Source organism: Aquamicrobium ahrensii, assembly GCF_040545755.1.
Taxonomy (GTDB): domain Bacteria; phylum Pseudomonadota; class Alphaproteobacteria; order Rhizobiales; family Rhizobiaceae; genus Mesorhizobium; species Mesorhizobium ahrensii.
Genome location: NZ_JBEPMN010000005.1, coordinates 1 through 57,671, shown reverse-complemented (window position 1 = coordinate 57,671; position 57,671 = coordinate 1). Strand labels below are relative to the sequence as shown.

49 protein-coding genes and 2 pseudogenes (1 of these 51 running past the window's edge) are annotated in these 57,671 nt (G+C 63.9%); 21 read left to right on the top strand and 30 right to left on the bottom strand.

The features are described from left to right. From ABID44_RS08730 to ABID44_RS08705, 6 genes are all read left to right on the top strand, one after another. Window positions 1-1,147, top strand: the 3' portion of a protein-coding gene (locus ABID44_RS08730) for a murein hydrolase activator EnvC family protein (protein ID WP_378226599.1). The gene continues 68 nt to the left of window position 1, outside the view; only the last 1,147 of its 1,215 coding nucleotides appear in the window; its start codon lies beyond the left edge, outside the window; the stop codon is at window positions 1,145-1,147. A 1-nt stretch (window position 1,148) separates the two neighbouring features. Beyond that, complete coding sequence (locus ABID44_RS08725; RefSeq protein WP_354151318.1) at window positions 1,149-2,474, top strand: S41 family peptidase; 1,326 nt, start codon at window positions 1,149-1,151, stop codon at window positions 2,472-2,474. A 188-nt stretch (window positions 2,475-2,662) separates the two neighbouring features. Continuing rightward, window positions 2,663-3,814 (top strand): divergent polysaccharide deacetylase family protein, encoded by a 1,152-nt coding sequence (locus ABID44_RS08720; protein WP_354151317.1) that lies wholly within the window; start codon window positions 2,663-2,665, stop codon window positions 3,812-3,814. 3 nt (window positions 3,815-3,817) lie between these two features. After that, complete coding sequence (locus tag ABID44_RS08715; RefSeq protein WP_354151316.1) at window positions 3,818-4,339, top strand: RNA pyrophosphohydrolase; 522 nt, start codon at window positions 3,818-3,820, stop codon at window positions 4,337-4,339. A gap of 283 nt (window positions 4,340-4,622) precedes the next feature. Next, window positions 4,623-5,756, top strand: a complete 1,134-nt coding sequence (alr, locus tag ABID44_RS08710) for an alanine racemase (protein ID WP_354151315.1) — start codon at window positions 4,623-4,625, stop codon at window positions 5,754-5,756. 35 nt (window positions 5,757-5,791) lie between these two features. Beyond that, the gene (locus ABID44_RS08705) at window positions 5,792-7,048 is read left to right on the top strand and encodes a D-amino acid dehydrogenase (protein ID WP_354151314.1); all 1,257 of its coding nucleotides are present in this window, start codon (window positions 5,792-5,794) and stop codon (window positions 7,046-7,048) included. Between the two features lie 69 nt (window positions 7,049-7,117). Here the strand turns inward: ABID44_RS08705 and msrB are convergent, their stop codons facing one another. From msrB to ABID44_RS08690, 3 genes are all read right to left on the bottom strand, one after another. Continuing rightward, a complete protein-coding gene (msrB, locus tag ABID44_RS08700) occupies window positions 7,118-7,522 on the bottom strand; it encodes a peptide-methionine (R)-S-oxide reductase MsrB (protein ID WP_354151313.1) in 405 nt (134 codons plus the stop codon). Between the two features lie 79 nt (window positions 7,523-7,601). Next, the gene (locus ABID44_RS08695) at window positions 7,602-8,795 is read right to left on the bottom strand and encodes a vWA domain-containing protein (RefSeq protein ID WP_354151312.1); all 1,194 of its coding nucleotides are present in this window, start codon (window positions 8,793-8,795) and stop codon (window positions 7,602-7,604) included. A gap of 55 nt (window positions 8,796-8,850) precedes the next feature. Beyond that, window positions 8,851-9,294 carry a GNAT family N-acetyltransferase gene (locus ABID44_RS08690; protein ID WP_354151311.1) on the bottom strand — a complete coding sequence of 148 codons (444 nt, stop codon included), beginning with the start codon at window positions 9,292-9,294 and terminating at the stop codon, window positions 8,851-8,853. Between the two features lie 164 nt (window positions 9,295-9,458). On the opposite strand from ABID44_RS08690, the gene leuD reads away from it, so the two are divergent. From leuD to leuB, 3 genes are all read left to right on the top strand, one after another. Continuing rightward, complete coding sequence (gene leuD / locus ABID44_RS08685) at window positions 9,459-10,064, top strand: 3-isopropylmalate dehydratase small subunit (RefSeq protein WP_354151310.1); 606 nt, start codon at window positions 9,459-9,461, stop codon at window positions 10,062-10,064. A gap of 195 nt (window positions 10,065-10,259) precedes the next feature. Continuing rightward, a complete protein-coding gene (locus ABID44_RS08680) occupies window positions 10,260-11,102 on the top strand; it encodes an Ivy family c-type lysozyme inhibitor (protein ID WP_354151309.1) in 843 nt (280 codons plus the stop codon). A gap of 86 nt (window positions 11,103-11,188) precedes the next feature. Continuing rightward, entirely contained in the window at window positions 11,189-12,292 is a 1,104-nt protein-coding gene (gene leuB / locus ABID44_RS08675) for a 3-isopropylmalate dehydrogenase (RefSeq protein WP_354151308.1), read from the top strand. Window positions 12,293-12,357: 65 nt separating this feature from the next. Here leuB and ABID44_RS08670 read toward each other — a convergent pair whose 3' ends face one another. Next, window positions 12,358-14,223 carry a DEAD/DEAH box helicase gene (locus ABID44_RS08670; RefSeq protein WP_354151307.1) on the bottom strand — a complete coding sequence of 622 codons (1,866 nt, stop codon included), beginning with the start codon at window positions 14,221-14,223 and terminating at the stop codon, window positions 12,358-12,360. A gap of 190 nt (window positions 14,224-14,413) precedes the next feature. On the opposite strand from ABID44_RS08670, the gene ABID44_RS08665 reads away from it, so the two are divergent. Both ABID44_RS08665 and ABID44_RS08660 read left to right on the top strand, forming a co-directional pair. Then, window positions 14,414-14,548 (top strand): hypothetical protein, encoded by a 135-nt coding sequence (locus tag ABID44_RS08665; protein WP_354151306.1) that lies wholly within the window; start codon window positions 14,414-14,416, stop codon window positions 14,546-14,548. A 116-nt stretch (window positions 14,549-14,664) separates the two neighbouring features. After that, on the top strand, window positions 14,665-15,699 hold the full coding sequence (locus ABID44_RS08660) for an aspartate-semialdehyde dehydrogenase (protein ID WP_354151305.1): 1,035 nt from the start codon (window positions 14,665-14,667) through the stop codon (window positions 15,697-15,699). Between the two features lie 79 nt (window positions 15,700-15,778). Here the strand turns inward: ABID44_RS08660 and ABID44_RS08655 are convergent, their stop codons facing one another. The 9 genes and pseudogenes from ABID44_RS08655 to ABID44_RS08615 all read right to left on the bottom strand — a co-directional run bounded on the left by ABID44_RS08655 (window position 15,779) and on the right by ABID44_RS08615 (window position 26,294). Next, complete coding sequence (locus ABID44_RS08655; protein WP_354151304.1) at window positions 15,779-16,039, bottom strand: DUF2312 domain-containing protein; 261 nt, start codon at window positions 16,037-16,039, stop codon at window positions 15,779-15,781. 138 nt (window positions 16,040-16,177) lie between these two features. Then, window positions 16,178-19,654 carry a pyruvate carboxylase gene (pyc, locus tag ABID44_RS08650; protein WP_354151303.1) on the bottom strand — a complete coding sequence of 1,159 codons (3,477 nt, stop codon included), beginning with the start codon at window positions 19,652-19,654 and terminating at the stop codon, window positions 16,178-16,180. 159 nt (window positions 19,655-19,813) lie between these two features. Beyond that, the gene (locus ABID44_RS08645) at window positions 19,814-20,932 is read right to left on the bottom strand and encodes a branched-chain amino acid ABC transporter substrate-binding protein (RefSeq protein ID WP_354151302.1); all 1,119 of its coding nucleotides are present in this window, start codon (window positions 20,930-20,932) and stop codon (window positions 19,814-19,816) included. A 247-nt stretch (window positions 20,933-21,179) separates the two neighbouring features. Next, the gene (locus ABID44_RS08640; protein WP_354151301.1) at window positions 21,180-21,527 is read right to left on the bottom strand and encodes a DUF6867 family protein; all 348 of its coding nucleotides are present in this window, start codon (window positions 21,525-21,527) and stop codon (window positions 21,180-21,182) included. Between the two features lie 107 nt (window positions 21,528-21,634). Next, window positions 21,635-22,363 carry an ABC transporter ATP-binding protein gene (locus ABID44_RS08635; protein ID WP_354151300.1) on the bottom strand — a complete coding sequence of 243 codons (729 nt, stop codon included), beginning with the start codon at window positions 22,361-22,363 and terminating at the stop codon, window positions 21,635-21,637. Next, window positions 22,363-23,823 carry an ATP-binding cassette domain-containing protein gene (locus ABID44_RS08630; RefSeq protein WP_354151299.1) on the bottom strand — a complete coding sequence of 487 codons (1,461 nt, stop codon included), beginning with the start codon at window positions 23,821-23,823 and terminating at the stop codon, window positions 22,363-22,365. Before ABID44_RS08630 ends, ABID44_RS08635 begins: the two co-directional genes overlap by 1 nt. Then, window positions 23,823-24,878 (bottom strand): annotated as a pseudogene (livM, locus tag ABID44_RS08625) (high-affinity branched-chain amino acid ABC transporter permease LivM); the annotation flags it as partial. The gene ABID44_RS08630 and the pseudogene livM, both read right to left, overlap by 1 nt. Before the next feature lie 237 nt (window positions 24,879-25,115). Continuing rightward, window positions 25,116-25,295 (bottom strand): annotated as a pseudogene (locus ABID44_RS18685) (high-affinity branched-chain amino acid ABC transporter permease LivM); the annotation flags it as partial. Window positions 25,296-25,391: 96 nt separating this feature from the next. Beyond that, a complete protein-coding gene (locus tag ABID44_RS08615; RefSeq protein WP_354151298.1) occupies window positions 25,392-26,294 on the bottom strand; it encodes a branched-chain amino acid ABC transporter permease in 903 nt (300 codons plus the stop codon). Between the two features lie 748 nt (window positions 26,295-27,042). Here ABID44_RS08615 and ABID44_RS08610 point away from each other — a divergent pair. Next, on the top strand, window positions 27,043-27,699 hold the full coding sequence (locus tag ABID44_RS08610) for a GntR family transcriptional regulator (RefSeq protein ID WP_354151297.1): 657 nt from the start codon (window positions 27,043-27,045) through the stop codon (window positions 27,697-27,699). A gap of 349 nt (window positions 27,700-28,048) precedes the next feature. Here the strand turns inward: ABID44_RS08610 and ABID44_RS08605 are convergent, their stop codons facing one another. Beyond that, window positions 28,049-29,545, bottom strand: coding sequence for a CoA-acylating methylmalonate-semialdehyde dehydrogenase (locus ABID44_RS08605; protein ID WP_354151296.1), 1,497 nt, complete (start codon window positions 29,543-29,545; stop codon window positions 28,049-28,051). 178 nt (window positions 29,546-29,723) lie between these two features. Between ABID44_RS08605 and ABID44_RS08600 the strand changes: the two genes are divergently transcribed. After that, window positions 29,724-30,605 (top strand): LysR family transcriptional regulator, encoded by an 882-nt coding sequence (locus ABID44_RS08600; RefSeq protein WP_354151295.1) that lies wholly within the window; start codon window positions 29,724-29,726, stop codon window positions 30,603-30,605. A gap of 110 nt (window positions 30,606-30,715) precedes the next feature. Continuing rightward, window positions 30,716-31,024, top strand: coding sequence for a hypothetical protein (locus ABID44_RS08595; RefSeq protein ID WP_354151496.1), 309 nt, complete (start codon window positions 30,716-30,718; stop codon window positions 31,022-31,024). 16 nt (window positions 31,025-31,040) lie between these two features. On the opposite strand, the gene ABID44_RS08590 is transcribed toward ABID44_RS08595, so the two are convergent. The 7 genes from ABID44_RS08590 to ABID44_RS08560 all read right to left on the bottom strand — a co-directional run bounded on the left by ABID44_RS08590 (window position 31,041) and on the right by ABID44_RS08560 (window position 39,406). Then, the gene (locus ABID44_RS08590; RefSeq protein ID WP_354151294.1) at window positions 31,041-32,285 is read right to left on the bottom strand and encodes a Gfo/Idh/MocA family protein; all 1,245 of its coding nucleotides are present in this window, start codon (window positions 32,283-32,285) and stop codon (window positions 31,041-31,043) included. 27 nt (window positions 32,286-32,312) lie between these two features. After that, window positions 32,313-33,332 (bottom strand): LacI family DNA-binding transcriptional regulator, encoded by a 1,020-nt coding sequence (locus ABID44_RS08585; protein WP_354151293.1) that lies wholly within the window; start codon window positions 33,330-33,332, stop codon window positions 32,313-32,315. Window positions 33,333-33,340: 8 nt separating this feature from the next. Next, window positions 33,341-34,297 (bottom strand): ABC transporter permease, encoded by a 957-nt coding sequence (locus tag ABID44_RS08580; RefSeq protein WP_354151292.1) that lies wholly within the window; start codon window positions 34,295-34,297, stop codon window positions 33,341-33,343. Beyond that, entirely contained in the window at window positions 34,294-35,286 is a 993-nt protein-coding gene (locus ABID44_RS08575; RefSeq protein WP_354151291.1) for an ABC transporter permease, read from the bottom strand. Before ABID44_RS08575 ends, ABID44_RS08580 begins: the two co-directional genes overlap by 4 nt. Then, window positions 35,286-36,782, bottom strand: coding sequence for a sugar ABC transporter ATP-binding protein (locus tag ABID44_RS08570; protein WP_354151290.1), 1,497 nt, complete (start codon window positions 36,780-36,782; stop codon window positions 35,286-35,288). The genes ABID44_RS08575 and ABID44_RS08570 overlap by 1 nt, the downstream gene beginning before the upstream one ends. Before the next feature lie 62 nt (window positions 36,783-36,844). Next, entirely contained in the window at window positions 36,845-37,870 is a 1,026-nt protein-coding gene (locus ABID44_RS08565; RefSeq protein WP_354151289.1) for an ABC transporter substrate-binding protein, read from the bottom strand. Between the two features lie 417 nt (window positions 37,871-38,287). Further along, on the bottom strand, window positions 38,288-39,406 hold the full coding sequence (locus tag ABID44_RS08560; RefSeq protein WP_354151288.1) for a saccharopine dehydrogenase family protein: 1,119 nt from the start codon (window positions 39,404-39,406) through the stop codon (window positions 38,288-38,290). A gap of 119 nt (window positions 39,407-39,525) precedes the next feature. Here ABID44_RS08560 and ABID44_RS08555 point away from each other — a divergent pair, with 119 nt between their 5' ends. Further along, a complete protein-coding gene (locus tag ABID44_RS08555) occupies window positions 39,526-39,954 on the top strand; it encodes an Lrp/AsnC family transcriptional regulator (protein ID WP_354151287.1) in 429 nt (142 codons plus the stop codon). Between the two features lie 23 nt (window positions 39,955-39,977). On the opposite strand, the gene mnhG is transcribed toward ABID44_RS08555, so the two are convergent. Genes mnhG through ABID44_RS08525 form a run of 6 tightly spaced genes read right to left on the bottom strand, consistent with a single transcriptional unit; the run spans window position 39,978 to window position 45,993 of the window. Continuing rightward, the gene (gene mnhG, locus ABID44_RS08550) at window positions 39,978-40,388 is read right to left on the bottom strand and encodes a monovalent cation/H(+) antiporter subunit G (protein WP_354151286.1); all 411 of its coding nucleotides are present in this window, start codon (window positions 40,386-40,388) and stop codon (window positions 39,978-39,980) included. After that, a complete protein-coding gene (locus ABID44_RS08545) occupies window positions 40,385-40,666 on the bottom strand; it encodes a K+/H+ antiporter subunit F (RefSeq protein WP_354151285.1) in 282 nt (93 codons plus the stop codon). Before ABID44_RS08545 ends, mnhG begins: the two co-directional genes overlap by 4 nt. Continuing rightward, on the bottom strand, window positions 40,663-41,148 hold the full coding sequence (locus ABID44_RS08540; protein ID WP_354151284.1) for a Na+/H+ antiporter subunit E: 486 nt from the start codon (window positions 41,146-41,148) through the stop codon (window positions 40,663-40,665). Before ABID44_RS08540 ends, ABID44_RS08545 begins: the two co-directional genes overlap by 4 nt. Next, window positions 41,145-42,767, bottom strand: coding sequence for a monovalent cation/H+ antiporter subunit D (locus tag ABID44_RS08535; protein ID WP_354151283.1), 1,623 nt, complete (start codon window positions 42,765-42,767; stop codon window positions 41,145-41,147). Before ABID44_RS08535 ends, ABID44_RS08540 begins: the two co-directional genes overlap by 4 nt. After that, a complete protein-coding gene (locus ABID44_RS08530; RefSeq protein WP_354151282.1) occupies window positions 42,767-43,108 on the bottom strand; it encodes a Na+/H+ antiporter subunit C in 342 nt (113 codons plus the stop codon). The genes ABID44_RS08535 and ABID44_RS08530 overlap by 1 nt, the downstream gene beginning before the upstream one ends. Continuing rightward, the gene (locus tag ABID44_RS08525) at window positions 43,105-45,993 is read right to left on the bottom strand and encodes a monovalent cation/H+ antiporter subunit A (protein ID WP_378226597.1); all 2,889 of its coding nucleotides are present in this window, start codon (window positions 45,991-45,993) and stop codon (window positions 43,105-43,107) included. Before ABID44_RS08525 ends, ABID44_RS08530 begins: the two co-directional genes overlap by 4 nt. A gap of 115 nt (window positions 45,994-46,108) precedes the next feature. Between ABID44_RS08525 and ABID44_RS08520 the strand changes: the two genes are divergently transcribed. Further along, window positions 46,109-46,372 carry a helix-turn-helix transcriptional regulator gene (locus ABID44_RS08520; RefSeq protein WP_354151280.1) on the top strand — a complete coding sequence of 88 codons (264 nt, stop codon included), beginning with the start codon at window positions 46,109-46,111 and terminating at the stop codon, window positions 46,370-46,372. A 66-nt stretch (window positions 46,373-46,438) separates the two neighbouring features. Here the strand turns inward: ABID44_RS08520 and ABID44_RS08515 are convergent, their stop codons facing one another. Then, a complete protein-coding gene (locus ABID44_RS08515) occupies window positions 46,439-47,809 on the bottom strand; it encodes an aspartate aminotransferase family protein (protein ID WP_354151279.1) in 1,371 nt (456 codons plus the stop codon). Between the two features lie 132 nt (window positions 47,810-47,941). On the opposite strand from ABID44_RS08515, the gene ABID44_RS08510 reads away from it, so the two are divergent. The 3 genes from ABID44_RS08510 (at window position 47,942) to ABID44_RS08500 (ending at window position 54,193) form a co-directional block, all read left to right on the top strand. After that, window positions 47,942-48,631 carry a GntR family transcriptional regulator gene (locus tag ABID44_RS08510; RefSeq protein ID WP_354151278.1) on the top strand — a complete coding sequence of 230 codons (690 nt, stop codon included), beginning with the start codon at window positions 47,942-47,944 and terminating at the stop codon, window positions 48,629-48,631. Between the two features lie 163 nt (window positions 48,632-48,794). Continuing rightward, window positions 48,795-52,589, top strand: coding sequence for a methionine synthase (gene metH, locus ABID44_RS08505; protein WP_354151277.1), 3,795 nt, complete (start codon window positions 48,795-48,797; stop codon window positions 52,587-52,589). Window positions 52,590-52,738: 149 nt separating this feature from the next. Next, window positions 52,739-54,193 (top strand): sensor domain-containing diguanylate cyclase, encoded by a 1,455-nt coding sequence (locus ABID44_RS08500; protein WP_354151276.1) that lies wholly within the window; start codon window positions 52,739-52,741, stop codon window positions 54,191-54,193. A 90-nt stretch (window positions 54,194-54,283) separates the two neighbouring features. On the opposite strand, the gene ABID44_RS08495 is transcribed toward ABID44_RS08500, so the two are convergent. After that, window positions 54,284-54,409, bottom strand: coding sequence for an Lrp/AsnC ligand binding domain-containing protein (locus ABID44_RS08495; RefSeq protein ID WP_354151495.1), 126 nt, complete (start codon window positions 54,407-54,409; stop codon window positions 54,284-54,286). 54 nt (window positions 54,410-54,463) lie between these two features. Beyond that, window positions 54,464-55,654, bottom strand: a complete 1,191-nt coding sequence (locus ABID44_RS08490) for a succinylglutamate desuccinylase/aspartoacylase family protein (RefSeq protein ID WP_354151275.1) — start codon at window positions 55,652-55,654, stop codon at window positions 54,464-54,466. 750 nt (window positions 55,655-56,404) lie between these two features. Between ABID44_RS08490 and ABID44_RS08485 the strand changes: the two genes are divergently transcribed. After that, a complete protein-coding gene (locus ABID44_RS08485; RefSeq protein WP_354151274.1) occupies window positions 56,405-56,665 on the top strand; it encodes a hypothetical protein in 261 nt (86 codons plus the stop codon). Between the two features lie 651 nt (window positions 56,666-57,316). Continuing rightward, window positions 57,317-57,580 (top strand): hypothetical protein, encoded by a 264-nt coding sequence (locus ABID44_RS08480; protein ID WP_354151273.1) that lies wholly within the window; start codon window positions 57,317-57,319, stop codon window positions 57,578-57,580. Window positions 57,581-57,671 lie beyond the last annotated feature (91 nt).

Below are 57,671 nucleotides of genomic sequence, written 5' to 3'. Positions count from 1 at the left end.
ACGCGCCGAATACGAGCAGGTGGCGCAGGAGATCAGCCTGTCGTCGGAGCGGCTCGCCAGACTGGCCGCCGACATCGCCTCGGTGCGCAAGGATTACGCCGGCATCACCGCCGCCCTCATCCAGTCGGCCAAGACCGAGCAGAAGCTCGGGCAGGACATCGACGACATCGGCACGAGGCTGGAGGATCTGAAGGGGCAGGACGCCCGCATCCGCGCCTCACTGGCAGAGCGCGGCGACGTGCTGGCCGAGGTTCTGGGCGCGTTGCAGCGCATGGGCCTCAGTCCGCCGCCCGCACTTCTGGTGCGCCCGGAGGATGCGCTGGCTTCGGTGCGCAGCGCCATCCTGCTCGGCGCCGTGGTGCCGGAGCTGCGCCACGAAACCGAAAAGCTGATGGCCGACCTGAAGGAGCATTCGCGTGTCACCGCCTCGATCGAGGCCGAGCGCGCGCGATTGACCGCCTCCGTCACCGAGCAACTGGCCGAGAAGCAGCGGCTCACGCTTCTTCTGGAGGCGCGCAAGAAATTCCAGGCGCAAACGCAGGAAGCCATCGAAGCCGAGCAGCAGAACGCGCAGGAGCTTGCCGCCCGGGCGCGCAGCCTGAGAGACCTGATCGCGGCGCTCGACAAGGAAGTCAGACGCAAGGCGGACGAGGAAGCGCGTGTCGCGGCCCTGCCGGTTCCGGAGGCCAACCGCCTGCTCGAACGCATCCCCTTCCGGTCGCTGCACGGCCAGATCGCGCTGCCGGTCATCGGCGCGGTGAAGCGCCGCTTCGGCGCCAGTGACGGTAACGGTTCGGTGATGCAGGGCGACATGGTTGCGACACAATCGGGAGCCATCGTCACCGCGCCGGCGGATGGGGAGATACTCTATGCGGGACCGTTCCGTTCCTACGGTCAACTCTTGATCCTCGACGCCGGCGGCGGCTATCATGTCGTTCTGGCGGGGATGAACAGATTGACCGTCGCGTCCGGCCAATCCGTTCTCGCGGGCGAGCCGATCGGCGCGATGGGTGAGGCAAGGGTGGCGAGCACCTCGGCTGTACAGGATGCAAACGCCACGCCGGAGCTCTATGTGGAGTTCCGCAAGGATGGTAAACCCGTTGATCCGACCCCGTGGTGGGCGGACCGTGTTTCTGGAAGGACGTGAAATGATGCGGAAACTCTCGCTCCTGTTTGCCGGTGCGCTCATGGGCGCATCCGCCATGAGCCTTGTCTATGGCGTCCCCGGCACGGCGGCGAACGCGGCGGGGGCCGAAACCTACAAGCAGCTCGCCATCTTCGGCGACATCTTCGAGCGCGTGCGCGCCCAATATGTGACGCCGCCCGACGACAAGGCCCTTGTCGAGAACGCCATCAACGGCATGCTCACCTCGCTCGATCCCCACTCCTCCTTCATGAACGCGGAAGCCGCGCAGGACATGCGCGTGCAGACCAAGGGCGAGTTCGGCGGCCTCGGCATCGAGGTCACCATGGAAAACGACCTCGTCAAGGTCATCACCCCGATCGACGACACGCCAGCCGCCAAGGCCGGCGTGCTGGCCGGCGACTACATCGCCAAGATCGACGGCGAGGAAGTGCGCGGCCTGACCCTCAATGACGCCGTGCAGAAGATGCGCGGACCCGTCTCGACCCCTATCACACTGACCATTCTGCGCGAGGGCGCGGACAAGCCGTTCGAGATTAAGGTCGTGCGCGACATCATCAAGGTGAAGGCGGTCAAGTTCCGCACCGAGGACGATGTCGGCTACATCAAGATCACCTCCTTCACCGAAAAGACCTATGACGACCTCGAGGCCGCCATCGCGTCGATCCGCAAGGATATCCCCAACGACAGGCTCAAGGGCTATGTGCTCGACCTGCGCCTCAATCCGGGTGGTCTGCTCGATCAGGCGGTCAGCGTCTCCGACGCCTTCCTCGACCGCGGCGAGATCGTCTCCACGCGCGGCCGCGACCCCAAGGACGTGACCCGCTTCGACGCCAAGCCGGGCGACTCCGTTGACGGCAAGCCGATGGTGGTGCTCATCAACGGCGGTTCGGCGAGCGCTTCCGAGATTGTCGCCGGCGCGTTGCAGGATCTGCGCCGCGCCACGGTGGTCGGCACCCAGTCCTTCGGCAAGGGCTCGGTCCAGACCATCATTCCGCTGGGCGAGAACGGAGCTCTGAGGCTGACGACGGCGCTCTACTACACGCCGTCCGGCAAATCGATCCAGGGCAAAGGCATCTCGCCCGACATCAAGGTCGACCAGCCGCTGCCGCCCGAATTGCAGGGCCGTGACCTGACCCGCGGCGAATCCGACCTCAAGGGCCACATCAAGGGCGCGGAAGAAGGTGACACCGGCTCCGGCTCGGTCGCCTATGTGCCGCCGGAAGCCAAGGATGACCTCCAGCTCATCTATGCGCTGGAGTTGCTGCGCGGGCAGAAGACCGACTCGGCCTTCCCGCCCAATCCGGACAAGGCCGTCCTCAACCAGTAAAGCGGCCCTGAAGCGCAAGCAGCGAATCCGAAAGATCGCGATGCGCTTCAGGACGTTCAGCCACTCGCGCGGACCTGTTCATCCGCATTGTGCAATGCCATCCTGCCGGGACCTTGGGGTTCCGGCAGTTTTGATTCGGGGCCAGCGGGAGCCGCATGGTTCCGGCGCTTTGTTTCGGGAGACGCTGCTTGGCTGACGAAAAGGAGATCGACCGTCCGCTTGGTCAGGGGCGAAAGCCGCGCGCCGCGCCCGCACGCCCCCGCATCTCCGCCAGCGCCGTCATAGCCGGCCTCGCCGCCGTGGCCGTGCTCGCCGCTTCGGCCATGATCGCATTGCGCGAGCGGCCCTGGCGCCAGCCGGAAGTCGTCGCCACGCCGCAACCTGCAACAGAAACGCCGGTCCAGCCGACGCGCGCCGAACCGCAGGTGGCGACGCAACCCGGCGGTGCGCAGATCATCCGTGTCCAGCCTGAGGAAACCGGCGAAGAGGGCGGCGCGATCGTGGTCCGCGACCCCTCCGCCTTGCAGCAGGATCTGCGCATCGCCCATCTGCCCGACCGGGCGCTGGTCGAGGAGACCGACGCCGGACCTCTGCCCATGCGCGGCGCGGACGGAAGGCGGCCCTTCGATGTCTATGCACGGCCGTGGTCGGGCGCGCGCGGAGCCCGCGTCGCCATTGTCATCGGCGGCCTGGCCGTCTCGCAGACCGGCACGCAGGCGGCGATCGCCCGGCTGCCGCCAGAGGTGACGCTGGCCTTCGCCTCGGGCGGCAACTCGATCGGCCGATGGATGCAGGAAGGCCGCCGGAAAGGCCACGAGATCGCCATGCAAATTCCGATGGAGCCGTTCGATTACCCCAATGTCGATCCCGGCCGCAACACGCTGACCGTGGACGCCGCGCCCGACGAAAACCTGCAGGCCATGCGCCGGGTGTTGTCGCGCACCACCAACTACACCACGGTCATGAACTATATGGGTGGGCGTTTCACCGCCGACGAAGAGGCGCTTGTCCCGATCATGCGGGAGCTGGCCGCACGCGGCCTCGGCTATCTGGACGACGGCTCCTCCGCCCGCAGCCGCGCGCCCGAACTGGCTGCGCAGGAGCGCATGCCGCTCGCCGTCGCCGACACCCAGATCGACGCCGTGCAGGACCGCACCGCGATCCTGAAGAAACTCGACGAACTGGAAGCCATCGCCCGCGCCAGGGGCAGCGCCATCGGCATCGGATCGGCCTTTGACGTGACGGTTGACGCCGTGGCCTCATGGGTCGATGAAGCGAAGATGCGCGGCATCGAGCTCGTGCCGGTTTCCGCCGTCGCCAACGATCCGGAGAAACGCTGAGACATGACGAAGAAGAAGCCCGTCGCCCCTGAAACCCTGCCCTATCGCCCCTGTGTCGGCGTGATGGTGCTGAATCGCGGCGGTCTGGTATGGGCCGGGCATCGCCTTCCCGAACCGGACGACGAGACCACCGGGTCCGACATGCTGTGGCAGATGCCGCAGGGGGGCATCGACAAGGACGAAGACCCGCTGGCCGCCGCCCGCCGCGAACTGTTCGAGGAAACGGGCATGGAGAGCGTGTCGCTTCTGGCCGAAGCGCCGGACTGGTTCCGCTACGATCTGCCCCCGGAACTGGTCGGCCTTGCTTTGAAGGGACGCTATCGCGGCCAGATGCAGAGATGGTTCGCCTTCCGCTTCGAGGGCGACGAAAGCGAAATCCGCGTGAATCCGCCGCCCGGCGGACATACGGCCGAATTCGACCGCTGGGACTGGCTGCCCATGGGCAGGCTGCCCGACCTTATCGTGCCCTTCAAGCGCAGGGTTTACGAGGAGGTCGTAAGCGCCTTCCGCCATCTGGCCGGATAGAGGTTTCACAGCCGGGCGGCATCGTCCGGCGTCGCGTAAACGCCGTGGCCGTCGTCCGCAGCGCCTTCTCGAAACTCCGCAAAAGACGGCCGGAAACACCCCTGTTCCGGCCTTTTTCGCAATCACCGGATTTCCGTGCGGAATCCGGGTTCCAAAGCCGCTCCGAATCGAATGATTCACTATGAGAGCTTCTATATTTGCAAGGAATATGCGCTCAATCGGTGTTACAAGCACTGAAGTTCTTTATTGACGCTTCTTTGTGAAAGAATACCGGGTGGGAGACATGAATCAGGTTCCACGTGGGCACAAGCCCGTCGCCGCCGATCCGGCGGCGAACGCCGGCGCCATCCTCACCATCGATCTCGGCGCTATCCGCGAGAATTATCGTCGCCTGAAAGCGAAACTGGGCAACACACGCTGCGCCGGCGTGGTCAAGGCGGATGGCTACGGTCTCGGCGCCGACCGTGTCGCGCGCGCGCTGATGCAGGAAGGCTGCGACACCTTCTTCGTCGCCCATGTCGGCGAGGGTATTGCCCTGCGCGCCGCCATCGGCCCCGGCCCCGTCATCCATGTTCTGAACGGCCCTCCGCCCGGCGCCGAGCCCGATGCGGTCGCCGCGGGCCTCACAGCCGTGCTCAACAGCATCGAGCAGCTTTCGGCGTGGCGTGAAGCCGCGAAAGTCGCCGGCCACTCCCTGCCGGCAGCCCTGCAAGTCGACAGCGGCATGTCGCGGCTCGGCATGTCGCCCGCCGAGGTCGAAGCAGTCGCCGCCGATCCCCATGCGCTCGACGGCGTCGACCTCAGGCTGGTGATGAGTCACCTCGCCTGCGCCGACGAGCCCCGCCATCCGGCCAACGAGGCGCAGCGCATGGAGTTCGATCGCCTGCGCGCCATGCTGCCGGCCGCTCCCGCCTCGCTGGCCAACTCCTCCGGCATTTTCCTCGGACCGAGCTACCATCACCAACTCGCCCGGCCGGGCGCGGCGCTCTATGGCGTCAATCCGACGCCGGGACAGGCAAATCCGTTGCGGCCGGTGATCGGCCTTCAGGCCAGAGTGATCCAGACCCGCACTGTGGGGAAGGGCGCGGGCATCGGCTACGGCCACACCGCCACTGCCGGGCAGCCGCAGCGCCTCGCCACAATCTCGCTCGGCTATGCCGATGGCTGGCATCGCTGCGCGGCCGCCTCCGCCCGTTTCGACGGGGTCGAACTGCCCTTCATCGGCCGGGTGTCGATGGATTCCATCATCCTCGACATTTCCGCACTGCCGGAAGGCAGGCTCGGGCCCGGCGATCTGGTGGACATGATCGACGCTGAACAGACCATCGACGACGTGGCGGGCTCCTACGGCACCATCGCCTATGAGGTGCTGACCAGCCTCGGCCATCGCTTCCACCGCATCCATATCGGCGCGTGATCCCGCCGGACCGCCCATTTTTTCGGGAGTAGAACATGAAAGTACTGGTCCTCGGCAGCGGCGTGATCGGCGTCACCACCGCTTATTTCCTGAGCGAGGCGGGCCATGAGGTGACGGTCCTCGACCGGCAGGACGGCCCGGCGCTGGAGACCTCCTTCGCCAATGCCGGCGAGGTCTCCCCCGGCTATTCCTCGCCATGGGCCGGCCCCAGCGTGCCGGTCAAGGCGCTGAAGTGGCTGACCATGAAGCACGGCCCTCTGGTTTTGAAGCCCACGCTCGACTGGCGCATGTATGCGTGGATGCTGAAGATGCTGCGCAACTGCACCGAGGCGCGCTACGCGCTCAACAAGTCGCGCATGGTGCCGATCGCTGAATACAGCCGCGACGTTCTGAAGGACCTGCGTTCGCGCACCAACATCGCCTATGACGAGCGCATGCAGGGCACATTGCAGCTGTTTCGCACCCAGAAGCAACTCGACGGCATTGGCGGCGATATCGAGGTGCTGAAGCAGACCGGCGTTCCTTACGAGGTGCTCGATCCCGAAGGCTGCATCGCGGTCGAACCCGGCCTGGAAAATTCACGCGGCAAGTTTTCCGGCGGGCTGCGCCTGCCCGGCGACGAAACCGGCGACTGCCATATGTTCACCGAGCAACTGGCGGAAATCGCCGAAGCAGCCGGCGTGAAATTCGAATATGGCGTCACCGTCACCGGCATCGAGACGTCCGGCGGCAAGATCACGGCCGTGAACACCGACGCAGGCAAGCGCACCGCCGACAGCTATGTGATGGCGCTGGGTTCTTATTCGCCAATCTGGATGCGCCGGCTTGGCCAGCCGATCCCGGTCTATCCCGTCAAGGGATATTCGATCACCGTGCCGATCCTGGACGCCTCGCGCGCGCCGGAATCGACCATTATGGATGACACTTACAAGATCGCCATCACCCGACTCGGCGACCGCATCCGCGTCGGCGGCACGGCGGAAATCTCCGGCTACAACCTCAACCTGAACGACGCCCGCCGCGACACACTGGTGCATTCGGTGACAGACCTGTTCCCCGGAGCCGGCGATTTCGACAAGCTGACCTTCTGGACCGGCCAGCGCCCGATGACGCCGGACGGACCGCCGATCGTGGGAACCTCGAAATACGCCAACCTTTACCTCAACACCGGCCACGGAACGCTCGGCTGGACCATGGCCTGCGGCTCGGCGCGGGTGCTGGCCGACATCATGTCGGGCCGCAAGCCGGATATCGACGCCAGCCCGCTCGGACCGCAGCGTTACGCGGCCTGATCCGCGAAAAACGACAACGGAGGATGCCCGGTCTGAACCGGGCATTTTCATTCCCGATGTCGCCTATCGTCAGTCGGCCGGCTTGAAGTTCAGCGCTATGCCGTTGATGCAATAGCGCAGGCCGGTCGGCGGCGGACCATCCGGGAAAACATGGCCGAGATGGCTGCCGCAGGTGGCGCAATGCACCTCGGTGCGGATCATGCCGTGGGTGCGGTCGGTGGTGGTGTCAACCGAACCGGGCGTCGGATCGTTGAAGCTCGGCCAGCCTGTTCCGCTCTCGAATTTAAGGCTCGCCTCGAACAGCTTCGCATCGCAGCCCGCGCAATGGAAAGCTCCGGCGCGATGCTCATGCAGCAACGCGCAGCTTCCCGGTCGCTCCGTGGCGTGCTGGCGCATGACCGCATATTGTTCCGGCGAAAGCAGCGCGCGCCATTCGGCGTCGCTGCGGGTGACGGGGTAGGTGGTGCTTTCCATGGAAATCTCCTGCCGGCGCAGTTTTCGTCATCCACAAAGATAGGACCGGACAACCGGCCTGACCAGATTGCGCTGCGTCTCAATGCACGGCGCGACCAAGCTGCTTCGTCGCCGCTTCCAGCCCTGAAAGCGTAAGCGGGAACATGCGCTGCCCGAAAAGCTCCTGAACCATGCCGATGGAATAGGTGTAGCTCCAGTGCTTCTCGGCGATCGGATTGAGCCACACAGCAGCCGGCCACTGGGCAAGCGCCCGTTGCAGCCAAACCGCGCCCGCTTCCGGATTCCAGTGTTCGACCGAGCCGCCCGGATGGCTGATCTCGTAAGGGCTCATCGAGGCGTCGCCGACGAAGATCGCCTTGTAGTCGGAACCATATTTGTGAAGCACGTCGAAGGTCGGGATCACTTCGGCGTGCCGGCGGCGATTGTCTTTCCAGACGCCCTCGTAGAGGCAGTTGTGGAAGTAGAAATATTCGAGCTGCCGGAATTCCGAGCGAACGGCTGAAAACAGCTCCTCCACGCTTCTGACATGGTCGTCCATCGAGCCGCCGATGTCGAAGAACATCAGAAGCTTCACCGCGTTGCGCCGCTCCGGCCGCGTCTTCACGTCGAGATAGCCATGCTCGGCCGTGGAGTGGATGGTGCCGGGAAGATCCAGCTCCTCGACCGCCCCGTCGCGCACCCAGCGGCGAAGTCGCTTCAGGGCGACCTTGATGTTGCGGGTGCCCAGTTCCACCGAATCGTCGAGATTCCTGAATTCGCGCCGGTCCCACACCTTCACCGCGCGCCGGTGGCGGCTCTCGTGCTGGCCGATGCGCACGCCTTCGGGATTATAGCCATACGCGCCGAAAGGCGAGGTTCCGGCGGTGCCGATCCATTTCGAACCGCCCTGATGGCGGCCCTTCTGCTCCTCCAGCCGCTGGCGCAGCGTTTCCATCAGCTTCTCGAAGCCGCCGAGCGATTCCACAAACCGCTTTTCTTCCTCGCTGAGGTGCTTTTCGGCCAGCCGCCGCAGCCAGTCCTCTGGCAGGTTGGCGATATCGACGCCGGTCTCGCCCGAAACAGCCTCGACGCCGCGGAAGACATGCGCGAACACCTGATCGAAGCGGTCGATATGGCGCTCGTCCTTCACCAGCGCCGTGCGCGCCAGATAGTAGAACCCCTCGATGTCGTAATCGACCAGTCCCGCTTCCATGCCCTCCAGAAGCGACAGATATTCCCGCAGCGAGACGGGCACTTTCGCCGCTTTCAGTTCGAGGAAAAAGGGAATGAACATGCCGGCGTTGTAGCGCTTTTCACCGCATTGTAAAATGGCGACGCCGGCCCTCCGGTTACAGCCGATATTTGAGAAAACCGGTGTTCTCCGCCACATGGTCGTAAAGCCGGCGCGCCTTGCCGTTGCTTTCATGCGTGAGCCAGTAAACCTCGCCCGCCTGCGCTTCTTCGGCGGCCTTCCGTACGGCCTCGATCAGGGCCGCGCCGACGCCGACGCCACGCACCGCCGGATCGACGAACAGGTCCTGCAAATAGCATTTGTTGGCCAGCGACCAGCCGGACCGGTGATACATGTAGTGGGTCAGGCCAACCGCCTTGCCGTCGACCAGAGCGATAAGACCCTTCGGCTCGAATTCGCCGGACGAGAACAGCCGCTCCCATGTAGAGGCGTAGACTTCCTGCGGCAATTCGACCTCATAAAAGTCCAGATAGGCGTTCCACAACCGCCGCCAGTCGGCATGGTCGCTCTGCTCCAGCAGACGTATGGTGATGTCGCTCATGCTTTTCTCCCGTTCGCGGCGCCAGCCTGGATCGGCCCGGCAGGGTGCGCCATGGTGCAGGGCGAAGCGTCTCCTGCCCATGCCTCTCCACGCCTTTCCTTATGGGCCAGCTTTGTGTAAAGCGATGATCAGCAACTCCCGCAACGACACTACGGGCACAAGCCATGGACAAGTTCACCCAGCTCACCGGCGTCGCAGCGCCTCTGCCGATTGTCAATGTCGACACCGACATGATCATCCCCAAGGATTATCTGAAGACGATCAAGCGCACCGGGCTCGGCACGGGCCTGTTCGCCGAAATGCGCTACAATGAGGACGGTTCGGAAAACCCCGACTTCGTGCTCAACAAGCCGGCCTATCGCCAAGCCCAGATCCTCGTCGCCGGCGACAATTTCGGCTGCGGCTCAAGCCGCGAGCATGCGCCCTGGGCGCTGCTCGACTTCGGCATCCGCTGCGTGATCTCGACTTCCTTCGCCGACATTTTCTACAACAACTGCTTCAAGAACGGCATCCTGCCGATCACGGTCAGCCAGGAGGATCTGGACAAGCTGATGGACGACGCCTCGCGCGGCGCCAACGCTACGCTGTCGATCGATCTGGAAACCCGGGAAATCCGTGGCCCCGATGGCGGCGTCATCACCTTCGACCTTGACGACTTCAGGCGTCACTGCCTGTTGAACGGCCTCGACGACATTGGCCTGACCATGGAAAAGGCCGGCTCGATCAGCAGTTTCGAGCAGAAGAACGCCGAGGTCCGTCCCTGGGCCTGATACCGGCTTAACAACCGATTGACGGGATGCGCGCCTGAAGGTTCGCATCCCGTTTTCGTATCCGGCGTCGAATTTCGCCGCGCCCGCGCGGTGGACAGACCGACACGGCTTTCCTAGTTTTGCCTGCTCCCAGCCATCCTGATTCGGCTGCTCCGGTCGGGACAGCGATCACCGCGCAACCGGAGGTTCGCAAGCATGAAACCGATTTCCCGCCCATCGCTCGCAGCACTCATCGGCGTCGGCCTTTGCGTCGGCGCATTCGCCCAGAGCGACGAGCAACAATCCGTTCCGTTCGCAGACGGTGCGCTCACCATCACCCAGAAAGAGGAATATGGCGAGAAGACCCTGTCCTTTGGCGACAAGGAGCTGGCCAGCGCCTATGTGGTCTATTTCGACCAGATCGCCAAACTCGGCGACGTCGAGGTGGCGCTCTTCGACGTTGGCGACGGCGGCAACGCCTGCGGCCCGGCCAAGATCATGGTGTGGAAGGGCGAGGATGGCGCGATCCGGCGCGCCAGCATCGGCGAGGATGATTGCGGCGCGCCGGTGACCGCGGTTGCAGGCGACTGGCTCTATTTCGTGCCGTGGCTGACGCCGGGGACCTCCGGCGTGGTGAAGCGCTGGACGCCGCAGGATGGTTTCGCGACGGCGGGCAAGCTCACCTATGCGCCCGAAGCCGGCACGACATGGAAAGACATCGACCCGGCCAGGCTCGGCAGCATGATTGACGCCTTCGGCAACGAGGCCGTCTACGACAGGGCGCAGGAGCTTCTGGGCGACAGGCTCGAAGAGGTGGCGACCAGCCTTCTGGTCAGCGGCGCGCCCGAAAAGACCGGATCGGGCCTGATTTTCGGCGATGGCTGCATCCCGCACGCCTGTGGAACCTATAATGGTTTCATGGCCATCGACGCCGCCAATGAAAAGCTCTATCTGGCCCGCCAGACCGACGACAACAGGCCGGAAGCCTGGCCAGCAGCGGAAAGCTGGCCCGCCGACTTGCGGGAAGCCATGGAAAAGGCGCTCACCTCCAGCGAATGAGCCACCCGGCCCACGCTTCCATCTTGCGCAAGCGCGCACGCGCGGCTAGCAAAGCTGCGGTTCAAACACTCCTCGGGAATGATCTCATGGCTGCGAAAAAACTCTTCCTCCTCCCCGGCGACGGCATCGGGCCCGAAGCAATGGCGGAGGTGAGGAAGCTGATCGCCGTCATGAACGAGGATGGCGCCGGCTTCGAGACCGAGGAAGGCCTGGTCGGCGGCTGCGCCTACGACGCCCACGGCGAGGCCATTTCCGAATCCGACATGGAAAAGGCGCTGGCCGCCGACGCCGTGCTGTTCGGTGCGGTCGGCGGGCCCAAGTGGGACGCCGTGCCCTACGAGGTGCGCCCGGAAGCCGGCCTGCTGCGCCTGCGCAAGGACCTCGAACTGTTCGCCAACCTGCGCCCCGCCATTTGCTACCCGGCGCTGGCCGCCTCCTCCTCGCTCAAGCAGGAAGTGGTCGAAGGCCTCGATATCCTCATCGTGCGCGAACTGACCGGAGGCGTCTATTTCGGCGAGCCCAAGCAGATCATCGATCTCGGCAACGGCCAGAAGCGCGGCATCGACACGCAGGTCTATGACACGTTCGAAATCGAGCGCATCTCGGGCGTCGCCTTCGAACTGGCTCGTACGCGCAACAACCACGTCACCTCGATGGAAAAGCGCAACGTCATGAAATCGGGCGTGTTGTGGAACGAGGTCGTCACCGCCACCCACAAGGCGAAATACAGCGACGTCAGGCTCGACCACATGCTGGCCGACGCCGGCGGCATGCAGCTGGTGCGCTGGCCCAAGCAATTCGACGTCATCGTCACCGACAACCTGTTCGGCGACATGCTCTCCGACGTGGCCGCGATGCTGACCGGCTCGCTGGGCATGCTGCCTTCCGCCTCGCTTGGCGCGCCGGACGCCAGGACGGGCAAGCGCAAGGCGTTATATGAGCCGGTGCACGGCTCCGCCCCGGACATCGCCGGCAAGGGCATCGCCAACCCGATCGCCATGCTCGCCTCCTTCGCCATGTGCCTGCGCTATTCCTTCAACATGGTCGCGGAAGCCGACCGTCTGGAAAAGGCGATTTCAGCCGTTCTTGACGCGGGCCACCGCACCGGCGACATCATGTCGGACGGCATGAAGCAGGTCGGCACGGTCGAGATGGGCGACGCCGTCATCGCGCAGTACCGAGCCGGCTAGAACGAGCTGATTGAAGCAAAAAGGCCGCCCTGGGGCGGCCTTTTTTGTCGCCGGCGCTTTTCCGCCTATTTAGGCCGCTTCGGCTTTTTCACCGGCTTCGCCGCCGGGCCCTTGTCGAATTTCGGCTTGCCGGGCTTCACCGCCTTCTTGTCGCCCCAGGGCTTTGCGCCGGCGTCGGCGAACGCCGGCCTGTCGCCCTTGTCGAATTTTTTCTTCGGCGCGCGTTCGCCAGTTTCCTTGCCAAAACCGCCCTTGCCGCGGTGTGGCTTCCTTTCGGGCTTTTGCGTGCGCCATGCGCTGCGCGCGAAATCGGGCTCGCCGTCCACCGCCTCGACACGGATATTGCCCTGAATGGTCATATGCGGCCCAAGCGCTTCAACGAACGCATCGGCGCTGTCGGCGGAGATCTGCACGAAAGTTTCCTCCGGCTGCATGCGGATGGCGCCGATCTCGCGCTTGGTGAGATTTGCGGTGCGGCACAGCATCGGGATCAGCCAGCGCGGCTCGGCGTTCTGCTTGCGCCCGACCGACAGCGAAAACCATACACTGTCACCGAAATCATCACGCGATTTCGACGGCGCGCCGGCCGGGCCGGCGGCCTTTCCGGCTGCTGGCAGCGGGCCGCTTTCCGACAGATATTCGGGGGCCGAGCGCCCGGCCCGGCTCATGCGCAGATAGGCGGCCGCCATCTGCTCGGGACCGAAACGCTCAAGAAGGGTGGCGACGAATTCACGCTCGCCCTCGCTCACCGGTTCCGACAGCGCCGGATCGGAAAGCATCCGCTCATTGTCGCGGGCAATGACGTCCTCGGCGGACGGAGGTCGCGCCCATTCCGCCTCGATGCGGGCCGCCTGCAACACGCGCTCGCTGCGCCGGCGCGCCGGATGCGGCACGATCAGCGCGCTTACCCCCTTGCGCCCGGCCCGCCCCGTACGGCCGGAACGGTGCAGCAGCGTATCGGGATTGGTCGGCAGATCGGCATGGATGACCAGTTCCAGCCCCGGCAGGTCGATGCCGCGCGCCGCCACGTCGGTGGCGATGCACACGCGCGCGCGCCCATCGCGCATCGCCTGCAACGCATGGCTGCGCTCGTTCTGGCTGAGTTCCCCGGAAAGGGCCACCACGGAAAAATTGCGATTGTTCAGCCTGGCGGTGAGATGATTCACCGCCGCGCGCGTGTTGCAGAACACGATGGCGTTGCGCGCCTCGTGGAAACGCAGCACGTTGACGATGGCGTTGTCGCGGTCGGCTGGCGTCACCACCAGCGCGCGATACTCGATGTCGTGATGCTGTTTCTGCTCGCCGGCCGCCTCGATGCGCACGGCGTCGCGCTGATATTCCTTCGCCAGTGTCGCGATGGCGCGCGGCACGGTGGCCGAGAACATCAGCGTGCGCCGCTCGGCGGGCGCCGCGCCCAGAATGAACTCAAGGTCCTCGCGGAAGCCGAGATCGAGCATCTCGTCGGCCTCGTCCAGAACCACGGCTGCAAGGCCCGAAATGTCCAGCGCCCCGCGCGTGATGTGGTCGCGCAGACGGCCGGGCGTGCCGACCACGAGATGCGCGCCGCGCTCCAGAATCCGGCGCTCGGTGCGCATGTCCATGCCGCCGACGCAGGTGGCGATCGAAGCGCCCGCCATCTCGTAAAGCCAGCCAAGCTCGCGCGCCACCTGCAAGGCCAGCTCACGCGTCGGCGCGACCACCAGACCCAGCGGCGCTGCGGCCCCGCCGAAGCGTTCGGCGCCGCTCAGCAATGTCGGGGCGAGCGCAAGGCCGAACGCCACCGTCTTGCCGGAGCCGGTCTGGGCGGACACCAGCGCATCGGATTGCCCGAGCGCGGGATCGAGAACCGCCTTCTGCACCGGCGTCAGTTCGGAATAACCGCGCGTTTCCAGCGCCTCGGCCAGCGCAGGCGCGATACCTTCAACCATCATTGTCGTCTTTCGGAGTACGGGGCCTTGTTGGCCCGCGAAAAGTAAAATCCGGATGCAAAGCGGCAAAAACCAGCGCGGCCGGAACGAATCTTGCCCGCTCCTACTGCGCTTGGCCGCCCTTGTACAGTGCGACGCAATTGACTCCTGATGCAAAACGCGTAAAAGCGCCCCCGAACAGGACGTTTCCACCATGCGCGGCCCTATCATGGCTCTCCTTTCAAGCGGCGTCTTCCGCCGCGAGAACCCGGCTTTCGCCGGGCGCATGTTCGCGTCCCTGCTTTCGACCAAAACCACGGCCAAAAAAACGACCGACACCACGGTCTGATCTCCCTTGGCCTGCTCGCCCTCTCCCCGGGTCCGGCCCGAGGGAGGCGGGACCCGCGAATGGCCGGCGGGTTTCTCCAAGCAAAACAAGCGGAGAGCGACAGGAGATAGATTTCGATGGGCTTCAAGGTTGCGGTTGTCGGCGCCACGGGCAATGTGGGTCGCGAAATGCTCAACATTCTGGAAGAGCGCGGTTTCCCGGTCAGCGAGGTCGTGGCGCTCGCCTCTCGCCGCAGCCAGGGCACCGAAGTGTCCTTCGGCGACAAGACGCTCAAGGTGAAGGCGCTCGAAACCTACGACTTTTCCGATACCGACATCGTCCTTATGTCGGCCGGCGGCAACGTCTCGAAGGAATGGTCGCCGAAGATCGGCAAGCAGGGCTGCGTCGTGATCGATAATTCCTCGGCCTTCCGCACCGACACCGACGTGCCGCTCATAGTTCCGGAGGTCAACCCGGACGCCATCGAGGGCTTCACCAGGAAGAACATCATAGCCAACCCGAATTGCTCGACCGCGCAGATGCTGGTGGCTCTGAAGCCGCTGCACGACGCCGCCACCATCAGGCGCGTCGTGGTTTCCACCTACCAGTCGGTGTCGGGGGCCGGCAAGGAAGGCATGGACGAGCTGTTCACCCAGACCCGCGCCGTGTTCGTGGCCGATCCGGTGGAAGCCAAGAAGTTCACCAAGCGCATCGCCTTCAACGTCATCCCCCACATCGACGTTTTCATGGAAGACGGCACCACCAAGGAAGAGTGGAAGATGGTGGCCGAGACCAAGAAGATGCTCGACCCGAAGATCAAAGTCACCGCCACCTGCGTGCGCGTGCCGGTGTTCATCGGCCACTCCGAAGCCGTGAACATCGAATTCGAGAAGCCGATCACCGCAGACGAGGCCCGCGATATCCTGCGCGAGGCGCCCGGATGCCTGGTCATCGACAAGCATGAGGACGGCGGCTACATCACCCCGATCGAAAGCGCCGGCGAGGACGCCACCTACATTTCCCGCATCCGCGAGGATTCGACCATCGACAACGGCCTGAATCTCTGGATCGTGTCGGACAATCTGCGCAAGGGGGCCGCCCTCAACACCGTGCAGATCGCCGAGCTGCTGGTGGCGCGCGGGCTGATCCAGCCCAAGAAGCAGGCCGCCTGAACCACAAGGATAGCGGCCAAGAAAAAATCGCCCTGAAGCAGAACTTCAGGGCGATTTCCTTTTGGGTCCCGGAGACCGGTCACGCCATGCCGAGAGCGGCCTTGTAAAGGTCAAGGATGGATTCCTCCTCCTCGCGCTCGGCCTGATCCTTCTTGCGCAAACGTACCAGCGTGCGGATCGCCTTGGTGTCGAAGCCGGTGCCCTTGGCCTCCGCATAGACTTCCTTGATGTCGTCGGCGATGGTCTTCTTCTCTTCTTCGAGGCGCTCGATACGTTCGATGAACGCCCGCAGTTGGCCGGCGGCTACGGTATTGCTGGATTCAGTGATCTCGTCGGCCATATCTTTCTCCGTATGGTTTCCGGTTGGCGGCGACTCGCAAGCCGGGCCGCAAATTCAGCCCGGTTCGATGCCCGACAGGCTTTTGCGGGTCAAGCGGTTTGTGGGGCCTCTTCGAGCCCCGCAATCGATCTGTGACGCTCATTCAAGAACGATCAGCAGGTCCTTGGCGTCGATCTGGTCGCCGGAACGCACCAGCAACTCGGCCACCGTGCCGTCGCGCTCGGCGTGCAGCGCCGTTTCCATCTTCATCGCCTCTATGGAGAGCAGCACATCGCCCGCCTTGACGCCCTGGCCGGCCGACACGGCGACCGTGGAGACCACGCCGGGCATGGGGGCCGCCACATGGGCCTCGTTGCCGGGCTCGGCCCTGCGGCGCGCCCCTGCGGCGGAAGCGCCATGCGCACGATCCGGCACCTTCACGCGCCGCGGCTGGCCGTTCAGCTCGAAGAACACCGTGACCATGCCGTTCTCGTCGGCGTCGCCTGTCGCAAGACAACGGATGACCAGCGTCTTGCCCTTCTCGATATCGACGAAAATCTCGTCTTCGGGTTTCATGCCGTAGAAATAGTTCGGCGTCGGCAGCACCGAAACCGGCCCATAGGTTTCCTGCGCGACGGCGAAATCCGAAAACACCTTCGGATACATCAGCCAGGAAGCGAATTCCTGCTCCGACAGCGTGCGCCCGACCTTCTCCTCGGCTTGCTCTTTGCCGGCAGTCAGATCGGCGGCCTCAAGCAGCGAGCCCGGCCGCACGGTGATCGGCGCGGCGCCCTTCAGCGCCTTCTTCTGCAAGGCGGCTGGCCATCCCCCCTTTTCTCCCGGAAGAGAAGGCGGCTGGCCGAGATCGCCGCGCAGCATCGACACCACCGAATCCGGGAAGGCGATGTCGCGGTCGGGGTTCTCGACATCGGCGACTGTCAGGTCCTGGCTCACCATCATCAGCGCCATATCGCCCACCACCTTGGAGGAGGGCGTAACCTTGACGATGTCGCCGAACATCAGGTTGACGTCGTGATAGGCCTGCGCCACCTCGTGCCAGCGGGTTTCCAGCCCCAGCGAGCGCGCCTGCTCCTTGAGATTGGTGAACTGGCCGCCCGGCATCTCGTGCAGATACACTTCCGAGGCCGGTCCCTTAAGGTCGCTCTCGAACGCGGTATACTGGTTGCGCACCGCTTCCCAGTAAAAGGAAATCTTGCGGATCCACTCCGGATCGAGGCCCGGATCGCGCTCGTCGCCCTTCAGCGCCTCGACGATGGAGCCGAGACAGGGCTGCGAAGTGCCGCCCGAAAAAGCATCCATGGCCGCCTCGACCGCATCGACGCCCGCCTCCACCGCCGCCAGCACGGTCGCCGCCGAAAGACCGGAGGTGTCATGCGTGTGGAAATGGATCGGCAGGTCCGTCTCCTCGCGCAGCGCCGAAAACAGCGCCCTGGCCCCCGCCGGCTTCAGCAGGCCCGCCATGTCCTTGACCGCGATGATGTGCGCGCCGGCCGCCTCCAGTTCCTTGGCGAGCGAGACATAATATTTCAGGTCGTACTTGGCGCGGGACGGATCGAGAATATCGCCCGTATAGCACATCGCCGCTTCGCACAGCTTGCCCTCGGCCTGCACCGCATCCATGGCGACGCGCATGTTCTCGACCCAGTTCAGGCAGTCGAAGACGCGGAACAGGTCGACGCCGCCGCTGGCCGCCTGCTTCACGAAATGCTGGACGACATTGTCGGGATAGTTGGTGTAGCCGACGCCGTTGGCGCCGCGCAGCAGCATCTGCAACAGGATGTTGGGCGCCGCCTCGCGGATCAGCGCCAGCCGCTCCCAGGGGTCCTCCGTCAGAAAGCGCATGGCGACGTCGAAGGTCGCGCCGCCCCAGCATTCCAGTGAAAGCAGGTTCGGCAGGGCGCGTGCATAGGTGCCGGCGATCCGGGCGATGTCATGCGTGCGCATGCGCGTCGCCAGCAGCGACTGGTGACCGTCGCGCATGGTGGTGTCGGTGACAAGCACCTGCTTTTGCGCGCGCATCCACTTCGCGAAACCTTCCGGTCCCAGCGCATCCAGCCTTTGCTTCGTGCCATCGGGGATCGGGCCGGTGAACCACGGCACGACCGGCTCCGCCGCATCCGGGTTCGGCGTCGGCCGCCCGCGCGTTTCAGGATGACCGTTGACGCTGACATCGGCCAGATAGGTGAGCAGCTTGGACGCGCGGTCCTGCCGCTTCACCTGTGTGAACAGCTCCGGCGTCGTGTCGATGAACTTCGTGGTGTAGGAATTGTCCCGGAACTTCGGATGCGTGATGATCGCTTCGAGGAAGGTGAGATTGGTGGCGACGCCGCGAATGCGGAATTCGCGCAGCGCCCGGTGCATGCGGCTCAGCGCCTCGTCCGGCGTTCGTCCCGAGGCGGTCACCTTGACCAGCAGCGGATCGTAGTAGCGGGTGATGATGGCTCCCGAATAGGCCGTGCCGCCGTCCAGACGAATGCCGAAGCCGGCCGCCGAGCGGTAGCCGGTGATGCGGCCATAGTCTGGTATGAAATGCTGCTCCGGATCTTCCGTGGTGATGCGGCACTGGAGAGCGTGGCCCTGCAGGCGAATCTCCTCCTGGCGCGGAACGCCCGATTCGGGCGTACCGATCGCATGGCCGTCGAGGATGTGGATCTGCGCCTTGACGATGTCGATGCCCGTCACCTCCTCGGTGACCGTATGCTCGACCTGAATGCGCGGATTGACCTCGATGAAGTAGAATTTTCCGGTGTCCGCATCCTGCAGGAATTCGACCGTTCCGGCCCCGATATAATCGGTCTCGCGAGCGATCTTCAGCGCATGGCCGCACAGTTCCTGCCGCAGTTCGTCGCTGAGATAGGGGGCGGGCGCGCGTTCCACGACCTTCTGGTTGCGGCGCTGGATCGAACAGTCGCGCTCGAACAGGTGCACGGCATTGCCGTGGGTGTCGCCCAGCACCTGCACCTCGACATGTCGCGCGCGCTCGATCAGCTTTTCGAGATAGACTTCATCCTTGCCAAAGGCGGCCCTCGCCTCGCGCTTGCCTTCCAGCACCTCGCGGGCGAGGTCGGCTTCAGAGCGGATGACGCGCATGCCGCGCCCGCCACCGCCCCATGAGGCCTTTAGCATCAGCGGATATCCGACCCCGGCGGCGAGCTTCTTCACCGCCTCGATGTCGTCAGGCAGCGGATCGGTGGCGGGGATGACCGGCACGCCCACCTCAACGGCGAGGTTGCGGGCGGCGACCTTGTTGCCAAGGCGGCGCATGGTCGCCGGCTTCGGGCCGATGAAGGTGACGCCGGCCGCCTCGCAGGCTTCGGCGAATTCCGGGCTTTCCGACAGAAGACCGTAGCCCGGATGAATGGCGTCCGCTCCCGAAAGCCTGGCGACGCGCAGGACCTCCTCAATCGACAGATAGCTTTCGATGGGTCCAAGGTCACGCGTCAGATGCGGCCCGCGCCCCACCTGATAGCTCTCGTCGGCTTTGAAGCGATGCAGCGCATATTTGTCTTCTTCCGCCCATATGGCCACGGTTTTGAGCCCGAGCTCATTGGCCGCGCGGAACACGCGGATGGCGATTTCAGACCGGTTGGCGACGAGGATCTTGGTGATGGCCAATGAGACACTCCGCTGTCTGGAAGAAGGGCGCGCGCATGATTAGCGTGAAAATGCTGCGGCGCAACCAGTTATGAAGGGCATGACGCGCGGAGAGCAAAACAAATGCAAAAGGGCCCGGCGTTGCACGCCGGGCCCGTTTTCGCAGCCAGAAGGCGGAGCCTAGTCGAGCTGGAAGTAGTTGTACTTGCCGTCGTCGGCCTTGCGCCACTCATAGACGACATAGTCGGCGTCGGTGCGGTCGCCCTTCTCGTTGAAGGACAGGTCACCCAGAACGGTCTTGAACGGGCCCTTTTCCTTGATTGCCTTGGCCACTTCCTGCGGATCGTTCGAACCGGCTGCGGCAGCAGCCTGTGCGATGACCTGGGTCGAGGCGTAGGCGTAGAGCGTGTAGGCTTCCGGCTCGAAGCCCGAGGCACGGAACTTCTCGACCACATCCTGTGCGGCGGGGTTCTTGCGCGGATCCGGGCCGAAGGTGTTCAGCGTACCCTCCACCGCATCCCCCGCGATCGAGGCCAGTTCGTTGGAGACGATGCCGTCACCGGAGAACAGCGGCACCTTGAGGCCCTGATCCGCCGCCTGGCGGATGATCAGGCCGGCCTCGGTATGCAGGCCGCCCCAGTAGATGAGGGTGACGCCGGCTTCCTTCATCTTGGCGATCAGCGCCGAGAAATCCTTGTCGCCGGCGTTGACGCCTTCATAAAGCACTTCCTGGAAGCCAGCGGCGTTGAGGGCTTTCCTGGTCTCGTCCGCAAGACCCTGACCGTAAGGGGTCTTGTCGTGGATCACGGCGATCTTGCCGTCCTTATAGTGCTCGGCGATATAGGCGCCGGCGACTTCGCCCTGCTGGTCGTCGCGGCCGCAGACGCGGATGGTGTTCCAGAGGCCCCGCTCGGTGAAGACCGGGTTGGTGGCGGCCGGCGTCACTTCGAGGATGCCGTTTTCAGCGTAGACTTCCGAGGCCGGGATTGCGACACCGGAGTTGAAATGGCCGACGACGAACTGAACGCCGTCGGCGACGAACTTGTTGGCTACGGAGATGCCCTGTTTCGGGTCGGACACGTCGTCGCCGATCGAAACCTTGATCTGCTCGCCATTGATGCCGCCGGCCGCGTTGATGTCGGCCACGGCCTGCTCGGTTCCCCTTTGAATCTGGGCGCCGAAGGCAGCATTCGGACCGGTGATCGGCGCGCCGATGCCGATGAGGACATCCGCCCAGGCAGCACCGCCGAAGACCAGCAGCGCGCCAAGCGACACGGCGGACAAGAGTGACTTCTTCATTTATACGCTCCCATTTCCAGAGTGGGCGAGAGTTATACTTTCATGCGATGCCCACCCATCTCGCAGAAAGCCAACTTTGCCTATTTCATGGCGCTTGTCACGTCGATTCAACTTTGGCTGGATTGTCGTTGCGGCAACAGAGACGGGCGCACATCCACACCGGGTCCGCATAGCCCGGCACGGCGTTCTGTCGCGCCGTTTTGCCGGTACCTGCATGGATCGCTGCCGCATTCGTCCGCCGGATCTCCTAGCCCTTCGAGCGCCAGCTCAGCGGCGACGCCCTCTCATAGAGCCAGCTATACTGGGTGACCATCTGGTTGGTGCGCGTGTAGCGATAACCGAGAAAGCCGAGCAGCATCAGGATGAGGGTGTCGACCAGATAATATTGCGGACTGAACATGGTGCCGTTGAACAGCGCGTGATGGATGAAGCGCACGGCGAGGCCCAGCCCCATCAGATAGAAGAACAGCGCCAGCGGCGGACGCCAAGTCTGCGCGCAGGCCCTGCCCGTCATCCACGCCGCCCAGCCGCCGAGCAGGCAGGTGACGAAGAAGAACTGCCAGATTGAGGGTTCTTCATAGAGAATGCCCTGCATGATGCCGCCTCCCGACTTTGCGGGACACCTTTTCAGCCCCCGCGAAACGCGTTCTTCCAATTCTCCGGCGAGGCGCCGGGCCAAAACCCGGCGCTCCGATCGTGACCCTAGTGCCGGCCGCCTTCCAGATAGGCGGCGCGCACCTCCGGATCGGCCAGCAATTCCTTGCCGCTGCCGCTCATCGTCACCCGGCCGTTGACCAGAACGTAGCCGCGATGGGCGAGCTTGAGCGCCGCGAAGGCGTTCTGCTCGACCAGGAACACGGTCAGCCCCTCCGTGCGGTTCAGTTCCCTGATCGCATCGAAAATCTGCTTGACGATCAGCGGCGCGAGCCCCAGCGACGGCTCGTCCAGCAGCAGCAGCTTGGGCCGCGCCATCAGCGCCCGCCCGATCGACAGCATCTGCTGCTCGCCGCCGGACAGGGTGCCGCCGCGCTGCGTGAGCCGCTCCTTGAGGCGCGGGAACAGGGTGAACACCTTCTCCACGTCCTCATCGAAATATTTGAGCTTGTCGAGGCTCGCGCCCATCTGAAGATTTTCCAGCACCGTCATGCGCGGGAAGATGCGCCGGCCTTCCGGCGACTGCGCGATGCGCAGCCGTGCGATCTCGTGGGTCGGCAGATGCGTGATGTTGGTGCCTGCAAAGCTTATGGCGCCGGAAGCGGCCCTCGGCGTGCCGAAGATGGTCATCATCAGCGTCGACTTGCCGGCGCCGTTGGCGCCGATCAGCGCCACGATCTCGCCCTCGTTGACGCTGACATTGACCCCGTTGAGCGCCTGAATGTTTCCGTAAAAGGTTTCGACGTTCCTGACGTCGAGCAACGGTGCCGTGGACATTATTTGCGCCCCCCGCGCCTGGTTGCCGGTACGGATGCGGCCTTTTTGGCGAGAGCCTTCGCCTGGCCGATCCAGTCTTCGCGGGCGATGCGGCCGTCAAAGGCCAGATAGGCTTCCGCCGCTGCTATGTCGGCCTTCTTCCATGCGGCGATCTGATCGAAATGGTAGATGCCGTGGGCGTTGAGCTTCTTCTCGTTGACCGGTCCGATCCCCTTGACGAGCTGGAGATTATCCGCCTTGCCGCCGCGTGGCGCGGAAAGACGGTTCGAGATGCCCTCTTTTCTGGCCGCCGCCGGCTTTGCCTTCGCCTCAGCGCTCTTGTCCCCAGTCACGGGCGGTTCCGCCTTCTCCGCGGCGCTGGCCTTGCCGGATTTGGCCCGGCCGGTGGAGGCGCTCGCTTTCACGGGCCTTGCCGCCGTCCCGGCGGGTTTGGCGGCGGCGGGCTTTTCCGTCCTGGCCCGCCCGGCCTTGCCCGCCCCTTTCTCCACTGTCACACGCTCGCCATTGCCGTGCACGACCGTGTCGCTCAGCGGACCGGCGAACATGGACGCAGAAGCCTCCGGTCCGTGCTCGGTGTCGGGACCCGTATCGAGCTGCTCGATGACGTCCTCATCGCCGACCTCGATCAGCACCTCTTCGACCTCCTCGTCGTCCACGCCCAGATAGGCGGCGATGACGCTCGGATCGGTGCGCACCTCTTCGGGCGTGCCGTCGGAAATCTTGCGGCCGTATTCCAGGACAACGACGTGGTCGGAGATTTCCATGACCACGGACATATCGTGCTCGATCAGCAGGATCGAGGTGCCGGTATTGTCCTTGATGTCGTTGAGCAACGCGTTCAGCGCCAGCGACTCCTTCGGGTTGAGGCCGGCTGCGGGCTCATCGAGACACAGCAGTTCCGGATCGGTGCACATGGCCCGTGCAATTTCCAGCCGGCGCTGCGCGCCATAGGGCAGATCGCCGGCCGGGTCGTCGGCGCGATCGGTGAGATCGGCCTTCTCCAGCCAGTATCTGGCCTTCTCGATGGCCTCCGCAGCGGCCTGCGGGTAGCCGCCGATGCCGAAAAGGCCGAGAAGGGTGTAGCCCGACGCCTTCATCAGCTTGTTGTGCTGGGCCACCAGCAGGTTCTCCAGAACCGTCATGCCCGAAAACAGGCGGATATTCTGGAAGGTGCGCGCCACCTTCGCCTTGGCCGTGATCTGGAAGTCCGGCATGCGCTCCAGCAGGAATTCGTCGCCGGCGCGCCCGGTGAAGCGGATCATGCCCTCCGTCGGCTTGTAGAAACCGGTTATGCAGTTGAACACCGTGGTCTTGCCCGCCCCGTTGGGGCCGATCAGGGCGGTGATCTCACCACGCCGGACATCGAAGGACAAATCGCCGATGGCCACCAGACCGCCGAACTTCATCGACAGATGCTCAACCCGCAGGATCGGCATCGCTGTAGTGGTCGTCGCGTTCATCAGCCGTGCCCCTCCTTGGTGAACGAACCCGCGACCGCCTTGCGCTCCCTGAGGAATGCGGTCGGCTCGCGACTGCCGACGAAACCGCGCGGCTTCCACACCATGACGATCACCATGGCTGCGCCGAAGAGGAGCATTCGGTAAAGCTCGGGCGTGAAGTCCGGCCCGAATATCTGTTTGAGGAACTGCATCTCGCGCAGGATTTCGGTGCCCCCCACCATGACGGCCGCCGCCACCGCGATGCCGCCGAGCGAGCCCATGCCGCCCAGAACCACGATGGCGAGGATAATCGCCGACTCCAGGAAGATGAAGGATTCGGGACTGACGAAGCCCTGTCGTGCTGCGAAGAAGGAGCCCGCGAAGCCGCCGAACATGGCGCCGATGGCGAAGGCCGTGAGCTTGGTGGTGGTGGTGTTGATGCCCAGCGAACGGCAGGCGATCTCGTCCTCGCGCAACGCTTCCCATGCCCGCCCGACCGGCAGGCGGCGCAGGCGGATGGTCACATAGCCGGTGAGCATGCACAGCGCCAGAATGAGATAATAGAGGAAGATTTTGTAATATGCGCCGGACGTGGCGATGCCCAGCACCTTGGCGATATAATTCGGGTCCGAGACATTGAACGACACCAGCCCGAAGAAACCGACCTTCGGAATGCCGGAAATGCCGGCCGAGCCATTGGTCACTTCACGCCAGTTGATCAGCACCAGGCGAATGATTTCGCCGAAGGCCAGCGTGACGATGGCCAGATAGTCGCCGCGCAGACGCAGCACCGGAAAGCCGAGAATGACGCCCCACATGGCGGCCATGGCGCCTGCGACCGGCAGCAGGATCCAGAACGACCAGCCGAACTGGGTGCCGAGCAGCGCGTAGGAATAAGCGCCCACGGCGTAGAAGGCGACGTAGCCAAGGTCGAGCAGGCCGGCGAGGCCGACGACAATGTTCAGCCCCCAGGCCAGCATCACGTAGATGAGGATCTGGATGCCGAAATTGTCGACCCACTTCAGCGAGCCCTGGAATCCGAACGCCGCCACCATGACGACGGGATAGACCACCAGTATGGCGAAGCCGAGCGAATAGGCGTGGGCGCTGATGAAGCTGCGGAAATAGAAGATGAGCCAGGCGATCACATAGATGATCGCGGCGGCGCGCAGCAGGCCGATATAGGCGCCCCAATAAGGCCCGACGGCGGCCTGCAGGCCATTGCCGAAGAGGAGCAGGCCGGCGGCCACGACAAAGCCGACGACGAGGTTGGGCTTGCTGAAGAAACGCAACGCGAAGGCCGTCGGCAATAGCCCGGTCTTTGCATCGACCGTCTTCTGCGCCGCCAGGAACGGCGCCAGGTAGACGACTTGCAGAAAGCGCACGATGGCGGCGATCAGCACCACCGCAGCCAGCGTATAGGGGCGCGGAACCAGAACCAGCTCGTTGTGGATGTTCTGGTCCGTCTTCACGCCGACCAGAAGGACGAACATGAAGAAGGCGATGACGGCCGCGTAAAACGCCTCGCGCAGCCCGGCAGTTATGGTCGCGCTGCCAGCGGTCTTTTTGGTTTCAGCCATGGCCATGGGTCAGACCTTTTCGACTTCTGGCCGGCCGAGAATGCCGGAGGGCATGAAGATGAGCACGATGGCGAGGATCGAGAAGGCGGCCACGTCCTTGTAGTCGATGGAGAAATAGGCCGACCAGATGCTCTCGATGAAGCCGATGGCGAGGCCGCCGAGCACTGCGCCCGGTATCGAGCCGATGCCGCCGAGCACTGCGGCGGTGAACGCCTTCACGCCGGGCACGAACCCGTCCGAGAACACCACCACGCCGTAATACATAAGGAACAGCGTGCCGGCGACGGCGGCCAGGGAAGCGCCGATGATGAAGGTGATGGAGATGGTGCGGTCGACATTGACGCCCAGCAGCGCCGCCATCTTGCGGTCCTGCTCGCAGGCGCGCTGCGCGCGCCCCAGCGACGTCTTGTTGACCACATACCAGAAGATGACCAGCAGCAGCGTCGTGACCACCACGATGATGATCTGCTTCAGCGAGATCGAGACGCCGTAGACGTTGTAGACCTGACTGACCATGGGCGGGATCGGTTTGTTGCGCGGGCCCTGCGTGACCTGCACGAAGTTGGACAGCACGATCGACATGCCGATGGCGGTGATCAGCGGCGCCAGCCGGAAGGAACCGCGCAAGGGGCGATAGGCGATCTTCTCGGTCACCCAGTTGTAGAGGCTGACCAGCAGCATCGAAACGATCATCATGATCAGCAGGGCGGCGGCGACCGGCAGCGAATAGAACATCGCGCCGAGGATCAGGAACACGATCAGAGCCGTGAAGGCGCCCACCATGAAGATGTCGCCATGGGCGAAGTTGATCATGCCGATGATGCCGTAGACCATCGTATAGCCGATAGCGATCAGGCCATAGATCGACCCCAGCGTCAGCCCGTTTATAAGCTGCTGGATGAAATACTGCATATTCAAGACGCTCCCCTGGAATGTCGCCGAACCGGGCGCATTCCTTTTCGTAGTTCCCCTAGTGGTACGGTTTCAAGTTCGGATTGCAACTCCATTTTTTCTTCTTCTACGCGACTTTGGGATGAGATCGGCCCTTCATCGCGGGAGGTGCATCATGCTGGCGGGTCAGTGCGGAACCTATCATCGGCCCAGCGCAATGTCATTGAGCTTTTAAGCAAAAAAATGGCTTTCGGAGAAACAAAATCCATACATATATCTCCAGAACAATGGATTCTTGCAACCACTCTGAAGAGCGGGCTTCGCGACGGGAGACCGTTCCGGCCTCGAACCGGATTGGAACGCAGTTCCGCAGCGTAAGAACTGCGCCGCATTTTTCTTGTCTCGATCCGCACCGATGCTTGAACGTCTCGGCAGGAAGCCGGAAAGCTCGCCCCGGCGACCCTCTACGGCCCATCCTCGGTGCCCGCCGAGGTTACAAGCCCCACCTCGCGCAAGGCCGGCGCGACCATCTTGCAGCGTGGCACGAAGACCGCAGAACGTGACCGACTTCCCCTCGACGGCGAGGTATCAGGCTGGCGGAGAATGAGATATGCAAGCAGAAGCCCTTGGCCTCCGGCGGGATTTCAGGACCGGAGCCACCACATCGCGCTGTTTCTCCAATGAAATACGGCAGATATATCTGTGGAAGAGGCCGCCCGCCATTCTTATGGGCTGGTGATATATTATTTTGCGCGTCAAGGAGATGCGCGTGATATCTGCATCATTCGACAGTTCGGAGCCCGCCGCCGCCAGAGCCTACAACGCTTTGGAGGGAATGGTCGTCACCCTCGTATTGGCGCCGGGAAGCTTCGTCACGGAAAGCGCGCTCATCGATCGTCTTGGCCTCGGCCGCACGCCGGTCCGCGAGGCGGTTCAGCGTCTGTCATGGGAAGGCCTGCTGGAAGTCCGGCCACGCGCAGGCATCACCGTGGCTCCGCTTCATGGCGGCGACTGGCTGCGCGTCGTCGATGCGCGCCGCGGCATCGAGAAAGTGCTCGCCCGCTCCGCCGCGCGCTTCGTCACCCGTGAGGCCACAGCGCGGCTCCATGGGGCGGCGCTCGCCATGCAGAAGGCTGTCATGGCCTCCGACGTGGTCGCCTTCCTCGCCGCCGACAAGGCGATGAACGCGGCGCTTGCCGCCAGCGCGGACAACATGTTCGCCGCCCACGCCGCCGCTCCCCTCCAGACCCACTGTCGGCGTTTCTGGTTCCGCTATCGCGCGCAGGTCGGCATGGCCGACTGCGCCGCTCACCATGTGGCCCTGATCCAGTCCGTGCTGGACGGCGACGAGAACGCAGCCGCGGCCAATGCCGATGGTCTGATGGATTTTCTGCGCGGCATGGCCGAGGACGCCGCCACCCGCTGACAATAGAAAAAGGCCGCCGGATTACCGACGGCCTCCAATCACAGAATGTCAGTTCATCAGCGGCGTCGAGAAATCCGCGCCTTCCCTGACGCCAGCCCGCGACCCGCAGCCAAAGGCGAGGATGCGCAGACAAGTTTGACGGCCAGCGTCACTTCATCAGCGGCGTCGAGAAATCCGCGCCTTCCTTGACGCCAGCCCGCGCACCCGCAGCCAAAGGCGAGGATGCGCAGACAAGTTTGACGTCCGGCGTCACTTCATCGTCGGCATGGCGAACTCTGCGCCTTCCTTGACGCCAGCCCGCGCACCCGCAGCCAAAGGCGAGGATGCGCAGACAAGTTGACGTCCGACGTCACTTCATCGTCGGCATGGCGAACTCTGCGCCTTCCTTGACGCCGGACGGCCAGCGCGAGGTGACCGTCTTGGTCTTGGTGTAGAAGCGCACCGCGTCCGGGCCGTACTGGTTGAGGTCGCCGAAGCCGGACTTCTTCCAGCCGCCGAAAGTGTAGTACGAAACCGGCACCGGAATCGGCACGTTGATGCCGACCATGCCGACATTGACGCGGCTGGCGAATTCGCGGGCCGCGTCGCCGTCGCGGGTGAAGATGGCGACGCCGTTGCCATATTCATGTTCGGAAGGCAGGCGCACCGCTTCCTCGAAATCATGCGCGCGCACGACCGAGAGCACCGGCCCGAAGATCTCTTCCTTGTAGATGCGCATGTCGGGCGTCACCTCGTCGAACAGGCAGCCGCCGAGATAGAAGCCGTCCTCATAGCCCTGCATCTTGAAGCCGCGGCCATCGACAACCAGTTTCGCGCCTTCCTCGACACCGAGATCCACATAGCCGCGCACGCGCTCCAGCGCCTGTTTCGTCACCAGCGGGCCGAAGTCGGCGCTCGGATCGGTCGACGGGCCGATCTTGAGGCTCTCGACGCGCGGGATCAGCTTTTCCATCAGCTTGTCGGCCGTCGCCTTGCCGACCGGAACGGCCACCGAAACGGCCATGCAACGCTCGCCGGCCGCACCGTAGCCGGCCCCCACCAGCGCATCGACGGTCTGATCCATGTCAGCGTCAGGCATGATGATCATGTGGTTCTTGGCGCCACCGAAGCACTGCACCCGCTTGCCGTTGGCGCAGCCACGGGAATAGATGTACTGCGCAATCGACGAGGAGCCGACGAAGCCGATCGCCGAGATATCATCATGGTCGAGGATGGCGTCGACCGATTCCTTGTCGCCATTGACGACGTTGAGGATGCCGGCGGGCAGGCCGGCCTCGATCATCAGTTCGGCAAGGCGCATCGGCACGCCCGGATCACGCTCGGACGGCTTGAGAATGAAGGCGTTGCCGCAAGCGATGGCCGGGGCGAACTTCCACATCGGGATCATCGCCGGGAAATTGAACGGCGTGATGCCGGCGACGACGCCGAGCGGCTGGCGCATGGAATAGAGGTCAATGCCCGGACCCGCTCCCTCGGTGTATTCGCCCTTCATCAGATGCGGCACGCCCAGCATGAACTCGACCACTTCCACACCGCGCTGGATATCGCCCTTGGCGTCGGGGATGGTCTTGCCATGCTCGCGGGCCAGCAGTTCGGCCAGCTCATCATTGTCGCGGGCGACCAGTTCGAGGAACTTCGCCAGCACGCGGGCGCGACGCTGCGGATTGGTGGCGGCCCAGGCCGGCTGCGCTGCCTTGGCGGAAGCAACCGCCGCGTCGAGTTCGGCCTTGGAGGCCAGCGCCACCGTGGCGCGCACGGAACCGTCGAGCGGCTGGAACACCTCCGCCGTACGGCCCGAAGCGCCCTTCACATGCTTGCCGTCGATGAAATGACCATATTCAGTCATGCTCTCACTCCCTGATGGATGCCAAAATCTTTACTGGGCCGGATTGTTCACCGTCCTGACCAGCTTGGCAATGCGAGCGGAAACGCATCCGTTGTGCAAATTTAGTAGAACGAATTATCCATGCGCTTCATTTGGTGCATATTAGAGCCTGCCGTTGGTCCGGAAAGGAGCGAAGCATATGAACTGGGACGATGTGCGCATCTTCCTCGCCGTGGCGCGTTCGGGACAGATTCTCGGCGCGGCGCGCCGGCTGGAACTGAATCACGCCACCGTGTCACGCCGCATCGGCGCTCTGGAGGAGGCGTTGCGGGCGAAGCTGTTTCGTCGCCTCACCACCGGCAGCGAGCTGACACCCGCCGGTGAGCGCTTCCTCGAAATCGCCGAGCGCATGGAAGCCGATGTCATCGCCGCCCGCTCGGCGGTCAGCGAGGAGGGCGAGGACATTTCCGGCTCGGTTCGCATCGGCGCGCCCGACGGCTTCGGCGTCGCCTTCCTCGCCCGACATCTCGGCGAGCTGACGCGCCAGCACCGCGACCTCACCATCCAGCTCGTGCCGGTGCCGCGCTCCTTCTCGTTGTCGCGGCGCGAGGCCGATATCGCCATCACCGTCGAGCGCCCGCAGGAAGGCCGGCTGGTGGCGGGCAAGCTGGTGGACTATACGCTTGGCCTGTTCGCCTCGCGCGACTACGCCGCGCAACACAGCCTGCCGAAGAACGCCGCCGAACTGCCCCGGCACGCATTGATCGGCTACGTACCGGACCTGATTGTCAGCCCCTCGCTCGACTACGAGGCGGAATTCACCCCGGAATGGCGCTCCGCCTTCGCCATTTCCTCGGCGCTGGGACAGGCCGAAGCCGTGCGCTCGGGCGCCGGCATCGGCATCCTCCACACCTTCATCGCCCGCTCCATGCCCGAACTGGTTCCGGTCGAGGCGGTTGCGCCGATCCGCCGGTCCTATTGGCTGGTCTATCACGAGACTGTGAGGCCCCTGCGTCGCGTGCAGGCGGTGGCGAGCTTCATCACCCGGGTGGTCGAACGGGAACGGGCTTTGTTTTGCTGATCCCGGGCGTCGGGAAGCCAAATTTAATCTTGATTATTTTTATCCACTTTAATAGGAAGGCTGCGATGATCGCGGGATGGATGAAAGCGGAGTGGTGTGCCTTGACCAACATGGCGGAAATTGAGCGGCGTCAGGACGAAGCGCAGGACCAGTTGCGCATGACGATCATGAACGAATTCTGCCGCATCATGGGGCGCAGCGGCCTGCCGCCCATGGCGGTGATGCGCCTTGCCGCACGCGCCGTCGGCGAGGTCTATCGTGAGGTCGCCAACAGCCATTCCGGCCCCAACGCCTGCCCCTGCAACTGGCGTCCAAACGAGCGGGTGGACACCGACATGCTTTGCACCGCGCTGATGGCGGCGATCCGCTACAGGCCGGTGGCGGACCTGCGCACCATGCGCATCGCCGGCTCGGCCTGAAGCTTCTTCCGCTCTCTTACGCGCCCCGGCGCGCCACCACCGGCACGTAGTCTTCCAGTTCCGGCGCGGGAAAGCGCACCGTCTCGCCGATCTCGGCCGAGCGATAGAGAGCCATCAGCATCTCGACCACGCCAAGCCCGTCCTCGAAGGTTTCCAGCGGCGTCTCGCCCTTGCGGAAGCGTTCGACCATGTGCCGGTTCTCGTCGGTGTAGCCGTAGACGCCAGGCTCGTCCTCCAGCACGGGCATCAACCCCTGCTCGGCGTTCTGCTTCTCGACAAGATCCTCACCTTCCGAGCCCTTCACCTCGCGCGACATGAAAACCTTGAGGCCGGTCGAGAGCGAGTTGAACTCCATCGCATATTCCGGCCCCAGCAATTCGAGCTGGATGCGCAGGCCCGCGCCCACATAGGCCCATGAAGTCGTGGCCTCGATCATCAGTTCGTTGCCGTCCTCGTCCTCCAGCGCGATGGTGCCGCGCGCGAAGTCTTCCGAAGGCCGGTTGCGGTAATCGACCTCCGCGCCAAAGCGCGCACGCAACTGGTCGGCATAATGCGGCCGGGTCCATTTCAGATTGGCGACCGTGCCGTTCACCGCCTTGACCCTGAGCGAGCTGCGCGGCGCGCCGGGCGCGGTGAGCAGATGGCGGGCGACCTCGACCGAGTGGCACATCATGTCGGAGAGGACGCCGCCGCCCTGCTTGTCGCCCTGCCAGAACCAGGGCTCATGCGGGCCGGCATGTTCTTCCGCCGCGCGCGCCAGATAGGGACGCCCGGTGGTGGAGGCAGCCCGCCGCCAGATAATCTCCTTGCCGCGCAGCACCGGCGTCGAGAACACCTGATTCTCCAGATAGCCGTGGTTGAGCCCGGCGTCGGTGGCGAGCGACAGCATCTCGCGCGCCTCACGCACGGTGCGCGCCAGCGGCTTTTCGCAGGCCACCGCGAACACCTTGCTGCGCCCGGCCTTCACCTCGGCGTGGATCGTGCGCATCACGTCGAGGCGGGTGTAATTGGGCGACACTATCCAGATGGCGTCCACATCGTCGGCGCGCAGCATGGATTCCAGGCTGTCATGGCTGGTGCAGGCCCCGAGGCCCATTTCCGTCACCTGATCGACGAAACGCTGGCGGTTTTCGGCGCTGCGGCTGTAGACGCCCGTCACCTCGACATTGCGGACGCCAAGCATCGATTTCAGATGAAAATGGGCGATGAAACCGCTGCCGACGAAACCGACCCGCAGCGTGGCTTTCGGAAACTCCGTCATGGTCGCTCCTTTCAGGGATGGCGTGGTTCAGGAAATCTTCGGCGCGGCAGTTGTGCCGCGCACTTTCAGGGTCGTGGGCAGGATCGCCGGCTCCCGCGGCGCGGGCGCGCCCGAAAGCATGTCGAGCAGCATGCCCATGGCCCGCTTGCCGATCTCGGCGCGCGGCTGCGCGACAGTGGTCAGCGGCGGAAAGAAGGCTTCGCTCAGGTAAAGATCGTCGAAGCCGACGACGGACATGTCGCCTGGCACGTCGCGGCCCATGCGCCGCAATTCGTGGATCGCACCGAAGGCCATCTCGTCATTGGCGAGGAAGATGGCGGTGGGCGGTTCGGGCAGCGCCAGAAGCCGGCGGCAGGCGTCGCGCCCCGATTGCAGCAGATAGTCGCCGCGCTGCTCGTAACCTTCGAGGATCGGCAGGCCCGCCGCCCGCATCGCCTGACGGTAGCCTTGCCGGCGGCGCACGCTCATCTCCTCCGGCACCGGACCGCAGACATGGGCGATGCGGCGATGGCCGAGCCCGACCAGATGCTCCACCGCCTGCCTGGCCGCCGCCTCGTTATCGATCTGCACATGCGGGAAGCCCACCCCCTCGATCATTTCCAGCGCCACCACCACCGGCAGGTCCGGCGAGAGGCGACGGCGGAAGTCCGGCGTCGAGGGCAGCGAACCGGTCATCAGGATCATGCCGTCGGCATGGCCGTCGCGCAGCATGTCGAAATATTCGGTCTCGCGTTCCGGGTCGTTCTCGGCATTGCCCATCAGCACGGCGTAACCGGCCGCGCGCGCCGCCGCCTCCACGCCCTTGACCACGTCGAGATAGAACGGGTTGCCGATGTCGCGCACCACCAGCAGCACCGCCATCGAACGGCGGGTGCGCAGATTGCGGGCGCTGACATTGGGGCGGTAGTTGAGCGCGCTCGCCGCCTCGCGGATGCGGGTGAGCGTCGGCTCGGCCACCAGCCCCGTATCGGCCAGCGCCCGCGACACGGTGGCCGGCGAAACGCCGAGGCGCTCGGCAATGTCCTTGATCTTCGGCCGCCTTGTCATGGGACCTGTCACGCTCTCATCGAGCGGCCGCGGCCGTAGAACAGCATCAGCACCAGAAGCGTGGCCCCGAACACCATCTGGCGCCCCGATTCATCGATGTTGACGGTGGTGAGGATGCTTTGCACGATGACCAGCAGGAAGGCGCCCGCCATGGTGCCGGTATAGCCGCCCTTCCCCCCGGACAGCGGCGTGCCGCCGAACACCACGGCGATGATCGACGCCAGCATGTATTGCTCGCCCACATTGGCGAAAGACGAGCCCGAATAGCCAAGCAGGCAGATACCGGCGATCGCCGCGAACACGCCCGACAGCACGAACAGCGCGATACGGATCGCCCTGACCGGCACGCCGGCCATGAACGCCGCCTGCTCGTTCGAGCCGACGGCGTAGATGCGATGACCGAACACGGTGCGGTTGAGAAGGAACGCCATCACCAGCCCGATGGCGATCCACAGCCACAATATGCCAGGCAGCCCGAACAGGAAGGTGCGCGATACGAAATCGGCCAGCGCAGGCGCCGCGCGGCCCGACGGAATGCCCTGCCGCACCACCACCAGCAGCCCCTGCAGCACGCCCAGCATGCCCAGCGTCATGACCAGCGGCGGGATGCGCAGGAGCGTCACGCCGATGCCGTTCAGCAGGCCGAAGAACGCGCCGGTCACCACGCAGGCGAGGATAGCCAGCGGAATGCCGCCATTCTCGCCCGCCATCAAATTGCCGGCGATGATAGCGCTGAGCGACACCACGCCGCCGACCGACAGGTCGATGCCTTCGCGCCCGCCGAGGATGACGAGGTTCTGGCCGGCCGCGACGATGCCGAGAAGTGCCGCCACGATCAGCAGGCGCAGGATCTGCTGGCCGGAGGCGAAGCCCGGCGACAGCGTTTCGCCGAGCCACAAAAGGACGACGATCAGGATCAGCGCTACCACCAGCGGCTGCCTGAGAAAGGCGATCGAGGCGTTCATGCCCGCGCCCCCCGCCCGACCAGCACGCCGGCCATCAGCGCCAGCAGGATGGCGACGCCCTGCACAAGGTTCTGCCATTCCGAAGGCGTGCCGACGAAGAACACAAGCGAGTTGATGAAACCGATGATGAGCGCGCCGATCACCGAGCCGACGACGGTGCCGTAGCCGCCGGAGAGCGCGCTGCCGCCCAGCACCACGGCGGCGATGGAGAACAGGGTCATCTTGCCGCCGACCAGCGGGTCGCCGCTCGCCGTGTCGCCGGTGATGCAGAAGGCGGCAAGCGCGGCGAACACGCCGCACAGCGCATAACCGCCCATGCGGATGCGGGTGACTGGCAGGCCGCTCTGAAACGCCTCCTGCTGTCCATCGCCGACAGCAAGCAGGCGCAGCGACAGGCGCGTGCGCACCAGCACCACAAGCAGGATCGCGAACAGCACGGCAACATAGAAAACGAAGGGGATTTCGAGGATGCGCCCGCCATAGGTGCGCCAGAAGGCGGCGGGCGCAGGGGTTCCGGCCACCGGCTGGATGTAGAGCGCCAGCCCCGTGAAGAAGATGGATGTGGCGAAGGTGGCGACGATCGCCTGAAGGCGAAGCGCGGCCACCACGATGCCGTTGACGATGCCGCAGGCGAGCCCGGTCGCCAGCCCGATGCAAAGCGCCGCGATGACGGTGACGCCATCCCCGCCCCATTGCGCCATCACGCCGATAATGACGACATTGACCAGCGAGACGATGGCTCCGGCGGACAGGTCGATGTCGCCGGAATAGATGACGTATGTCTGGGCGACCGCAAGCAGCATCAGCGCCAGATAGGTCTTGACCAGCCCCGTCACCCCGACCAGCGACAGGCTGCGCGGCTGGAACCAGCCGTTGAGCGCGATCAGAACCACAAGGATGATCAGCGCCGGCAGGAAGGGATAGCGCTCGAAGACGCGCTTCACGGCGCTGCTGCTGCGGATGCGGGCGGGAGCTTCGATGCTTGCCATCACGCAGCCTCGTATGCGGCCTGATAGAGGTTGAAGCGGGTGCGCGCCGCCCCCGTCAGCTCGCGCCGGATCGCGCCGCCGTTGAAGACGAGGATGCGGTCGGCATTGTCGAGCAGTTCGGCGTCCTCCGACGCATACAGCACGATGCCGATGCCCTCCTGCGCCAGCTTGCGGATCAGCGAAAACAGGTCCGCCTTGGCCGACAGGTCGATGCCCTTGGTCGGATCGTCAAGCAGAAGCACGGCCGGCCGGTCGATCAGCCAGCGCGCGATCACCACCTTCTGCTGGTTGCCGCCGGAAAGCGACGAGATCGGATGGCCGAGCCCGGCGAATTTCGTCCGCAGCGCCTGCAAGGCGGGCAGCGCCTTCACCGCCAGCGCGGACGGATTGGCCAGCATCATGCGCTCACGCAGATAGTGGATCGGCATGACGTTTTCGAGAATCGGACGGCCGCTCACCACGCCGTCGCGGGAGCGGTCGCCCGATACATAGGCCACGCCCTGCCGTATCGTCTCGCGCGGATTTTTCGGATGGAGCGGCTTCCCGCCAAGCTCGACGCCGCCGGAGGTCGGCGGGTTCGCCCCGAACAGAGCGCGCAGCACCGCCGACTGGCCCTGCCCGTGCAGCCCGCCGAAGCCGAGGATTTCGCCCGCCCGCACCTCGAAGCCGACATCGGAGAAGCCCGGTCCCGTCAAGCCGCGCACCGACAGCACCGGCGCTCCCGCAGGCCGGGCCGGGGTCGCGTCGGCGGCGGCCGCCTTTTCTTCCTGTGCGCCGACCATCATGGAGATGATTTCAGCCGGCGTGGTTTCGCCAATCTGGCGCGAACCGACGATCTCGCCGTCGCGGATGACGGTGGCGCGGTCGCCGATGGCGAAAATCTCGTCCATGCGGTGCGAGATGAAGATGATCGAGCGCCCCTCTGCTTTCAGATCGCGCAGGATTTCGAAGAAGCGCTCCACCTGCGCCCGGTCGAGCGCCGAGGTCGCCTCATCGAAGATGAGAACGGACGCCTCGCTGGCGAGGGTCTTCATGATCTCGACGAGCTGGCGCTGGTCGGCGCGCAGATCCTGCACCACGGCGTCGGGCGAAAAATCGTCTCCGGTCACGCCATCGAACAGGGCGGCATAGCGTGTCGCACGATCTTCCAGCGCCTTGCGATCCACGAACACGCCGCGCGACGGCAGGTCGGCGAGGCAGATGTTTTCCGCCACTGTGCGGTGCGCCGCCAGCGACAGTTCCTGATAGAAGATGGCGACGCCCAGCGCCCGCGCCGCCTGCGGCCCGGTGATGGAGACCGGTTTTCCGTCGAGCAGGATTTCACCCATGTCGGGCCGCACGCTGCCGGCGACGATCTTGGACAGCGTGCTCTTGCCGGAGCCGTTGGAGCCCATCAGCACATGCACCTCGCCGGCCTCGATATCGAGATCGGCATGGCGGAGCGCCTTCGTCGCGCCGTAGCTCTTGCCGACGCCCTTGAGTTGCAGCCTGCTCATGGTCCTGCCGCCATCATGCGGCATGCGAGCGAAAAACGCCGCACGCCGCTTGTCCCGACCGCTTACTTGAACAGCGCCTCGGCGTCCTCGATCAACAGCGCGCTGGTGTAGGAATAGTAACCCGGCTTGCCTTCGAGCTGCTTGGCTGCTTCCTCCAGATTCGAGCTGTCGATGAACGGGATCGGCAGATACATCGCGTTCTTGTACTGGCCCGCCTCCGCCGGCTCCTTCAGCTCCTTGCCCTGCAACATCAGCACGGCCACGTTAAGCGCCGAGGCCATGACGCCCGGCGGGTTCACGGACGCGCCGGAATTCAGCTTGTCCTTGGTCCACAGGTCGATGAAGTCCTTGCGGATCTCGCCGGTGGCGGCGATGGAATCGGTCTTGCCCGCATCCATGATGGACTTCCATGCGCCGGCGGCCATGCCGTCCTGCACCCACACGCCGTTGATGTCGGGATAGGTGGCGAGCAGGTTCTGCATGGCCTGCTGGCCCTGCGCCTGATCCCAGTTGGCGTTCACCTCGTTGACGATCTTGATGTCGGGGTGAGCGGCGAACACCTCTTTGTAGCCGGCGACGCGCATCTCGTTGGCGGGATGGCCGGCGACGCCGTTGATGGCCACGACATTGCCCTTGCCGTCCAGCGTCTTCGCCAGCCACTCCGCACCCGCGGCACCCCATGCTTTCTGGTCGATGCCTACATAGAGCGCATCCGGCGACGAGACCTCAGCGTCGGTGGCGATGACGAGGATGCCGGCCTCCTTGGCCTGCGCGAACACCGGATCGAAGGCCGTCGGGCTGTTCGGGTTGATGATGATGGCGTCGACGCCGGCGCTGATGAAGTTGCGCACATGGGCGATCTGGCCGGGAACGTCGACATTGGCGCTCTGCACCTCGACGGTGACGTTGACGCCCTTTTCCTTCCATGCTTCGGCGGCGGCCTTGGCTTCGTCGATCATCTGCGTGCGCCATTCGGAGCCGACCCAGCCGTTGGAGAGGCCGATCTTGAAATCCTGCGCGAAGGCGGACACGGCCGAAAAGGCGAGCGCGGCGGCCGCAACGGCGGAAAGTATATGCGACTTTTTCATTTGAATTCCTCCCTGGAGCTCAATTTCACAGAGAGCTTAGAGGCAAATGAAATCGATTTCAATGGGAGACGAAAGGCCCGCCGTTGCGTGTTTACAGCATCATTCGTCAGACGAAGGGCGCATGAGCAAGGCAGAAAAAACAACACCCGCCGGGGGAGGAGGTCCGGCGGGTGTCGTATGAGAAGGCCAGCTATCGGGAGGAGGATAATGGCTGGCCTATATCCGCAAGGTCTGGGAGGAGGTAGGCCCTGCGGAATTCGATGATCAATAGATAGCGGCAGGGCTCTTTTGATTAAAGGCTCAATTTTGCATGGCTGCGTTGCGCTTTGTGCAATGCAACATAAACGCCGGCGCATGTAGGCCCCACAGCCGATTCGGCGCAGGGGCGCATGACGGGCGCAGTTTACGAGGGGAGCTTTACGCCGCCTTGCCGGTCAGGCGCTGGACGCCATGACTGTCCGTTTGCGCATAAGCGCCGCCGAAGCGGTTGGCGAGGAAAGTGTCGAGCGCGATATCCTCCTGTCGCACGAAGCCCTGCTGCGGCAGGTCGCCCCCGGCCAGCATGTCGAGCACGGCGCAGATGCCGGAAGCGGTGGTGATCTGGATTGCGCTCAGCACCTTGCCGTTGACGCGGCGGCTGTACACCTTGTTGGCATAGGTTTCCTGCAACAGGCGGCCATCCTTGCGGCCGGACACCGTGACGAAGACGATGACCACGTCCTGCGTGGTGGCCGGCAGGGCGCTTTCGAAAATATCCTTCAGCACGTCGCGGCGGTGACGCAGACCGAGATCGTTGAGCAGCGCCTTCATGATCGCCGCATGGCCCGGATAGCGGATGGTGCGATAATTCAGCGTGCGTACCTTGCCCTTCAGCGTCTCGGCGAGCGTGCCGAGACCGCCGGAGGTGTTGAAGGCCTCATAGGTGACGCCGTCCAGCGAGAATTCCTCGCGCTCTTCCAGCGGCGGCACCTCTACCAGCTCGCCCTCGACGATCGCCTCGCAAGGCTCGCAATATTCATTGATGACGCCGTCTGTGCTCCAGGTCAGGTTGTAGTTGAGGGCGTTGGACGGATATTGCGGCAGCGCGCCGACGCGCATTCGCACGCTGTCCAGCGTATCGAAGCGGCTGGCGAGGTCGGCCGCGACGATGGAAATAAAGCCGGGCGCCAGCCCGCACTGGGGAATGAACGTTGTCTTCGCCGTTTTCGCCAGCTCCCTGACGCGACGGGTCGAGGCCACGTCCTCGGTCAAGTCGAGATAGTGCACGCCGGCGGAAGCGGCGGCCTCGGCGATGCGCGTGGTGAGGCTGAAGGGGGCCGCGCTCAGCACCGCGAATTTTCCGGCCAGCGCCTTCTCCAGTTCGCCGGGCGCGGCGATATCCAGTTCGAGGCCCGATACGCCCTCGATCCGATCCAGCCCTGCAAGCTGCCCGGCGGAGCGGTCGACGATGGTGATGCGGTAATCGCCGGTTCCTGCCAGCATGTCCGCGATGGTGGAGCCGATCTTGCCTGCACCGACGACGACGATTTCCTTCATGACGACTCCCTCCGGTTTGCGAACACCGAAGAATCATCGCCATTTCTCCATCGAAAGAAAGGTGCATTCCGGCGTATCAATGCTATGCTCTCGGCAGTTTGACGGGTGAATTTGACGATATGACGAAAAATGCCGATCAGGAACTCATCGCGCTCCTGCGCGAGAACGCCCGCGCGCCGACGGCCGAGCTGGCGCGGCGGCTGGGGGTGTCGCGCAGCACCGTGCAAAGCCGGATCGAAAGGCTGGAATCACGCGGCGTCATCACCGGCTACGGGGTGCGGCTGGCGCCCGATTACGAGAAGGGTCTCGTACGCGCCCATGTGCTGCTGACGGTAACGCCGAAACAGTCGGGCAAGGTGGTGCGCGACCTCAGGGCCCAGACGGCGGTTCGCGCGCTGCATTCGGTAAGCGGCAGCTTCGACATGATCGTGGTGGTGGAATCGCCGTCGATCAGCGATCTCGACGCGCTTCTGGACGAAATCGGCGCGATGGACGGCGTGGAGCGCACCCTGTCGTCGATCATCCTGTCGACACGGATAGAGCGGTGAAAGATTGACCGGCCGGCGAGCGCTCAGCCGCTTTCCGCTTCGCCGTTTTTCGTGCCTTTCACCACCACTTCCGACGATCGCTCCGCAACGGCGGCGAAGGTCGGAACCTCGGGGCTTTTCTCGGTGCGGTCGCGATAGAGGGCGGCGCGCGCGAGCAGCATCAGCGTCACCGGCGTGGTCACCGTGACGAACACCGCGATCAGCAGTTCGTGCAGCACCGGCCGCCCCTCGCTCATCGAGAAGAACAGCATGGAGGCAAGCAATATGCCGCCCGCTCCCCATGTGGTGCCGAGCGTCGGCGAATGGACCCGCTTGTAGAAACTGTCGAGGCGCACAAGCCCGATGGCGCCGAGCAGCGTCAACCCGGAGCCCAGAATGAGCAGCAGGGCGACCAGCACGGCGGCCCAGAGCGGAAGGTCGGCGGCGTGGCTCATTCCACCACCTCGCCGCGCATGAGGAATTTCGCCAGCGCCAGGGTCGATACGAAGCCGAGCAGCGCGATCACCAGAGCCGCCTCGAAATAGAGCGTCGAGCCGGTGCGGATGCCGAAGGTGAGCAGGATCAGCATGGCGCAGACATAAAGCGCATCGAGCGCAAGCACCCGGTCCTGCGCCCGCGGGCCGCGAAACAGGCGAACGCCGCAGCACAGGGCGGCAAGCGCGAGGAAAATCTGCGAGATGGTGACGGACCAGACCATAATGGTGACGCTCATTCGAAGATCTCCATCAGCAGGGCTTCATAACGGCTCTTGATCAGCTCGCTCCACGAGTCCTCGCTCACCACGTCGAGGACGTGGATCAGCAGCACACCTTCGGCCGAGCGATATTCGACCCAGGCCGTGCCCGGCGTGCTGGTGATGATGCAGGCGAGGAAGGCAAGACCCGTCGGATCGCGCATCTCGAGCGGGATCACCACGAAACCGGACACCACGCTCGGCTTCCCGCCGCCCAGCACGATGCGGGCCACCGCTATGTTGGAACGCAGGATGTCGACGAAAACGATGCCCATCAGATGGGCGATCTGGCTCCAGCGGCGTATGTGCGGCTTCGAAGGTTGCAGCGTCGACATCATATGCGAGGCGACCAGCGCAATAACCGCGCCAAGCAGCAGATGGCCGGGCGTGAACCCGTTGAGCAGCAGCCACATCGCAAGCAGCGAGGCGGCCAGCAACGGATAGGGAAGCGCGCGTGTCATTGACCCGCCTCCATCCTGGGCGACGGCGTCTGGCGCGCCGACAGCACGCCCTCGATATAGGCGTCCGGCGCATGCAGCGACTGCGACGTGGCGTCGACATAGGCCATCACCGGTCCGGCCTTGATCGTCATGACGACGCACAGCCCGAGCAGCAGGGCGATGGGTGCGAACTCCACCATCAGAACGCGCGGCACCACGCCCTCGATGGGCGGAGCCCAGAAGGTGCGGATGCCGACGCGCAGCATGGCCACCATCGCGAACAGGCCCGAAATGATGAGCACGGTGAAGAAGGCCCAGGCCATGCCCGAGACGGCGTTGTCATCGCCGGTCGAGAGCGCGGCCGCCAGAAGCGCGAACTTGCCGAGGAAGCCCGACAGCGGCGGCATGCCGGAAAGCAGCAGGCCGCACAGCACGAAGCACAGGCCAAGGATCGCCAGCGTGGCCGGGAGCGTGGCGCCCACCTCCTCCACCACCTCCTCCTCTTCCGGATCGTCGCCATAGGCCTCCATGGTCACCGCAAGAATGTTGGCGGCCGGGTCCTGCGAGCGATCGACCAGCTCGACCAGCAGGAACAGCGCGCCGATCGTCAGCGTCGAGGAAACGAGATAGAACAGCGCCCCGGCGGTCACCCCGGCGTCAGCCATGCCGACCGCAGCCAGAAGCGTGCCGGAGGAAACCAGAACGCTGTAGGAAGCGAGCCGCGCCATGGCCTGCGACGCCAGAACGCCGATGGTGCCGAAAGCCATCGTCACCAGACCGGCGGTGAGCAGGCCGATATCGCCGAAACTGGCCGAGTCGCCGGCGCGCGCGCCGAGCAAAAGCGGCGAGAGGCGCAGCACCGCATAGACGCCCACCTTGGTCATGATCGAGAACATCGCCGCGACCGGCGCAGCCGCCGCCGAATAGGCTCCCGGCAACCAGAAGCACAGCGGCCACATGCCGGCTTTGGTCAGGAAGGCGATGCCGAGGATCGCCGTTCCGGCTTCCAGAAGCGCCCTGTCCTGTGCCGCCACCGCGGGAATGCGCACGGCCAGATCGGCCATGTTGAGCGTGCCGGTGACGCCGTAGATGAGACTGACGCCGATCAGGAACAGCATCGAGGCGGCGAGGTTGACCACGATGTAGTGCATGCCGAAGCGCACCCGCGTCACGCCGGAGCCGTGCAGCATCAGCCCGTAGGACGCGGCGAGCAGCACCTCGAAGAAGACGAACAGATTGAACAGGTCGCCGGTCAGGAAAGCGCCGTTCAGGCCCATCAGCAGAAACTGGAACAGCGAGTGGAAGTGCTGGCCGCCCTTGTGCCAGCGCGCCAGCGAGAACACCAGCGTGGCGTTCGCCAGCAGCGCGGTCAGCAGGAGCATGAGCGCGGAGAGGCGATCCACCACCAGCACGATGCCGAAGGGCGCCGCCCAGTTGCCGAGCAGATAGACGCTGGCCACCGAGCCCTCCACATCGGCCTGGGCGACGAGCAGCCAGGCGATGATGAGCAGGCCGAGAGTGGACGCGACGTTGACCAGCGACTTCAAGGTATGCCGCCGCTCGTCGAACAGCAGCAGGAAGGCGCCGGTGACCAGCGGCAGGATGATCGGCGCTATATCAAGATGATTGGCGAGCTGCATCACGGCTCCCTGCCGTCGACATGGTCGGAGCCCGTCAGTCCGCGCGCCACCAGAAGCACCACGAGGAACAGCGCCGTGGTGGCGAAGCCGATGACGATGGCGGTCAGCACCAGCGCCTGCGGGACGGGATCGGTATAAGCGGCCGGATCGACGACGCCGGTTCCGTCCAGAACCGGCGGCACGCCGCTGCGCAGCCGCCCCATTGAGAAGATGAACAGATTGACGCCGTAAGCGATCAGCGACAGGCCGACGATCACCTGATAGGTGCGCGGGCGCAGCAGCAGCCACACGCCGGACCCCACCAGAACGCCGATGCCGAGCGAAAGGGTCAGTTCGGTCATGGGACCTCCTGCTCGGCGAGTGCGGCGGTCTTGGCGGCGCGCAGCTTGCGTATCGACTGGTGCGCCAGCGCGATCAGCATCAGAACGGTTGCCCCGAGCACCAGCGCGAAGACGCCGAGATCGAAGAACAGCGCCGTGGCGGCGGGAACCTTGCCGATCACGGGCAGCTCCACATATTGCGCATGGGAGGTGAGGAACGGATAGCCCAGCACCCATGATCCAACCCCGGTCGCGGCGGCGATCAGCAACCCCCAGCCTATCCATTTGACCGGCAGCACCCTCAGCCGCTCCTCCACCCAGCGCGTGCCGGCCGCCAGATATTGCAGGATGAAGGCCGACGCAAGCGCAATGCCGGCCACGAAGCCGCCGCCCGGCAGGTCATGGCCACGCAGGAACAGATAGGCCGACAGCACGACGATGACCGGGAACATCCACTGCATGATGACCGAGGGCACATAAAGATAGTCGCTCACGATGGTGCCGCCGCCCGGCAGAGCCGCCGGATCGTCGGCCGACTGGTGGCGCTGCTGCTGCGTGGAGCCGACGCTTTCCGGCGCGGGGCGGAAGCGGCGCAACAGCACGAAGACGGTGATCGCCACGATGCCCAGCACGGTGATTTCGCCGAACGTGTCGAAGCCCCGGAAATCGACGAGGATCACGTTGACGACATTGGTCCCGCCGCCCAGAGGATAGGCGTTCTCGATGAAATAGTCGGCGATGGTCTGCGGCGGCGGGCGCACCATCACCGCATAGGAGATCATGGCCATGCCGAGGCCGCAGGCGACGGCCATGACCAGGTCGCGATAGCGCCGCAGGCGCGCGAAGAAGGCCTGCACCGGAGTTTCGACCTCCTCCATGCGTTGCGGCAGCCAGCGCAGGCCGAGCAGGATCAGCACGGTGGTGACCACCTCGACCAGAAGCTGGGTGAGCGCAAGATCGGGCGCCGACAGCCACACGAAGGTGATGCAGGTGATCAGGCCCGCGCCGCTCATCAGCATGAGGGCCACGAGCCGGTGGAACTTCGCCTGATAGGCGGCCCCGACCGCACAGGCCATGCCCAGCACCCAAAGGATGGTGAAAACGAGGTCGCTGCTTCCGGCGAGTCTGACTTCAGGCAACAGCGGGCCGCGCCACAGCGTCAGGATCGCCGCGATCAGGGCGATGGCGACCAGAAGGCGCAGTTGCGGCTGCAACCGGCGCGTGCCGAGCCAGCCTTCGAGGAAGCGCGCCCAGCGCCAGGACACGGTGACCATGACCTGCTCGAAGATGCGCTGCCCGTTGATGCGCCGGAAGTAGGGCGGCCCCTCCTCGCTGGTCGCCAGATAGGAGCGGATCGCGAGGAACATCAGCGCCCCCGCCACCAGCGCCATGACGCTCATCGTCAGCGGCAGGGTGAAACCATGCCACACGGCGAGGCTGTAATAAGGCGTGGAATCGCCGAGCACCGAGACGACGGCGCTGTGCAGATAGGGTCCGACGGTGCGCCCCGGCACGATGCCGACGATCAGGCAGATCAGCACCAGCAGGAACACCGGCAGGCGCATAAAGAAGGGCGGCTCGTGCGGCTCGTGCGGCAGCGGTTCGGGGGCCGTTCCGAAGAACACGCTGTGGATGAAGCGGATCGAATAGGTCACCGCGAAGGCGCTGGCGATGACCGCCGCATAGGGCGCGATTGTGTCGACCCATGAATCGGCATGATGCTCGATCGCCTCGGCGAAGAACATTTCCTTGGAAAGGAAACCGTTGAGCAAGGGCACGCCCGCCATCGCCGCGCTCGCCACCATGGCGAGCGTGGCGGTGATCGGCATGGCGCTGAGCAGGCCGCCGAGGCGGCGCATGTCGCGCGTTCCCGTCTCATGGTCGATGATGCCCGCGGCCATGAACAGCGAGGCCTTGAAGGTCGCGTGGTTCATCATATGGAAGATCGCCGCCACCGCGCCCAGCGGGCTGCCGAGGCTGAGCAGCATGGTGATGAGGCCCAGATGGCTGATGGTCGAATAGGCGAGCAGGCCCTTGATGTCCTGCTGGAAGATCGAGAAGAACGCGCCCAGCACCAGCGTGATCATACCGGCGAGGCCGACGATGAAGAACCATTCATAGGTTCCCGCCAGCACCGGCCACATCCGCGCCATCAGGAAGACGCCGGCCTTGACCATGGTTGCGGAATGCAGGAACGCCGACACCGGCGTCGGCGCCGCCATGGCGTTCGGCAGCCAGAACTGGAACGGAAACTGCGCGCTCTTGGTGAATGCCCCGAGCAGGACCAGGATCAGGATCGGCCGGTATAGATCATGCTGGCGCAGCAGATCGCCGGACGCCAGCACCTCGTCGAGATCGTAACTGCCCACCACATGGCCGATGAGCAGCACGCCGCCGAGCAGCGCCATGCCGCCGATGCCGGTGACGGTCAGCGACATGCGTGCGCCGTCACGCGCGGCGGGGGTGTGATACCAGTAGCCGATCAGCAGGAAGGAGAAGATGCTGGTCAGTTCCCAGAAGATCACGAGCTGGATGAGGTTGCCGGAGAGCACAATGCCCAGCATCGACCCGGCAAAGGCGAGGAAAAACATGTAGAAACGCGGAATCGGGTCTTCCGGCGACATATAGTAGCGGGTGTAGATGACCACCAGGAAACCGATGCCGGAGATCAGCATCGCGAACATCCAGGCGAAGCCGTCAATCCGGAAAATGAGTTCCAGCCCCAGTTCCGGCACCCAGCTCACACCCTGCCGTACGGCGTTGCCGGCCGCGATGTCCGGATAGGCCATCATCACCATGATGAGGATGGCGAGCATGACGCCGCCGGCAAGCCAGGCCTCGGCGTTGCGCGCATTGGAGGGCAGCAGCGCGGCGACGGCGCTCGCCACGAATGGCAGCACTATCATCCAGATGAGAGACGCGCCGCCCAGCATGCGGATATCCTTTGGATGGGAATGAGACGATATTGCCTGATTTCATCCATTATGGTTGAATCTACCACCGTACTGCAAGGGCTGATCGATGCAAATATTCCCTGAACAGTGCCGGGCCGCACGCGGCCTGCTGAACTGGACGCAGGACAGGCTCGCCCGCGCCGCCGGCGTGTCGCGCAGCACCATCAAGGATTTCGAGTGCCATCGCCACGCCTTGCAGCGAGGATCGGAGGAACTTGTGATCGGCGCTTTCACGCGTTGCGGCGTCAAGCTCATCTACGATACTGACGGCGCCGGCATTGGCGTGCGGATGGAACGGCCCGAAACGCTTCCGGTTCCGGCCCGTTCCTGAAAATGAAAACCGGCCGCGCTCCTTCGAGGCGGCCGGCTCCCACAGAGACATCGGTTGCGAGGCTGGTCAGCCTTTCACTTGCGGAAGCGCCGTATCGAGAGCCTTTTTCACAGCGTCGACCATGTCGTCCACCTGTTTTTCGGTGATGATCAGCGGTGGGCAGAAACCCAGCGTGTCGCCCATGTTGCGCGAGATCACGCCGTTCTCCTGAAGGTGGCCGTTGACCAGTCCGCCCAGCGCGCCGACATTCTTCCACGGCGTCCTGGCCGCCTTGTCGGCGACAAGCTCCACGCCTGCGATCAGGCCCAGGCCACGCACTTCGCCCACCAGCTCGTGATCGGCCAACTCGCGCAGGCGCTTTTGCATGTGAGCGCCCACCGTGCGTGCGTTGCCCACCAGATCGCGCTCCTCGATCAGCTTCAGGTTTTCCAGCGCGACCGCCGCCGCCACCGGATGCCCGCCAGCGGTGAAGCCGTGGCCGAAGGTGCCGATGCGGTTGCTCTCATCCGCCAGCGGACCGTAGACCTTCTCGTTGATCAGCAGCGCCGAGATCGGCATGTAGGACGACGACAGCTGCTTTGACATCACAAGAATGTCCGGCCTGATGCCAAAGGTCTGGCAGCCGAACATGTTGCCGGTGCGGCCAAAGCCGCAAATCACCTCGTCGGCGACCAGCAGGATGTCGTATCTGGCCAGAATCGCCTGAACCTTCTCCCAATAGGTGGCGGGCGGCACCACGACGCCGCCTGCGCCCATCACCGGTTCGCCGATGAAGGCCGCGATCGTCTCCGGACCCTCGGCCAGGATGAGCTGCTCCAGTTCGTCGGCGAGACGAGTGGCGAACGCCTCCTCGCTCTCGCCGGGCTGGGCCTCGCGGTAATGGTGCGGCGTGCCGGCATGCAGCACATTGGCGATCGGCAGGTCGAACGAGCCATGGTTCGCCGGCAGCCCGGTGAGGCTGGCAGAGGCGATGGTGACACCGTGATAGCCGCGCCTGCGCGAAATGATCTTCTTCTTCTGCGGCTGGCCGAGCGCGTTGGAGCGATACCAGATCATCTTCATCGCGGTGTCGTTGGCCTCGGAGCCGGAATTGGTGAAATAGGCCTTGCTCATCTCCACCGGCGCGATGGACACCAGCTTCTCGGCCAGATCCACCGCCGGAGAGTGCCCCTTGTGGGTGAAGGTGTGGTAGAAGGGCAGCTTCTTCATCTGGCTGGTGGCGGCGTCGACCAGACGCTGCTCGGAAAAGCCCACCGCCACGCTCCATAGACCCGCCATCGCCTCGATGTAGCGCTTGCCCGAAGCGTCCTCGACATAGACGCCGTCGCCCTTTTCGATGACCAGAGGCCCCACTTCCTCGTGCTTGCGTGCATTGGTGTAGGAATGAAGATGATAGCGGATGTCGCGCGCTTCTGTGGAGTTCGGATGGGCGGTCATGACGTTTCCCTGTGTTGCAACTCGACAGCCGAAGCTAAAGGCTTGCCAATTGGTGTATGATGCATCATGTTTTTTAGCAAATCGAATGTCAATGTCGGCCCATTGGTCCACGACGCATGGAATGACAAGCGCATGCAGCCAGCTTTCAGCCTTGAGGCGCTTGAGAAGGAGAACCTCGGCGAAACGGTCTATGCGAGGCTGGCCGACGCCCTGATGAAGGGCCGCTTCGCACCGGATGCGCGACTGACCATACGCGAGCTGGCCCAATCGCTCGGCACCAGCGTCACGCCGGTGCGCGACGCCATTCTGCGGCTTATCCAGGACGATGCGCTGGTTCAGAAATCGGCGCGCGAGGTGCGCGTTCCTGTTATTACGGCCGAGCGCTATCGCGAAATCCGCATGATCCGCCTCAAGCTCGAAGGATTGGCCGCACGCGAGACGGCGCTGCGGGCCGGACCAGCCGATATCGAGCGGTTGCGCGATCTCATTTCCCGTAACGAACAGGCCATCGCCGACCGGAACTGGAGCGAGGCCCTGGAACTCAACCAGACCTTCCATTTCGCTTTGGCCGACATCGCCGGACTTCCCCTGTTGCGCGGCATCCTGCATCGGCTGTGGCTGCAGATGGGTCCGCTGATCGCCGAAGCCTATGAACCGGGCGGGCGGGTGATGATCGACCACCACCACGAACTTCTGGGCGCGGTGAAAGCCGCAGACGCCGACGCGGCGGAACGCGCCATCGCAAACGATATAGGCGACGCCGCCGACATCATTCTCGAACGGCTGACCGCGCGCCTGAACACCTCCGGCGCCGGACACTGAGGGTTCGCCTTCGTAACAGCACGCCTCGCCCCGTCCCGTCATCATGGCGTCCCCGTGGTGCGACGGGTTTTCCATTGCCGAAAGGCCACGGCATGGAAAATCCAATATGTTGACATAAAGATATCTTTATGCGATTTCACATGTTTCGCATCGGGAATGAAAAATGTCGCAAACTTCGCAATCGCTCGACGGCCTGTTCGGGCCTGTCGGTCCCAAGGCCGACGGATCGGAAATCCTTGCCGCTCTGCAGGCTGCGGCGCGCGAACGCATTCTTGTCCTCGATGGCGCGATGGGTACGCAGATTCAGGGTCTCGGACTCAACGAGGATCATTTCCGCGGCGACCGCTTCGCTGGCTGCGCCTGCCACCAGCAGGGCAACAACGACCTGCTGATCCTCTCCCAGCCCAGGGCCATCGAGGACATTCATTACGCCTACGCCAAAGCCGGCGCCGACATCGTCGAGACCAACACCTTCTCCTCCACCTCCATCGCGCAGGCCGACTACGGCATGGAGGACATGGTTTATGAACTGAACCGCGACGGGGCGCGCCTCGCCCGCCGCGCCCTGCTGCGCGCCGAGCAGGAAGACGGCCGCCGCCGCTTCGTCGCCGGCGCGCTGGGACCGACCAATCGCACCGCCTCGCTGTCTCCCGACGTCAACGACCCCGGCTACCGGGCCGTCACCTTCGACGATCTGCGTCTGGCCTATGGCGAGCAGTTGCGCGGCCTGATCGACGGTGGCGCCGACATCATCCTCATCGAAACCATCTTCGACACGCTGAACGCCAAGGCCGCGATTTTCGCGGCGGAAGAAATCTTCGCCGAGAAGGGCGTCCACCTGCCGGTGATGATTTCGGGCACCATCACCGACCTATCCGGCCGCACGCTTTCCGGCCAGACGCCGACCGCCTTCTGGCACTCGATCCGCCATGCGAAGCCCTTCACCGTCGGTCTCAACTGTGCGCTGGGGGCGGCGGCCATGCGCCCGCATCTGGCGGAGCTTTCCGGCGTCGCCGACACTTTCACCTGCGCCTATCCCAATGCCGGCCTGCCCAACGCCTTCGGCCAGTATGACGAATCGCCGGACTTCATGGCCGCACAGGTCGAGGAATTCGCCCGCGAAGGCCTGGTCAATGTGGTGGGCGGCTGCTGCGGCTCGACGCCTGAGCACATCGCCGCAATCGCCGCGGCGGTCGCGCGCCACAAACCGCGCTCCGCGCCAAAGCAGAAGCCGCTGATGCGCCTGTCCGGGCTGGAGCCTTTCACGCTCACCGCCGACATTCCCTTCGTCAATGTCGGCGAGCGCACCAACGTCACCGGCTCGGCCCGCTTCCGCAAGCTGATCACCGCCGGCGACTATGCCGCCGCGCTCGACGTCGCCCGCGATCAGGTCGCCAACGGCGCTCAGATCATCGACGTCAACATGGACGAGGGCCTCATCGATTCGAAGAAGGCGATGGTCGAGTATCTCAATCTGATCGCCGCCGAACCCGATATCGCCCGCGTGCCGGTGATGATCGATTCCTCCAAATGGGAGGTGATCGAGGCCGGCCTGAAATGCGTGCAGGGCAAGCCCATCGTCAATTCGATCTCGATGAAGGAGGGCGAAGAAGCCTTCCTGCATCACGCAAGGCTGTGCCGCATGTATGGCGCGGCCGTCGTCGTCATGGCGTTCGACGAGACCGGACAGGCCGACACGAAGCAACGCAAGGTCGAGATCTGCGCGCGCGCCTATCGTTTGCTGACGCAAAAGGCCGGTTTCGCGCCGGAAGACATCATCTTCGATCCGAACGTCTTCGCCATCGCCACCGGCATCGAGGAGCACGACAACTACGGGGTCGACTTCATCGAGGCGACCAGGGAGATCACGCAAACACTGCCCCATGCCCATATATCGGGCGGGGTCTCCAATCTCTCCTTCTCCTTCCGCGGCAATGAGCCGGTGCGCGAGGCGATGCACGCCGTGTTCCTTTACCACGCCATACAGGCGGGAATGGACATGGGCATCGTCAATGCCGGTCAGCTTGCCGTCTACGACACCATCGAGGCGGGCCTGCGCGAGGCCTGCGAGGATGTTGTGCTCAATCGCGTTCCGAAGGCCGGCGGCACGGCCACCGAGCGCATGCTGGAAATCGCCGAGCGCTTCAAGGGCGCCGCCGGCAAGGAAGCGAGGGAGAAGGACCTCGCCTGGCGCGAATGGCCGGTGGAGAAGCGGCTGGAGCACGCGCTTGTCAACGGCGTCACCGAATTCATCATCGAGGACACGGAAGAAGCGCGCCTCGCCGCCGCGCGTCCGCTGCACGTCATCGAAGGCCCGCTGATGGCCGGCATGAACGTGGTCGGCGACCTGTTCGGCGCCGGCAAGATGTTCCTGCCGCAGGTGGTGAAGTCAGCCCGGGTCATGAAGCAGGCGGTGGCCGTGCTCCTGCCCCACATGGAAGCCGAGAAGGCCGCCAATGGCGGCGATGGCCGGCAGAGCGCCGGAAAAATCCTGATGGCGACGGTGAAGGGCGATGTTCATGACATCGGCAAGAACATCGTCGGCGTCGTGCTCGCCTGCAACAATTACGAGATCATCGATCTCGGCGTCATGGTGCCGGCGACGAAGATCCTCGAAACCGCGCGCGAGCAGAAGGTGGACATCATCGGCCTCTCCGGCCTGATCACCCCGTCGCTGGACGAGATGGCGCATGTCGCCGCCGAGATGGAGCGCGAGGGCTTCGACATTCCGTTGCTGATCGGCGGGGCGACCACCAGCCGCGTGCATACGGCGGTGAAGATCCATCCGCGCTACGAACGCGGACAGGCTGTCCACGTCAATGACGCCAGCCGCGCGGTCGGCGTGGTCTCCAGCCTGCTGTCGCAGGACCTCAAGCCCGGCTATGTCGAAACGCTGCGCGCCGAATACCGCAAGGTCACGGAAGCGCATGAGCGCTCGGAACGCGAGAAGCAGCGCCTGCCGCTGGCGAAGGCCCGCGCCAATCCATACCGCTGCGACTGGTTGTCCTATGATCCGCCAAAGCCGAGCTTCACCGGCGTCAAAACATTCCAGACCTGGGACCTTGCCGAACTGGCCCGCTACATCGACTGGACGCCGTTCTTCCAGACATGGGAACTGAAGGGGCGCTATCCGAAGATTCTGGAGGACGAGAAACAGGGGGCGGTCGCGCGCCAGCTCTTCGAGGACGCGCAGGCCATGCTCAGGCAGATCATCGACGAGCAATGGTTCGTCCCCAGGGCTGTCATCGGCTTCTGGCCAGCCAACGCCGTCGGCGACGACGTTCGCCTGTTCACCGACGAAAGCCGGAGGGAGGAGCTCGCCACCTTCTTCACATTGCGCCAGCAGCTCACCAAGCGCGACGGCAAGCCGAACCTTGCTCTTTCGGATTTCGTCGCGCCGCAGGACAGCGGCAAGCCGGACTGGCTGGGCGGCTTCGTCGTCACCGCCGGCATCCAGGAAGTGGCCATCGCCGAACGTTTCGAGCGGGCCAATGACGACTACTCCTCGATCCTCGTCAAGGCGTTGGCCGACCGCTTCGCCGAAGCCTTCGCGGAGCGCATGCACGAGAAGGTGCGCAAGGAGTTCTGGGGCTACGCGGCGGACGAGAACCTGTCGCCCGACGATCTGATCGGCGAGCCCTATCAGGGCATCCGCCCCGCGCCCGGCTATCCGGCCCAGCCCGACCACACCGAAAAGGTGACGCTCTTCCGGTTGCTGGAGGCGGAAAAGAACGCCGGCGTCAGCCTGACCGAAAGCATGGCCATGTGGCCGGGCTCATCGGTCTCCGGGCTCTATTTCTCGCATCCGGAAAGCTATTATTTCGGCGTCGGCAAGGTCGAGCGCGATCAGGTCGGCGACTATGCGGCGCGCAAGGACATGAGCGTCGCGGAGGTCGAGCGCTGGCTGGGCCCGATCCTCAACTACATGCCGGCCCCGCTGGTGGAGGCGGCCGAGTAGGGTCCGTCTGACACGCGCGCCCGCCGAGGAACGAAGATAACCATTATTTAGAATAATCGGCATATGCACCAAAGACTGCGGGATGCCCGGATATGCCGGATCGCTCCCTATCGCAGAATTTGACGACGCGGAATGAAACGGGAATATCGATGAGCATCGATGCCTCCTTGAGCGACAGCGCCAACATATTCGAACTGGCCCCTATTTCCCTGTGGCTGGAGGATTACAGCGGCCTGCGCAAGCAGTTCGACGCATGGCGCGTGCAAGGTATTGTCGATCTCAAATCCTTCCTCATGGAAGACCCCGGCCGTCTTCGTCTCTGCACGAGCCAGATCCGCGTCCTGAAAGTCAATCGCCGGACGCTTTCATTGTACGAGGCCAATGATCTCGACCATCTGGTCGCCAATCTGGAACACATTTTTCGTGACGACATGCTGGAGCCGCATATCGATGAAATGGTCCAGCTCTGGAACGGGGCCGACACTTTCGTCAGCGATACGGTGAACTATTCGCTCACCGGCAGGCGGATCGATATCCAGCTCAGGGGCAGAGTTCTCCCCGGCCATGAGGAGAGCTGGGACCGTATTCTGCTGTCGATCGAGGATGTGACCGCCCGCGAGGACGCGCGCCGCGAACAGGATCGCCACAAGCAATATGCCGAAGGCCTGTTCGAGCACTCGCCCGTCTCACTGTGGGTCGAGGATTTCAGCCGCATCAAGCAGTTGATGGACGATGTGCGGCAGCGCGGCATCGTCGATTTTCGAGTGTTCACCGACGTCCATCCCGAATTCGTCCTCCAGTGCCTGAGCGAGATCCGCGTGCTGGATGTGAACAGGGAAACGCTCGCGCTTTTCCTGGCGCCGGACAAGAAAACCCTGCTTCAGAACCTGCCGGATGTCTTCAAGGACGAGATGGAGGCGAATTTCCGCGAGCAGCTCATAGATCTCTGGAACGGCGTTCTCTTCCAGCGCCGTGAAGTGGTGAACTATGCGCTCGATGGTTCTGAACGCCATGTGCTGATGCAGTTCTCGGTCCTTCCAGGCCGCGAAGAGGACTGGTCGCTTGTGCAGGTGGCGCTGACGGACATCACGGCTCGCAAGAAGGCCGAAGCCTATCTGGAGTATCTCGGCAAGCACGACGTGCTGACCAAGCTCCACAATCGCGCGCATTTCGTCGATGAACTCAACCGGCTGGAACGCAAGGGGCAGAAGCCCGTGTCGATCATCATCATCGATCTCAACGGCCTCAAGGCGGCCAACGATCAATGGGGCCATGCCGCAGGTGACGGGCTGCTGCGCCGCGTCGGCGAAGTGCTCAACGAGGCCGTAAAGCAACCCGGCCACGCCGCCCGTGTCGGCGGCGACGAGTTCGCCGTGATCCTGCCCTATGTGGATCAGCGCGGCGCGGAAGCGATGATCGAGGAAATCCGGCGGCTGGTGGACATCAACAACCAGTACTATTCCGGGCTGAAACTCAACCTTTCCATCGGCTCGGCCACCGGCATGGCGGGTGAAGCGCTGGAATCCGTCGCTAGACGGGCGGATATCCTGATGTACGAGGACAAGCGCGAGCACTACTCGAGCGAGAGTGTGTCGGTTATCTGAGCGGATCCGTTACAGATGCCGCAATTGATGTGGTTCCCATGAAGCGCTGCGAAAAGCAGGCGACCGCGAGCGCGCGATAGCTGCTCGCCCTCATCTTGCTCCCGGCGGCAGCGGCCGATCCGCAACAACGTTCTTCATCACCAGCGTCGAGGTAAGACGCTGAACTCCAGGCAATGCCGATAGCCGCTTGTCATAGAGCTGCTGAAAGGCAGGCAGGTCGCGCCGTCATCGCTTGAAGCCTTGAGGCCCGTCTCTATACTTGCGAATGAACTACTCGGGATAAACCTCAGCACCCTCCGGCTCCGGCTTGTTGAAAAGGATGAAGACCAGTGGGTTGCCGGGCTCGGACATCGCATCGCTGCGCTGACCCGTTATCTCTCCCGCCACGCCGCTTGTATATTCCGCAACCACCTCACCGAAGCTGTCTCGCTGGATGGCGACCTTCTGTCCGACCTCAACCTTGTCGTTGAGTTTGACCAGATGCTCAACCAGCCCGCCAGCGCTGGCCAGGATCGGGAATGCGCTGTTGCCGACAAAGACGGCGACGTCCTTGCCTGTCCGTCCCATTGGTCCGGCAAGGATGCCGTGATGTTTGAGGACGTTCATGGTGCCCTCCACGAAGAGCGCAATCACTTCCGGGTCCAGGGCGCGCGCCGCCCCGACTTCCGGTGTGAAGGACGGGATGCCCACGTCCATAAACGCGTTGTGCAGGACACCCGGATACACATGACTGTCGAAAATCTGGCCGACGGGATAGAGTTCCACCATCGCCTTGACCTCGGGTACGTCCATGCCGCCAATATTGAATGCGGTGACTTCGAATCCCGTCGTTCCAGTGTGGAAGTCGATCGCGAAGTCGGCGTTCGGCCGCAGCAACCGGTTGAACAGAAGTCCGGCGTGTCGGCTGGGTGCAGTAGCGCCGTTCTCATTTCCGGGCCACTCCCGGTTCATATCGATCAGGTCGATGCCTCTGCCCTGATTGGGCCATCTGCGCTGCATGCTTTCCACCGTTGGGGGGGACACATCCGTGACGGCCATCACCGTGCCGGACATCGTCGCCGGGTCGAGCCGGTTCATCACGGTCTGGACTGTATGTATGGAACTCATCTCGTCGCCATGCACACCGCTCGTCAACACGCCGCGCTTGCCCGCCTTTGCCCCCTTGGCGACAGTCACGGACACATACCAGTGCTGTCCGGTCGACATCTCAGCGCCCTGGAAGTACAAAAGGTGCTTCCTGCCGGGCTCCAGATCGTTGACGTCCAGCGCGCTGATGACCTTCTTCCCCTGGATCATATCACCGGTATAGACCGTTCCAGACGTCGGATCGGCGGAGGGTGTAGCTGTATCCTGGGCGTTCGTGGCGCCAGTATTGGCAGCGAGGGCGGCGACGCCGACGGTTGCAATGGATGCCTTTATTAAACGTCGGCGATCTATGCCTTGCAGAGGTTTGTCCGACATGATGCGATCCTTTGTTTGAAGGCGATGCCCGCGCCGACAGCACGCACATCTGCGACAAAATCCCGCTCGACCTCAAAACTACGAGTATGCTGCGGAACTGGCAAGCCAGAGGTGTTCTCCTGCATATGTGGCGGCAAATGCGGGGCGATAACCAGCATATTTCAGGCGAGAATAAGCTCCCAGCGTCGGAAATCGGGGCGACGTATCTGCGATTGCGATCAGACCCCGGCATTGTCCGGGTCTTTCTTTGACATAAAACAAAAGACCCGCACCCTGAAGATGACGGGCCGGCATCTGAGACGCGCCGCAAGAGCGCGCTTCCCAACTGGTTCCAACGAGCCAAGCTCCGGTCAAGACCACCCCGCCTTCTGGCCATCGATCCGCTTGAGAATGTCGGCCTGCGCCGCCTTCTGGCCTGCCTGGAAGGCGTTGACGTGCGGAAGTGCGGAAACAGCAGCAGCGGCATGACCGCAATGACACCGACTGCGCCGGTCGCAGCCCATGCGACCTCGCATAATCTCGATAAAAGGCCCCGACGCCCGCTTTCAGATCGTCGGAAATGACGAGGCTTTGACTGCCGTCATGGGTACGCTCGTAACGGCGTTCAAGCGATTATTGTTCACTATCAGAGAACGAACTGGTCAAAAAATACCATATTACAGTGAACGAATAGCGGGCATATCTATCAATCATCGAGGCAACAAACACTCTGCTTCGAACGTATTTGAAACCAACGTTCTGGAGATGAACATGACCAAGATTATCGCTTCCGCCGCCGCTCTCGCCCTGCTGTCCGGCTCCGCTTTCGCTGGCACTAGCATCAGTGGCACGGTCCGCTCCTTTGACAAGGATGTCCGCGTGATTGTCCTGGAGGATGGCGCCACCGCCTCGGTTCCCCTGCATGTCGGTATTCCCGCCGACCTTGGCGTCGGCTCCTATGCCAAAATCCAGATCAACGACAAGACTGGCCGCCCCGGGGCGGTGTTCTCTGACAGCATCCTCGGCCGCTAATATCGTCCATGACGTCAAAGGCCCCGCCTGGTGCGGGGCCTTTCTTACGCGCCCCGGTGGCACGTCATATGGCTTCCTGTCAGGCTTGGGAAAGCGTGTTATCCAGCCAAGACAATTGCTTGGGAAAACAGCTATGGCTTGACGCGAGCGCGGCTGCGCTTTGGGCCGGATCAGCCACCGCGTAGAAGATTAGGGCCTATAACTGGTCGGGAGCTTACATCGCTGCACACGGCAGTGGCACGGGCGTCGGAGACTGCCGACATCCGCTTTGTTTTTGCCTGCCCGCTTCCGGAGCGAATGGCTCGATACTCCCCCATGCGCGATGTTACCCAAAGCTTGGGCTGAGGGACCCGCTAGATATTATTCGAGCTGCAGAATCCGACGAGCGTTGAGCGCGAGAAGTTGATTCCGACCGGGCCGTGCAAACACCGGATTTCGACCTCAGTAGGCCGTTCACTATTGCACTGTGAAATCCCGAAAGCGACAGTTCGCCTGTTCAGGGCCGTAACGGACCGACAAAACTCGGGTTCTCTGGCTCCATGAACCATATTGGATAGCGGTCCCGTATAGTTCTGAGGAAAACTCAGAAGTAGGTGAATGAAGCGAGAGGGATGGGTTAACTATCTGTTCCGTCTTTCCGGAGTTTTCCCCTTGGACAAAGACCTGCTGCGCGCGATTTTTCTGCCCACCCTCGACGAACCAATTAAGAACATGGACGCCAAAAAGATCAAGTTGGCGCACTACACCTCGTTTGAGGTCGCCCTTCAAATCATCGAGGGCGAGGCCGTCTGGATGCGTGACGTGTCCTACATGAATGACATCAGCGAAGTGCGCTATGGCATCCAGGCAGTTGACGCATTTATATCTGAAACGGCTGATAGGAAGATGCTGGTTGATACATTGGACGCTGTTTGAGGTGGTCCCGGTTTCCGAGACAGGGGCATAAGGTGGATCGACCGATGAAAAGGACGATCCAGCATGAAGACACGCAGACGGTTCTCGGCCG

Coding starts and splice junctions, on each gene's coding strand:
- ABID44_RS08725 (WP_354151318.1), top strand. CDS start 1,149: ATGATGCGGAAACTCTCGCTCCTGTTTGCCGGTGCGCTCATGGGCGCA.
- ABID44_RS08705 (WP_354151314.1), top strand. CDS start 5,792: ATGAAAGTACTGGTCCTCGGCAGCGGCGTGATCGGCGTCACCACCGCT.
- ABID44_RS08695 (WP_354151312.1), bottom strand. CDS start 8,795: ATGTTCATTCCCTTTTTCCTCGAACTGAAAGCGGCGAAAGTGCCCGTC.
- ABID44_RS08485 (WP_354151274.1), top strand. CDS start 56,405: ATGACCAAGATTATCGCTTCCGCCGCCGCTCTCGCCCTGCTGTCCGGC.
- ABID44_RS08570 (WP_354151290.1), bottom strand. CDS start 36,782: ATGAGCAGGCTGCAACTCAAGGGCGTCGGCAAGAGCTACGGCGCGACG.
- ABID44_RS08565 (WP_354151289.1), bottom strand. CDS start 37,870: ATGAAAAAGTCGCATATACTTTCCGCCGTTGCGGCCGCCGCGCTCGCC.
- ABID44_RS08590 (WP_354151294.1), bottom strand. CDS start 32,285: ATGACGGAGTTTCCGAAAGCCACGCTGCGGGTCGGTTTCGTCGGCAGC.
- ABID44_RS08715 (WP_354151316.1), top strand. CDS start 3,818: ATGACGAAGAAGAAGCCCGTCGCCCCTGAAACCCTGCCCTATCGCCCC.
- ABID44_RS08605 (WP_354151296.1), bottom strand. CDS start 29,545: ATGACTGAATATGGTCATTTCATCGACGGCAAGCATGTGAAGGGCGCT.
- ABID44_RS08515 (WP_354151279.1), bottom strand. CDS start 47,809: ATGACCGCCCATCCGAACTCCACAGAAGCGCGCGACATCCGCTATCAT.
- ABID44_RS08560 (WP_354151288.1), bottom strand. CDS start 39,406: ATGAAGGAAATCGTCGTCGTCGGTGCAGGCAAGATCGGCTCCACCATC.
- ABID44_RS08575 (WP_354151291.1), bottom strand. CDS start 35,286: ATGGCAAGCATCGAAGCTCCCGCCCGCATCCGCAGCAGCAGCGCCGTG.
- ABID44_RS08580 (WP_354151292.1), bottom strand. CDS start 34,297: ATGAACGCCTCGATCGCCTTTCTCAGGCAGCCGCTGGTGGTAGCGCTG.
- ABID44_RS08615 (WP_354151298.1), bottom strand. CDS start 26,294: ATGCAGTATTTCATCCAGCAGCTTATAAACGGGCTGACGCTGGGGTCG.
- ABID44_RS08520 (WP_354151280.1), top strand. CDS start 46,109: ATGCAAATATTCCCTGAACAGTGCCGGGCCGCACGCGGCCTGCTGAAC.
- metH (WP_354151277.1), top strand. CDS start 48,795: ATGTCGCAAACTTCGCAATCGCTCGACGGCCTGTTCGGGCCTGTCGGT.
- ABID44_RS08510 (WP_354151278.1), top strand. CDS start 47,942: ATGCAGCCAGCTTTCAGCCTTGAGGCGCTTGAGAAGGAGAACCTCGGC.
- alr (WP_354151315.1), top strand. CDS start 4,623: ATGAATCAGGTTCCACGTGGGCACAAGCCCGTCGCCGCCGATCCGGCG.
- ABID44_RS08555 (WP_354151287.1), top strand. CDS start 39,526: ATGACGAAAAATGCCGATCAGGAACTCATCGCGCTCCTGCGCGAGAAC.
- leuD (WP_354151310.1), top strand. CDS start 9,459: ATGGACAAGTTCACCCAGCTCACCGGCGTCGCAGCGCCTCTGCCGATT.
- ABID44_RS08630 (WP_354151299.1), bottom strand. CDS start 23,823: ATGAACGCGACGACCACTACAGCGATGCCGATCCTGCGGGTTGAGCAT.
- leuB (WP_354151308.1), top strand. CDS start 11,189: ATGGCTGCGAAAAAACTCTTCCTCCTCCCCGGCGACGGCATCGGGCCC.
- ABID44_RS08655 (WP_354151304.1), bottom strand. CDS start 16,039: ATGGCCGACGAGATCACTGAATCCAGCAATACCGTAGCCGCCGGCCAA.
- ABID44_RS08690 (WP_354151311.1), bottom strand. CDS start 9,294: ATGAGCGACATCACCATACGTCTGCTGGAGCAGAGCGACCATGCCGAC.
- ABID44_RS08680 (WP_354151309.1), top strand. CDS start 10,260: ATGAAACCGATTTCCCGCCCATCGCTCGCAGCACTCATCGGCGTCGGC.
- msrB (WP_354151313.1), bottom strand. CDS start 7,522: ATGGAAAGCACCACCTACCCCGTCACCCGCAGCGACGCCGAATGGCGC.
- mnhG (WP_354151286.1), bottom strand. CDS start 40,388: ATGAGCCACGCCGCCGACCTTCCGCTCTGGGCCGCCGTGCTGGTCGCC.
- ABID44_RS08600 (WP_354151295.1), top strand. CDS start 29,724: ATGAACTGGGACGATGTGCGCATCTTCCTCGCCGTGGCGCGTTCGGGA.
- ABID44_RS08500 (WP_354151276.1), top strand. CDS start 52,739: ATGAGCATCGATGCCTCCTTGAGCGACAGCGCCAACATATTCGAACTG.
- ABID44_RS08540 (WP_354151284.1), bottom strand. CDS start 41,148: ATGACACGCGCGCTTCCCTATCCGTTGCTGGCCGCCTCGCTGCTTGCG.
- ABID44_RS08585 (WP_354151293.1), bottom strand. CDS start 33,332: ATGACAAGGCGGCCGAAGATCAAGGACATTGCCGAGCGCCTCGGCGTT.
- ABID44_RS08595 (WP_354151496.1), top strand. CDS start 30,716: ATGGCGGAAATTGAGCGGCGTCAGGACGAAGCGCAGGACCAGTTGCGC.
- ABID44_RS08645 (WP_354151302.1), bottom strand. CDS start 20,932: ATGAAGAAGTCACTCTTGTCCGCCGTGTCGCTTGGCGCGCTGCTGGTC.
- ABID44_RS08545 (WP_354151285.1), bottom strand. CDS start 40,666: ATGAGCGTCACCATTATGGTCTGGTCCGTCACCATCTCGCAGATTTTC.
- ABID44_RS08535 (WP_354151283.1), bottom strand. CDS start 42,767: ATGCAGCTCGCCAATCATCTTGATATAGCGCCGATCATCCTGCCGCTG.
- ABID44_RS08665 (WP_354151306.1), top strand. CDS start 14,414: ATGCGCGGCCCTATCATGGCTCTCCTTTCAAGCGGCGTCTTCCGCCGC.
- ABID44_RS08640 (WP_354151301.1), bottom strand. CDS start 21,527: ATGCAGGGCATTCTCTATGAAGAACCCTCAATCTGGCAGTTCTTCTTC.
- ABID44_RS08490 (WP_354151275.1), bottom strand. CDS start 55,654: ATGTCGGACAAACCTCTGCAAGGCATAGATCGCCGACGTTTAATAAAG.
- ABID44_RS08670 (WP_354151307.1), bottom strand. CDS start 14,223: ATGATGGTTGAAGGTATCGCGCCTGCGCTGGCCGAGGCGCTGGAAACG.
- ABID44_RS08525 (WP_378226597.1), bottom strand. CDS start 45,993: ATGATAGTGCTGCCATTCGTGGCGAGCGCCGTCGCCGCGCTGCTGCCC.
- ABID44_RS08660 (WP_354151305.1), top strand. CDS start 14,665: ATGGGCTTCAAGGTTGCGGTTGTCGGCGCCACGGGCAATGTGGGTCGC.
- ABID44_RS08530 (WP_354151282.1), bottom strand. CDS start 43,108: ATGACCGAACTGACCCTTTCGCTCGGCATCGGCGTTCTGGTGGGGTCC.
- ABID44_RS08635 (WP_354151300.1), bottom strand. CDS start 22,363: ATGTCCACGGCACCGTTGCTCGACGTCAGGAACGTCGAAACCTTTTAC.